Genomic DNA, 57,671 nt, shown 5'->3' with positions numbered 1-57,671 from the left:
ATGGCCATCGCCCGTACCTGCAGATCGCGACGGTCGTTGCGGGCGTGATCGGTGGTCACCTGACCTGCGGCCAGATGTCCGACCACGACCGCGACCGCATCCAGCGTGGCCGCGATCGACTCGGCGGGGCGCGCCGCGGGATGGCCGCGCCGCGTCACCCACAACACCAGAAGTGCCACCGCGCAACCGATCACGGTGTCGATACCGCGGGCGAGCAGCATGGCGGGCACGTCGGCGATGTGGTGTCCGCCCGACGCGATGGTCAAGGCCGCGGGCGTGATGAAGATGACCGCGACGGTGTAGTTACGCACCACGAACATCTCGATGACGAACTGCAACGTACCGACGATCAGGGCCAGCCACGGTCCACCCGGTGCCGCGATCAAGATGCCCCCGGCCAGCACCAGGCCGAGCCACGTGCCCAGGGTGCGTTCGAGGCCGCGTTGCACCGTGCGCCGCCAGTCGAAGCCCTGGTGCAGCATCAGCACTGCCGCCGCCATCGCCCAGTACGCGTGGTCCATGTTCAGGCCGACGGTGACGGTTCCGGCGATCGCGACGGCGACCGCGGTGCGCAGGGCCGCGGTCAGCGGGGGAGCCCCCGGCGTCATCGCCCGGCGCAGCAGCGTCGCGACGGACGGCCGCCCGAGCGGGATCAGGCCCGCGAAACTGCCGCCGATGTCGTCGGGCACCGTGCCCAGTTGCCGGGCCAGTGCGGCGCTGTCGACGGACAGCGGCCGGCCGTGATCGGCGGCAGCCATGGCCTCGGCGAACAGTACATGTAGTCGGCGGTTCGTCATCCGCAGTCGATACAGGGTGTCGTCAGGCTTGGGGTGCACCGGCTGGAACGTGACGAGCGTGATCCACGCTTCGTGCAAGAGTTGAGCGGCGCGGTGCCGCGCATCGGGCGAAGACGTTTCGATGTAGGTGGCCACCGCTTCGGCGGCACCGGCCACCGCAGCGCGCTCGGGCCCGCGGGGGCGGACCAGTACGCCGGCCATGTGCACCACCCAGGCGAACGCGCCGCCGGCCAGCACCAGCGCACCCAGCCGCCAGGGACTCAGGTGCTCGGCCGCGATCCCGACCGCCGCCGCGCACGCCAGGACGGGCATGTACGCGCCGGGCGGTCCGACCGACAGGGCCTGGCAGATCAGTACGGTGGCCATCGCGATGACGCTCACCACGAGAACCGCCGACCACGGGGTTGCTGCCGCCCAGTCGCCGAGCGCCACGACCACCGCGAACGAGACCGCGATGGCGCCGAGATACATCGCGCGGTTGAGATACGGCCGTCCGCTGCCGTACAGCGAGGTGAAACCACCGATGGTGGCGACCAGCCCGGCCGGCACGTCTCCTGCCGCCCACCCGGCGAGAATCGGCACCACCATGCAGATCGACGCCCGCAGTGCGAACGGCCAGCGACGCGGCACGCTGTTGATGACCAGCATGCGTCGCAGCGGATTGGTGGCCGGGGCGGGCGCCGAGCGGTCTGCCATGTGTACAGCATGCGGTACATCCAGTCGCTAGCCTGAACCCATGCCGGAACTTCCCGAGGTCGAGGCGCTCGCCGATCACCTGCGTCGTCATGCGGTCGGACTGCCGGTGGGCCGCGTCGACGTCTCCGCTCTGTCGGTGCTCAAGACCTTCGACCCGCCGCCGACGGCGTTGTACGGCAAGGAGGTGACGGGTGCCAACCGCTGGGGCAAGTACCTGGGCCTGCAGGTCGGCGACCTGCACCTGATCACCCACCTGTCACGGGCGGGCTGGCTGCGTTGGTCGGAGAAGCTGGCGGCCGCGCCGCTGAAACCGGGCAAGGGCCCGATCGCGCTGCGGGTGCATCTCGGAAAGCCGGGTGAGGCACCGGGTTTCGACCTCACCGAGGCGGGCACCCAGAAGCGGCTGGCGGTGTGGCTCGTGAACGACCCATTGGCCGTGCCGCAGATCGCCACGCTGGGGCCGGACGCGCTGTCGCTCGGGCCGGCGGAGTTGGCAGCGGTGCTGGCCGGCAACACTGGCCGGATCAAGAACGTCATCACCGATCAGCGCGTGATCGCCGGGATCGGCAACGCCTACAGCGACGAAATTCTGCACGTGGCCAAACTTTCGCCGTTCGCGACCGCGGGCAAACTGACGCCCGAACAACTGAGTGCGCTGCACGACGCGATGATCTCGGTGCTCACCGATGCGGTGACCCGATCGGTCGGACAGGGGGCGGCAACCCTCAAGGGGGAGAAGCGCTCTGGGCTCCGGGTCCACGCCCGCACCGGGCTGCCGTGCCCGGTCTGCGGTGACACCGTCCGGGAAGTGTCCTTCGCGGACAAGTCTTTTCAGTACTGCGCGACGTGCCAGACCGGCGGCAAGGTGCTGGCCGACCGGCGGATGTCGAAGCTGCTCAAGTGATTCAGTTGCAGTAGTTCTTGGTCGCCGTCACCAGTGCCTGCTGGTACAGCGGGTCGAGGTGCCGTTGCTCGGTGACTTGTGTTCGAGCGGCGTCCACCGCACCCGGGCATCCAGGGCCGTGCAGGACACTCTGGTGTGCCGCCAGCTCGGCGACCATGGTGCGGTTGAAACCGTCTATCGCCGTGCGGGATTCGGACAGATCCGGGGCGGTGGTGGGAGCCGCGGCCGGATCGAACTTCCACTGGCTGAACCGCAGGTACTCGATGCCCTCGGTGGCGTGAATCTGATCGGTGAACACCTGCCGCACGAACACCGGGTCGGCACCGGACGCGGTGGCCTGGGCGCCGACCGCATTCAGTACCTGTTCCACTCGCGCGGGGTCCTCGATCGAGCCGCCGCTGATCCACTTGACGGCGGCCACCGGATCGGCGGTCTGCAGCCGCTGGGCGGCGGTGTCAACCAGCCGGAACAGCTGATCGTCGTCGGCGTGGGCGAGGGGCAGCCACGTCATGCCCAGGGCGGCAACCAACAGGGCGGCGAGCTTCATCCTTCGATCCTGCACCATGCAACCTTTCTTGACAGGTGTCGAGTTGGTTACGCTGCAGGCATGACTCGGCAGAAGATCCTCATCACCGGCGCGAGCTCGGGCCTGGGCGCCGGTATGGCCCGGCAGTTCGCCGCCAAGGGCCGCGACCTCGCGCTGTGTGCCCGCCGGCTGGACAACCTCGAAGAACTGAAGGCCGAACTGACGGCGCAGTATCCCGGGGTGACGGTGGCCATCGCGGCGCTGGACGTCAACGACCACGACCAGGTGCCCAAGGTGTTCGAGGAACTGTCCGATCAGTTGGGCGGTATCGACTGCGTCATCGTCAACGCCGGCATCGGCAAGGGCTACCCGCTGGGCGGCGGCAAGCTGTGGGCCAACAAGGTGACCATCGAGACGAATCTCGTTGCGGCGCTGGTGCAGATCGAAACGGCACTGGAGATGTTCAAGGCCACGGGCCGCGGCCATCTGGTCCTGGTGTCGTCGGTGCTCGGCAACGTCGGGGTGCCCGGGTTCAAGGCCGCGTACGCCGCGAGCAAGGCCGGCGTCACGTCGCTGGGTGAGTCGCTGCGTGCCGAGTACCCGTCCGGACCCATCAAGATCACGGTCCTCGAGCCCGGCTACATCGAGTCGGAGATGACCGCGAAAGCCGGCTCCACGATGCTCATGGTCGACAACGAGACCGGTGTGAAGGCCATGGTCGACGCCATCGAGAAGGAGAAGGGCCGCGCCGTCGTCCCCGGCTGGCCGTGGTGGCCGCTGGTCGAGGTGATGAAGCTGGTGCCGCCGCGGTTCACCAAGTACTTCGCCTAGGGATTTGTGCACGATTTTCCGCGCCGGCCGCGGATTTTCGTGCACAAATCCCTAGGAAACGCGGCCGCGCTCGACGCGGTAGCGGCGCACCAGGGCGTCGGTGGAGCTGTCGGACTGCGGTGCGGGCGCGGCGTCGGACGTGATGACCGGCAGCAGGGCCTTGGCCTGCGTCTTACCGAGCTCGACACCCCACTGATCGAACGAGTCGATGCCCCAGATGACGCCTTCGGTGAACACCTGGTGCTCGTACAGCGCGATCAACTGTCCGACCACCGACGGCGTCAGCTTGGTCGCCAAAATCGAAGTGGTGGGCCGGTTTCCCGGCATCACCTTGTGCGGGACGACGGCAGCAGGGGTGCCTTCGGCGGCAATTTCCTCGGCGGTCTTGCCGAACGCGAGCACCTGGGTCTGGGCGAAGAAATTGCTCATCAGCAGGTCGTGCATGCTGCCGGTGCCGTCGGCGGTGGGCAGATCATCGGTCGGCTCGCTGAAGCCGATGAAATCGGCCGGCACCAGCCGCGTGCCCTGGTGCAGCAGTTGGTAGAAGGCGTGCTGGCCGTTGGTTCCCGGTTCACCCCAGAAGATCTCGCCGGTATCGGTGCTCACCGGAGTGCCGTCGGCGCGCACCGATTTGCCGTTGGACTCCATGGTCAGCTGCTGCAGATAGGCGGCGAACCGGGCCAGGTCGTTGGAGTAGGGGAGCACCGCACGGGCTTGTGCGCCAAAGAAATCCGAGTACCACAGGCCGATGAGCCCGAGCAGCGCCGGCGCGTTCGCCTCCAGTGGCGCGGTGCGGAAGTGCTCGTCGACCAGGTGGAAGCCGGCCAGGAATTCGCCGAAGCGCTCCTTGCCGATGACGGCCATCACCGACAGCCCGATGGCACTGTCGACGGAGTAGCGGCCGCCGACCCAATCCCAGAAGCCGAACATGTTCGCAGTGTCGATGCCGAACTCGGACACCAGCTTTGCGTTGGTCGACACCGCGACGAAGTGCTTGGCGACGGCCTCCGATCCAGCCCCGTCGCCCAGTCCTTCAATCAGCCAGCGCCGGGCGGCGGTGGCGTTCGTCAGCGTTTCCAACGTCGAGAACGTCTTGGAGGCGACGATGAAAAGCGTTGTGGCAGGGTCGAGTCCGTCGAGCTTGGCCACCAGGTCGGCCGGGTCGACGTTCGACACGAACCGCGCCGTGATGCCCGCGTCGGCGTAATGGCGCAGGGCCTGGTCGACCATCACCGGGCCCAGGTCGGAACCACCGATCCCGATGTTGACGACCGTCGTGATGCGCTGCCCGGTGGCCCCGGTCCACTCACCGCTGCGCAGCCGGTCGGTGAAGGTGCCCATCTCGTCGAGTACCGAGTGCACGTCGGCGACCACGTCCTGACCGTCGACCACCAACGAGGCGCCGCGGGGCAGCCGCAGCGCCGTGTGCAGCACGGCGCGGTCCTCGGAGGTGTTGATGTGTTGTCCCGCGAACATGGCGTCGCGCCGCTCCTCAAGGCCGGCCGCACGGGCCAGATCGAGCAGCAGGGCAAGGGTTTCCCTGGTCACGCGGTGCTTGCTGTAGTCGATGTACAGATCGCCGACGGTCAGCGTCAGCTCCCGGCCGCGGTCCGGGTCGTCGGCGAACAACTCGCGCAGCGTGGTCGCCTCGACCGCGGCGTGGTGCGCGCTGAGCGCCTTCCAGGCTGAGGTGGTCGTGATGTCGGCAGCGGGAGTCTGATCAGCCATGCCTCAAACCCTAGTGTGACGTAGGAAACGCCGCCGTACATGATGGGTGTATGGACATCGCCGCGTTGTTGTCGTCTGTCCCAACTGGCCTCTGGATCGGCGGTGAGGAGCGCGCCGGTCAATCCACGTTCGAAGTGCTCAACCCGGCTACCGAGGACGTCATCGTCCGCGTCGCCGACGCCGCGCCGCAGGACGGCATCGCCGCACTCGACGCCGCGGAGGCTGTCGAAAAGGAGTGGGCGGCAACCCCGCCCCGTGAGCGTGGCGAAATCCTGCGGTCGGTGTTCGAGACCATCACCGCCCGCGCCGAGGATCTCGCGACGTTGATGACGCTCGAGATGGGCAAGGTGCTCGCCGAGAGCCGCGGCGAGGTCAAGTACGGCGCCGAGTTCTTCCGCTGGTTCGCCGAAGAGGCCGTCCGCATCGGCGGCCGCTACACCCCGAGCCCGGCCGGCACCGGGCGCATCGTCGTCACCAAGTCGCCCGTCGGCCCGTGTTACGCGGTGACGCCGTGGAACTTCCCGCTGGCCATGGGCACCCGCAAGATCGGCCCGGCCCTGGCGGCGGGCTGCACCATGGTGGTCAAGCCCGCCGCCGAAACCCCGCTGACCATGTTGCTGCTGGCCAAACTGATGGCCGACGCCGGGCTGCCCAAGGGCGTGCTGTCCGTGCTGCCGACCACCAGTCCGGGTGAACTGACCGCCGCGCTGATCAACGACGGCCGGCTGCGCAAGCTGACCTTCACCGGGTCGACGGGCGTCGGCCGGGCGCTGGTACAGCAGGGCGGCGAGAAGCTGCTGCGCATGTCGATGGAACTCGGCGGCAACGCGCCGTTCCTGGTGTTCGACGACGCCGACATCGATGCCGCCGTCGACGGCGCGATCCTCGCCAAGATGCGCAACGGCGGCGAGGCCTGTACGGCGGCCAACCGCTTCCACGTCGCCAACGCGGTGCGGGAGGAGTTCACCACGAAGCTGGTGCAGCGGATGAGCGAGTTCACGCTCGGCAACGGCTTGGACGAGACCGCGACGCTCGGCCCGCTGATCAACGCCAAGCAGCTCGGCACCGTCACCGACCTGGTGTCCGACGCGGTGTCTCGCGGCGCGACCGTCGCCGTCGGGGGCACCGCCCCGGGCGGTCCGGGCTACTTCTATCCCGCGACGGTCCTGGCGGACGTCCCTGCCGATGCCCGCATCCTCCGGGAGGAGGTGTTCGGGCCCGTCGCTCCCGTGACGGGATTCGACACCGAGGACGAGGCGATCGCCGCGGCCAACGACACCGAGTACGGTCTGGCGGCCTACATCTACACGCAATCGCTCGACCGGGCGCTGCGGGTGTCCGAGGCGCTGGAGTCCGGCATGGTCGGCGTCAACCGGGGCGTCATCTCGGACCCGGCGGCGCCGTTCGGCGGGGTGAAGTCGTCAGGCTTCGGCCGCGAAGGCGGCACCGAAGGCATCGAGGAGTACCTCGACACCAAGTACATCGCCCTGACTCCCTAGGCACCCCTCACCCTTGGCGCCTCTCACCCTTGGCGCCTCTCACCCTTGGCGCGAGCGGCCGTGTCTGTACGCAACACGCCGTGGTTGCTTGTACAAATGGGGCCGCTCACCGGCCGCGACAGTGCGCAAACCACACATCGAAGTCGGTGTGTCGCCGTACAGACACGGCCGCTCGCGGGAAGTTTGGTCAGTGAGCGGAGGTCAGTGGCCGAGGCGGCCGCGGCCGAGACGCAGCAGCAGCATGGCGAGGTCTTTGCCCTCGGGGCCCAGCTCGCTGTAGCGCTCGATGACCTTCATCTCACGGCTGTGCACCAGCCGGGTGCCGCCGGAGGCCATGCGGGCCTTGCCGATCATCTTGGAGACCTCGGTGCGACGGGCGACGGCCGCAAGGATGGTGGCGTCCAACTCGTCGATCTCCAGGCGGAGCTCGTCGATGTTGGGGAGTTCAGTTTCGGTCGACATGGTTTCCTCGCTGTTGGTGGATTCTGGTGTCATCCGAATTCAGGCCTCACACAACAAACGAGCCCCGGATCCGGATGCGGACCACGGGGCTGAAGGGAAGCAGCTAAACCCCGGGTACCGGCGTCCGGTACCCGTAGAAAAATCGCTGCTGCGCATTGAGCACGTTCCGAGTGTGCCATCCCGGCCGGTGCCAGCGCAAAGAGGCGACTGAAGCGACCGGGGAAATGCGTGGCTTGTCGCACCCCGGCGGTAAGTTTGAGCTGATATGACGAGCACAGCCCCCGACATCGATCAGCTTCTGGACGGCCTCAACCCGCAGCAGCGTGCAGCGGTTCTGCACGAGGGTTCGCCGCTGCTGATCGTGGCCGGCGCCGGCTCGGGCAAAACCGCGGTGCTGACCCGGCGCATCGCCTACCTGCTGGCCAACCGCGATGTCGGCGTCGGCCAGATCCTGGCCATCACGTTCACCAACAAGGCCGCCGCCGAGATGCGTGAGCGCGTCGTCCAGTTGATCGGTCCCCGCGCCAAGTCCATGTGGGTGTCGACGTTCCACTCCACCTGCGTCCGCATCCTCCGGAACCAGGCCTCGCTGCTGCCGGGGCTGAACTCCAACTTCTCCATCTACGACGCCGACGACTCGCGCCGGTTGTTGATGATGGTGGGCAAGGACCTGGGCCTCGACGTCAAGCGGTACTCGCCGCGCATGCTGGCGACCGCGATCTCGAACCTGAAGAACGAACTGATAGACCCGCTGCAGGCGGCCTCGGAGGCGTCGGAGGCCGACGAGGACCTGCCGAAGATCGTCGCCGAGGTCTACGGCGAATACCAGCGCCGGCTGCGGGCGGCGAACGCCATGGACTTCGACGACCTGATCGGCGAGACCGTCGCTGTGCTGCAGAGCTTTCCGCAGATCGCGCAGTACTACCGGCGGCGCTTCCGGCACATCCTGGTCGACGAGTATCAGGACACCAACCATGCCCAGTACGTGCTGGTGCGCGAGCTCGTCGGGCACCACGCGCCCGGAGGCGCCGACGACGTCCCGCCCGCCGAACTGTGCGTCGTGGGTGACGCCGACCAGTCCATCTACGCGTTCCGCGGCGCGACGATCCGCAACATCGAGGATTTCGAGCGCGACTTCCCGAATGCGAAAACCATTCTGCTGGAACAGAATTACCGTTCCACGCAGAACATCCTGTCGGCCGCCAACGGCGTCATCAGCCGCAACGCCGGACGCCGCGACAAGAAGCTGTGGACCGACGCCGGTGAGGGCGAGCTGATCGTCGGCTACGTCGCCGACAACGAACACGACGAGGCACGGTTCATCGCCGAGGAGATCGACACGCTGACCACCAAGGGCAGCGGTATCGACACCAAGTACAGCTACGGCGACATCGCGGTGTTCTACCGCACCAACAACTCGTCGCGGTCCGTGGAGGACATCTTCATCCGGGCCGGCATCCCGTACAAAGTCGTCGGGGGCATGCGCTTCTACGAGCGCAAGGAGATTCGCGACATCGTCGCGTACCTGCGGGTGCTGGACAATCCGGGCGACGCGGTGAGCCTGCGGCGCATCCTCAACACCCCCCGCCGCGGCATCGGTGACCGCGCCGAGGCCTGCGTGGCGGTGTACGCGGAGAACACCGGCGCCAGCTTCAGTGACGCGCTGCAGGCCGCCGCCGAGGGCCGGGTGCCGATGCTGAACTCCCGCTCGGAGAAGGCGATCGCCAGTTTCGTCGAGCTCATGGACAGCCTGCGCGGCGGGCTCGACGGCGAGCTGGGTGACCTGGTGGAGACGGTGCTGGACCGCACGGGCTACCGCCGCGAACTGGAAGCGTCCAGCGACCCGCAGGACCAGGCGCGGCTCGACAACCTGAACGAATTGGTCAGCGTCGCACACGAATTCAGCACCGACCTCGCCAACGCACAGGCGTTGCAGGAAGAGGAACTGGACGAGGACGTGCCCGACACCGGAGCGCTGGCCGCCTTCCTGGAACGGGTCTCGCTGGTGGCGGACGCCGACGAAATCCCCGAGGACGGCGACGGCGTCGTCACGATGATGACGCTGCACACCGCCAAAGGCCTCGAATTCCCCGTGGTTTTCGTGACCGGCTGGGAAGACGGCATGTTCCCGCACATGCGCGCCCTCGGCGACCCGACCGAACTGTCCGAGGAACGTCGGCTGGCGTACGTCGGCATCACCCGGGCGCGCCAGCGGCTGTACCTCAGCCGCGCCAAGGTGCGCTCGTCGTGGGGGCAGCCCATGCTCAACCCGGAATCGCGCTTTCTGCAGGAGATTCCGCAGGAGCTCATCGACTGGCGCCGCGTCGAGCCGCCACCATCGCTGTCGGCGCCGCGAGGCTACGGGTCCGGCGGATCGGGCGGTGGTCTCGGTGGTGGACGTCCGTCGCCCATGCGGCCGGCGCCGAACCGCAACAAGCCGCTGGTGGTGCTCTCGCCAGGTGACCGTGTCACGCACGACAAGTACGGCCTGGGCCGCGTCGAGGAGGTCAGTGGTGTCGGCGAATCGGCCATGTCGCTCATCGATTTCGGCAGCTCCGGCCGGGTCAAACTGATGCACAACCACGCTCCGGTACAGAAGCTTTAGCGTCGGCGCGCGCGAAAGTCGGACGGTGCGATCTCGCTGATTTTTAGCCGGATTCGCTTCGGCGCGTCAGGTTTTGGTGCACCAGCGGCCGGTAACGGGCAGCATCGCGAGCACCATGCTGGCGATCGGCAGCACCGGGATGCCGTAGACGATCGGCGGCAGTTTGGCCCCGGCGACGAACAAACTGGCGAAGATCACCAGCGTCACCAAGGCGCCGACCACCACCACGACCCGGCCCGTGCGGCGCCGCAGCAGGACGGCGATCTGCCCGCCGATGGTGGCGCCGCAGCCGACGGCGGCGAGGAAGCCGATGGCGACGCAGAACAGCGGATCGGTGCGCCACCACCCGGCGATCAGTGAAGTGGCGATGACGGCCGTCGCCCAGCCACTCAAGATGCAGGCCGTGGCAGTGGCGCAGGCGGCGAACGGCCCGGGCGGTGGCTTCGGCGCCGGCGTCGAAGCCGACTCGGGAGCGGGAGCCGCTGCCGGAGCGGGGCCCGAGGCCGGGATGAACGTGGTCGCGGGGGCATCCTCGGCCCGGATCAGGCCGGTCGCGGGCTCGACGGGAATGAGACCGGTCGCGGGCTCGATGACACTCGTTTGAGGAGCGTCGACGACGGGTATCGAACCAGTGGGCGTGCGGCGGATGATGCTGGTGGGCGGTGCGTCAGCGACGGGAAAGGCTCCCGTCGGCGCGCGCCGGATCAACCCCGTTCTGGGTTCGTCGTCAGAGTGACGTCCGAAAGATTGGGTGGGGTCGGACGAATGCGTCTGGGCTGGCCCGTCGGCGTTGTTGTCCGTCACGGATCAGCCGACGTAGTTACCCGGGCTCAGGCCACGCTGTGCCAGCCACGGCACGGGGTCGATGCGCTGGCTGCCGCCCATGAGCACCTCGAAGTGGCAGTGCGGGCCGGTCGAGTTGCCGCGGTTGCCGATGGTGGCGATCTGGTCGCCGGCGAAAACCCGCTGGCCGACCGAGACGACCCAGGTGTTGACGTGGCCGTACAGCGTGACGGTCCCGTCCGAGTGACGGACCTTGACCCACGCGCCGTAACCAGCGGTCGGGCCTGCAGCGACGACGACGCCGTCGGAGACGGCGACGATCGGCGTACCGATCGGGCCGGCGATGTCGATACCGCCGTGCAACGCGCCCCAGCGGTAACCGAAGCCGGAGGTGAACACGCCCTTGGTCGGCATCACGAACAGCGGGCGGGCCAGCCGGGCTTCGCGCTCGGCGCGTTCCTGCGCGAACGCCGCGCCGTTGGCGAGCTCCTGGGCGTGCACCGCGCCGGACGCGGCGGCGGGTTCGACGTTGACGATCTGGATGCCGTCTGAGGAGCCGGTCGACCCGTCCGCGCGGACGACCTGGTCAGCGGCCAGCTTCGTGCTGGTCGGCTGGTCGGCGCTGGTCATCATCGAGTACCCGGCGGCAGCGGTGGCGCCGACGGCCATGGCGGCGGCGACCAGGCGGCCCTTCACGCCATTGACGGGCTCAGGCTTGCGATGGGTGCCACGGCTCGCGCGCAGGTCGATGACGTCCGTGTCGTCGAGACCGTTGCTGGTGTCGGTGTGGCTGTCGCGGTAGGCGCTCGCGGAGAGGCGCTGCGCGCCCTCGGGCTGCCGGAATTCGGCCGGAACAGTCAGAGTCAGGGGAGTCTCGTCGTCGGTGTCGTTCAGATCGTCGAGCTCGGGGGCGGCGTTGACGCGGGAATCGCGGTCGAACGCGCTCTCGGAGAGGTCCAGATCGTGCAGGTCACCGAACTCGTTGAACGGGATGATGTCGGTCACTTCAGCAGGGCTCACAGCGCGGGATAGCTTGATGGTGGTGCGGGCAGCGTTCTCAGTGTTGCCGGCGTTCGTCGCCTCTCCGAGGGGAGTTACCGACGAATCGTGCTCAGCCAACCGAAAATTCCTTTGCTCCGTGACCGTACCGTTACCGAGACCGCCCATGACGGTACTGAAAATCAGAACCGATTGGCAACCTATAGATGTCATTGGCCGGGAACTGTGATTTGCCTCACTGGTTGCTCTCAGGTGAGATGTACCACATGGGTAGTAGGCGGTGCTGGCTACTCATTAGTACGTGGCTAAAGTGCCGAGCGAGCCAGTGCGGCCCAATGCTGAAGTGAATTCAACCGTCAACGCAGACAGAACGGGATTTCTCAGAGCTCATGGATCTCTTCGAGTACCAGGCGAAAGAGCTGTTCGCCAAGCACAACGTCCCTACTACACCGGGCCGGGTCACCGAGTCCGCCGATGACGCCAAGGCGATCGCCGAAGAGATCGGCAAGCCCGTCATGATCAAGGCGCAGGTCAAGGTCGGTGGCCGTGGCAAGGCCGGTGGCGTGAAGTACGCCGCCACCCCGGAGGACGCCCTCACGCACGCGCAGAACATCCTCGGTCTGGACATCAAGGGCCACATCGTCAAGAAGCTGCTCGTCGCGGAGGCCAGCGACATCGCGGAGGAGTACTACATCTCCTTCCTGCTCGATCGCGCCAACCGCACCTACCTGGCCATGTGCTCTGTCGAGGGCGGCATGGAGATCGAAGAGGTCGCCGCCACCAAGCCGGAGCGTCTCGCCAAGGTTCCCGTCAACGCCGTCAAGGGCGTTGACCTGGCCTTCGCCCGCGAGATCGCCGAGAAGGGCCACCTGCCCGCCGAGGTGCTCGACGCCGCAGCCGTGACCATCCAGAAGCTGTGGGAGGTCTTCGTCGCCGAGGACGCCACCCTGGTCGAGGTCAACCCGCTGGTTCGCACCCCCGACGACCAGATTCTCGCCCTCGACGGCAAGGTCACCCTGGACGCCAACGCCGACTTCCGTCAGCCCGGCCACGCCGAGTTCGAGGACAAGGAAGCCACCGACCCGCTCGAGCTCAAGGCGAAGGAGCACGACCTCAACTACGTCAAGCTCGACGGCGAGGTCGGCATCATCGGTAACGGTGCCGGCCTGGTCATGTCGACGCTGGACGTCGTCGCGTACGCCGGTGAGAACCACGGCGGCGTGAAGCCCGCCAACTTCCTGGACATCGGTGGTGGCGCCTCGGCCGAGGTGATGGCCGCCGGTCTGGACGTCATCCTCGGCGACAGCCAGGTCAAGAGCGTCTTCGTCAACGTCTTCGGTGGCATCACCGCGTGTGACGCCGTCGCCAACGGCATCGTCAAGGCCCTGGAAATGCTCGGCGACGAGGCCAACAAGCCGCTGGTCGTCCGTCTCGACGGCAACAACGTCGAAGAGGGCCGCCGCATCCTGGCCGAGGCCAACCACCCGCTGGTGATCCAGGCCGAGACCATGGACTCCGGTGCCGACAAAGCCGCCGAGCTGGCGAACAAGTAAGGGAGCCAACAACTTATGTCTATCTTCCTGAACAAGGATTCCAAGGTCATCGTCCAGGGCATCACCGGCGGTGAGGGCACCAAGCACACCAAGCTGATGCTGAAGGCCGGCACCCAGGTCGTCGGTGGCGTCAACGCCCGCAAGGCCGGCACCAAGGTCTCGCACGTCGACAAGGACGGCAACGACATCGAGCTGCCCGTGTTCGCCACGGTGGCCGAGGCCATGAAGGAGACCGGCGCCGACGTGTCGATCGCCTTCGTGCCGCCGGCCTTCTCGAAGGACGCCATCATCGAGGCCATCGACGCCGAGATCCCGCTGCTGGTTGTCATCACCGAGGGCATCCCGGTGCAGGACAGCGCCTACGCGTGGGCCTACAACGTCGAGAAGGGTCAGAAGACCCGCATCATCGGCCCCAACTGCCCGGGCATCATCACCCCCGGTGAGGCGCTGGTCGGCATCACGCCGAACAACATCACCGGCAAGGGCCCGATCGGTCTGGTCTCCAAGTCCGGCACCCTGACCTACCAGATGATGTACGAGCTGCGTGACTTCGGCTTCTCGACCGCCATCGGCATCGGCGGCGACCCGGTCATCGGTACCACCCACATCGACGCCATCGAGGCGTTCGAGAAGGACCCCGAGACCAAGGTCATCGTGATGATCGGCGAGATCGGTGGCGACGCCGAAGAGCGTGCCGCCGACTACATCAAGGCCAATGTCACCAAGCCGGTCGTCGGCTACGTCGCGGGCTTCACCGCTCCGGAGGGCAAGACCATGGGCCACGCCGGCGCCATCGTCTCGGGTTCGTCGGGCACCGCCGCCGCCAAGCAGGAAGCCCTCGAGGCTGCCGGCGTCAAGGTCGGCAAGACCCCGTCGGCCACCGCTGCGCTGGCTCGCGAGATCCTGCAGTCGCTGTAATTTCTTTTTCTGCACAACAGGCCCCCACCTTTCTGGTGGGGGCCTGTTGTGTTTCGCGGCGAATGCGTGATCAGACGCGGCCGCCCAGGTGCCGGGCGAGGAAGCGCTCGACGGCATGGTTCATATCGATCTGGTTGTCGGGGTTGAGGAATCCGTGTCCTTCGTCGGCCTTGACCATGTACTCGACCGCGACTCCGCGGGCGCGCAATGCCTCGACGAGGTTGTCGGATTCTGCTTGCACGACGCGAGAGTCGTTGGCGCCCTGGATAACCAGCAGTGGTGTGCGGATCTGATCCACCCTGGTGATGGGGGAGCGGGCCAGCATGTCGGCTTCCTGCGCAGGGTCGCTGGGGTCGCCCACGTACGTGTGCCAGTTGGTGGCAAGAAAGGGCCGGGCCACGTTGGGCAGGGTGCGCATGAAGTTGGCGAGACTGGAGATCCCGACGTAGTCGATGGCTGCCGCGAACACGTCCGGGGTGAACGTCACGCCCACCAGCGCGGCGTAACCTCCGTACGAGCCGCCGTAGATCGCCACCTTGTCCCGATCGGCGTAGCCCTGCTTGACGGCCCAGTCCACGGCGTCGATCAGGTCGTCGTGCATCTTGCCCGCGAATTCGCCGATCGCGGCCTTGGTGAAGGCCTTGCCGTAGCCCGTCGAGCCGCGAAAGTTCACCTGCAGCACCGCATATCCGCGATTGGCCAGCAGCTGCACATCGGGTTGGAAGCCCCAGCAGTCGCGCGCCCACGGGCCGCCGTGGACCAGCAGGACCAACGGCAGGCCGAGCGGTTCGATCCCGACCGGCAGCGTCAGATACCCGTGCAGGTCCAGCCCGTCGCGCGACGTGATGGTCACGGGTGTCATCGGGGCGAGCGCATCGGGGTCCAGACGCGCGTACGGCCGGAACAGCAACCGGCTTTCGCCGGTCGAGTGGTCGTAGAGATAGGTGGCCCACGGATCACGGTCATGGGTGAAGCTGACCACCCACCGCTGACCGCTGTCGTCGGAAGAGACGTTGGCGAGGTCGCCGTCCGACAGTTTGACCAAATTCTCCAGCACCGCAGCGAAATTCGGGTCCAGCGGGTGGATGACCTGACGTTCGCCGTAGTAGCGGACGCCGATCAGATCGCCGGTCCGCTGGCTGAGGATGAACGGCGACGGGAGGACCATCTGGTTGCCCAGATCGAATGTCGGGTGGCTGTCGATCTCGGTCTCAGTGCCGTCAGCGACGTCGACCACGACCAGGCGAGACTTGTCCCTGTCCTCATACGAGGGGAGCCAGATGCCCTTGCCGTCCGGCGTGACGGTGACCGGGACGATGCCCAGCGGGTAATCGCTGCCGTCATAGACCTTGACCGGACGTAGCGTGCTCCTGGCCGGGTCCCAATGCGAGATCTCGACGTCGCCTTCCGCGGTCAGCGTGTTGGTGAACAGGTCGCCGCTCGGCCCGCTCAGCCAGGTGACGACGTTGCCGGGATTCTCCGCGCGCAGCGTGAGTTCGCCTGTGGCAATGTCGATTTCGTAGACATCGAACAGTTCGGGATTGCGGTTGTTGATCTGCACGATGGCTTTCCCCGGCAGCCTCTTGGGCAGTTCGAAACTCGCTCGCGTACCGGGAAACGGGGTCAGATCCACCGCAGGCGTATCCGGGTTCTCCAGGTCGATGCGGTACACATGCCAGTTCTCGTCACCGCCGGTGTCCTGCATATAGAGCATCCATCGTGGATTGTCGGTCCACCGGTAGATGTACACACTGCGCGTTTCGTCGGCCGTGACGCACCGCGCCGTCGCGTCGTCGTCGACGTCCCGTACCCAGACGTTCAGACGGTTCTTCCACGGTGCCAGGTACGCGATCCTGGTTCCGTCGGGTGAGATCGTCGCCGCCGTGCGTTCGGGTGCGCTGAAAAGGTCTTCGACAGAAATGAGTTCGGGTAGCGCCATGGGAATCCTTTCTAGGACAAGCTTGTTCGCCGGGCCGGCATCGCCGGCTCGTGAGGGATATGGGTTTTTCAGTGTTTGACCGGGCCGCCCAGCCTGCCGTTGGTGGCTTCGCGGATCGCCCGGTCCATGAGCGCCAGCGCCTCTTCCTGGCTGACTTTCTTGCCATCGACCACGATTGCCCTGCTCACGTCTTCATCGACGACTCGGAAGGCGCCTGTGACTGCCGCCGCGCACAGGCGGACGGTGAGATCGTCGTCGGGTAAACCCAATCGGTCGGCGATGACCGGGATGAGTCCCCGTTCCATGCGGTCATGGACCATCAGATACGCGGTGCGCAGGGCAGGGTCGGATTCCGTCATGGTTGCCAGCCGGATCGCGCTGAGCTCGTCCTCGATGTCCTGCGGTGACAGCGGGTGCGCAATGGCATCTGCCGCAAGGTGTTCCGATAACGACAGTTCGTGCGGCCAGCGCCGGGCGCTCGCTACGAACCGGTCGGCTGACTTGGCGAGCAGGGGTTCGACGCAACTCTCCTTACTGCGGAAATAGCGCCAGATGGTGCGGGTGGAGAGTCCGGCGGCCGCGGCGATGTCGTCACCGCTCGTTCCGGCGACGCCCCGCTCCCAGAACAGGGCACAGGCAATGCGCGACACCGCAAGCCGTGCCTGCTCCTGTTTGTCGCTCATTGCCCTCCCTCCTGTCACTTAGTGACAGTTCGACTGTGTCACTAAGTGACAAGTTCGTCAAGGAGTTGGGTGGTGGCCGCTGATCGCGCCTCCGGCATGTGCGCGCTCCGGGGCACGTGCGCGGCGTCAGTGCTGGCGGCGCTCGCGGTAGTGCACGTAGTGCCGGAGCAGTGGATCGCTGAGGTCGTACCAGGTGGCGCGACGGTCGCCGGAGTCCGCTTTGGCGGCGTGGACCCAGCCGCCGGCCGTGAGGCGGCCCAGCGCCGCTGACGCCGACTGGTTCGAAATGCCCACGGCAGCAGAGAGATCGGTGACAGTGCGGGCGCCGTCGGCGCGGGCCAGTTCGACGATCAGGCGTTGTTCGCCGGCCGGAAGCTGCCACAACAACTGCTGATAATGCGGCGTCAGCTGTTCCAATACCGCGTCGGCAGCGGGAGTGACGCTTTCCAGTGCGGCGCGGTCGACGGTCTCGGCGATGATCTGCCAGTTACGCGGTGACCAGCCGATGATCTGGGCCGTCGCGCCGATCTTGGTCCGCCCCTCGGAAGTCTCGACGTACGAGGCCAATCCGCGAGCGCGGGCGTGCTGCGTGAGGAACTCGGCGACGTCAGTGTCCGCGAGGTCGGGTAGTTCCTCGATGATGAACGAGCCGTACCACGGGTGGGTGCGGGACGAGACTGCCGGGAACAGCGCCGGCGCCGTCGCGAAAACCAAGACGGCGGTGGATGTTTCGACCCAGGCGCGAAAACTGCCCTGGCCCGCCTCGCCGATGGCATCGAAGATGCGGTCGGCGTTTTCGATCGCGACCAGCACCATACGGCCGGCGGCCAGGTCGAGGATTTCCCGTTCCAGCTCCAGTGCGTCGCCGCGAAGCTCCTGGGCTCGTCCGAGTGTTTCCGGGCCCTGCGTGCGCAGCAGTTCGACGAGCAGGTCCGGATAGCTGCCGATGGCCAGGGCGTCCTCGGGAAGTGTCAGCAGCAGTGTGGCTTTGGCGGCCTTGCGATGTTTCAGCGCGCGATGGATCGCGACCCGAAGCGTGTGGGTCTTACCGGCGCCGCGAGGTGCGATGAGCAAGGTGTGCGGCCGGGAGCCGTCCTGCGCGGAGCTGACGATGCGATCCGTCAACCGCTTCAGCAGGGGCCCGCGGCCGACGGTGCGGGCGTCGAGTTCGTCGGGGTCGACGGTGCTGGGTGAGAACGCAGGGTGGGTCATGGCCTACCGCCTCATGGCTCGCCATGCCGACTGCACCAGGCCGGAGGCGAAGCAGTCGTCGTCGCCGACGCGGCGCAGGTAGTGGTCCTGCTCGAGGCGCTCGATGAAGGACACCAGCTGGTCGCGATCGGTGATGGGTGAGCCCTCGGTTTTGAGGAACTGCAGTGTTGCGTTGACGCTCAACGGAGTTGGGGCGTGGGCGTAGATGTCGAGCAGTCCGGCGATGGCGGGGGCGTCGTCGCCGTAGTAGTTGCGCAGGCGGTCGCGGTAGTGCCGCAGGTCCCAGGGGTCGTGCGGATCGGTGATGGCGGCGGACAGTAGCTCCGCGATGCGGTCCGGCTTGACGGACCCTTCTCGTGCCGCGCCCGCGACCAGGTGCTGGATGTAATACGGCACGTTCTCTGCCGCCGCCGCAATGGATTCCGCGACCAGATGTCGGTCGGTGGTCGGGACGTTCACGCCGAGCAGCAGGCACTCGGCGAGGTAGGTGGCGTGGTCGTGGCGGATCGGGCCGACCGTGACCTTGCGGATGTCGTTGACCGAGCTGAGCGCGTCTTCCGAGACATGGTGGAAGCCAATGGAACCGGAGAGGACGGTGGCCAGGCGTCCGGAGTGTTCCTGGCGGAAGCGGCGCAGCAGGTGCAGAAACGCGTCTCCGCCGCCGGGCTTTTCGCGTTCGAGGTTGCGTGCGAGCACGGTGACCTCGTCGATGAACAGCACCAATGGGCCGTCCTTGGTGCGGGCGACGGCGCGCTGCAGCAGATCGTCGAGAGCGGCGTCGGCGCGCACCCGCTCGAACTTGAACGGCCCGGTGCCCACCGCGACCTTCCAGCGGTCGACCTCCTGGCGAAGGGCGTTGTCGACGCGGCCGAGCTCGGCGGCGAGAGCCGTGACGAACTCGGCGTAGGTCTGCCGCTCGGCGCTGACCGAGACGACGTTCAAGCCCTGCAGGCGCGCGGTGTGCGCGACGAGTCGGGCTAGCGACGTCTTGCCGTGCCGGCGATCGCCGACCAGGGCAGCGCCACCGTCGGGCAGGCTGGCCAGGATTTCCTGCTGTTCGCGGACGCGGCCCACCACGTTCTCGGGCGGGACGACGCCGCCGACCACGAGGGACATGGGTCTGATGGGCCAATTCATCTGGCAATTGTACGTCGAATTAGATGTACGTCTAGATAGTTGTACGTTGGAATTGTTGTACGTGTGCTCTGGCGTAAATGCCCAGCTACCCGTAATGCGCGTTCGTATCCCAATCGGTTAGCCTGTCGAATTAACAGTTGCCTGGAGGTTTGTAATGGGTGTCGATCCGCGTACGCCGGTGATCGTGGGCGTCGGTCAGTTCACCGAGCGCCTTGAGGACCCCGACTACCGGGGCATGTCCTCGGTCGACCTCGCGGCGGCAGCCGCGCAGGCGGCACTGCAGGACACCGGAGCCGACGTCACCGCAGTTGCCGCGGCTATCGACACGGTCGCGGGCACCCGGCAGTTCGAGATCTCCGGCCACGTTCCGGCGCCGCTCGGCAAATCGAACAACTACCCGCGCTCCGTGGCACAGCGCATCGGCGCTGATCCCGCCCGCGCCGTGCTCGAGGTCATCGGCGGGCAGAGCCCGCAACACCTGATCACCGAATTCGCCGGCGAGATCGTGGCCGGCCGCGCCGACGTCGTGATGATCATGGGGTCGGAAAACACGTCCAGCATCCGCTACTTCAAGGGTCGGGATGACAAACCCGATCACTCGGAGACCATCGACGGCCAGCTCGAGGACCGCGGCTACGGGTACGACGGCATCTTCGACGAGTACACCGTCCGGCACGGGCTGATCGGTGCGCCGGTGCAGTATGGCCTCTTGGAGAACGCCCGGCGGGCACGGCTTGGCCTGTCCGTGCAGGACTACCGACAGGCGATGGGGGAGCTGTTCGCCCCGATGTCGAAAGTCGCGGCCAAGAATCCGTATTCGTCGGCGCCGGTGGAGCGGCCCGTCGACGAGCTGGTGACCGTCACCGACAAGAACCGGATGATCTGCGACCCCTACCCGCGGCTGATGGTGGCCCGCGACCACGTGAACATGGGTGCGGCCGCATTGCTGATGTCCGTGGAGTCGGCGCGCAAACTCGGTGTGCCGGAATCCAAGTGGGTCTACTTGCGTGGTCATGCGGACATGAAGGAGCAGAAGCTGCTCGACCGTCCCGATGTCGGTGCCAGCCCGGCATCGGTACTGGCCGTACGGGAAGCGTTGCGGGTGGCCGGAATTGGAATCGACGACGTCTCGGCATTCGACCTGTACAGCTGCTTCCCGTTCCCGGTGTTCAACATCTGTGACGGCGTCGGCCTGGCGACCGACGATCCGCGGGGTCTGACATTGACCGGCGGCCTGCCGTACTTCGGCGGCCCGGGAAACAACTACTCGCTGCACGGGATCGCGGAGGCAGTAACCCGAATGCGGGAAACCCCAGGCGAATTCGCATTGGTCGGAGCCAACGGGGGCATCGCCAGCAAGTTCTCGGTCGGCATCTATTCGACCGAGCCGGCGGACTGGGTGGCCGACAACAGCGCCGAATTGTGCGCAGAGGTCGCGTCGTGGCCGACGGTCGCCGTCACCGAGCATGCGAAAGGCCCCGCGACCATCGAGACCTACACCGTCCGATACGACTGGACTCCCAACACGGGCATCATCATCGGGCGCCTTGACGCCGACGGGAGCCGGTTCCTGGCTACCACGACCGATGCCGAACTGATGGCCTTGCTGTGCGACGGCGAGCCACTGGGCGCGAAGGTCGTCGTCACCTCGACCGACGAGGGTAATCGGGCTGTGCTGGCCTGATCTTGGTTACCGAGATCGACGAAATGGTCGTTCTTGCAAGAGATTAGCGACCAATTCGTCAAGCTCGACGCGTCAGAACAACAAGGGTGCGGGCGCATCCGTTTAGAAGAATGTCAGCTTGCCTGTACCCGCCAGGAAGCCACCATGGTGGGCGAGGCAGGCGGCGGTACCGTTGTCGGTAATACCGCATTGCACTTTGCCATTGTCGAGTCGCAGGACGTAATGCAAAGGCAAGGTTGGTGCAGTCGGTTGTGCAGGCTCGTCGGGATAGGCCCGCGAAGTGGACTGGCCTCCAACGGCATAACCAGTATCGAAACCCATGTTCCACTCGCCGTCCCGACCAGGAATCGGGCCCGCGCAGCCGATCGATGGAGCGTACGATTTAGGGACGCGGATACGGCATCGCTGCCCGATCGGCGTGGTGAAGCGGTACTCCGGGTCAGAATCTGGCCCGTCTGAGTAGTAACTGCGCGGATCTGCAGTGGTGTAGCTGCTGAGGTCTGGAAAACCGACACTCGGAGGCGTGCCGGGTGCCGTCCCGCTTGGTCGTTTGGGTGTGCTTGGAGTGCAGCCGATAGCGGCTACAAGAATTGCTGTGGCAATCAGCATTCTTTGACAACAATGGCTGGTGACTGATCGCACTGCCACAGAACCCCCTAGAACAGGACAACATTGTCGGAGTTCACAACGAATCCGTGATCGCCGACGTGACAGGCAGGGGTTCCGAGATCAAGGATCCCGCAAGCGATGTCGCCCTGGTTGATCTGCAGTGCTTCGTGGCGGGCCAATGTCGGTGATGGTGGCTCCGGAGCCGTGAAAATTCCAGGTCCGCTCTTATTCAGTTCAATGTATATCTTTGCGCCACTGCCGCGTTCGACGCGAAGCGACCATTGGTGCTCGCGGCCTGGAATCGGCCCGACGCAACTGATGCCGTCAGGTTGTGACTCACGGCCCGCGGCGAGGCCGCAACGTAGACCTAGTGGCGTCAAGAAGCCGAATGCTGAGCCGGTGTCGCTTCTTTTTGCATATCTGCCGGAATCAACCGCAGTGAATGTGCCGAGGTCTGGAAAATTGACGTCGCGCGGTGCCGCCGAAGCAGATGCATTGTCCTTGGACTGCGGGCATGCGGTTAGCGGCAACATTAGGGCTAACAGCGCGATGAGCACTTTCCGACGCCGCATGTCAGTACGATCCCAGGTTTTTGGTGTCTGGGTTCTCGATTTGGTACAACGCGGTGCCGTAGCGATTCCATAGGGAAATGGTGGAATCGATGGAGTCACCGCCCGAGAAGGGTGATTGGAATGCACCGTACGCTCCGCCTTGTTGAACGACCTTGGTCGTCGGCGTCCAGGGTGTACTTCCGTCCGCTGCCGAAGTCGAACTGGTATAGATGCCGCCGTACTCATCATTGAATGTCAGCAGCACTTTGTTTTCGTATATGTGCACGTTCGGTTCTCCGATGCCGCTCACGCCGGGAGGGGTCTTGATAATGGGCGGGCTGGTATTTGGGTCTTGGTTAGCGCTGTAAGTGGTTCCGTTCCAATATTCATATGCCTTAGGTTGACCGACGAGTTCTGCAGGGACTCGGGCAACGTGGAGCCCGTCATTGGTGCGGCCATCCTGGGTGCCGTACATATAGACGTACTTCCCATCTTGCGATGGGGCGAAGCTCTGGACCTGAAATGGGTTGAGCTTGTCGTTGTTGGGCCAATTTGCACCCGTCTTTTCCCAAGTCTTGCCGCCGTCTGTCGACTTCCATAGGTCGGAACTCCGGGTCACCCAGCCACTCTCGTTGTTCCGACGTTGACCGGGCGGCTCAGCGTTCCAATGGTCGACATTCATGACAGATGCGTACATCGTGTCGCCGACGTTGAAGGTCGATGTTGGGATCGTCGAGATATCGTTAGCGCCGTCAGGCTTCTTGAAGGGTCCTTTGACAACCTCGTCCACGACCCATTTTCCGTGCTCATTCATCTTCCAATAGATGATGCTGTTGCGGTCACTGTCACCCTCGGAGCGCTCACCCGGTCCGCCGCCGCTTGGCGACCCACCCTCGTCCGGTTTCTTCATCCCTTTGCCGGTATCGCCTTGGATCGTGAACAGTCGCCCATCTGGTGTCATGCCCATGATCGACAGGTCGGTATTCGGAACACCTACGCCCCCGTCGCCGGTGTTCGGGTCACCGAATCCTGCCATCGTCTGCTCAAACCCGATCTGGCCGTTGTTGAAACTGTCTGGGTCGATGCCGGGCGTGAAGCCTGGAACTGGCTTCGGGTTGTTGCCCGGAGTATTGCCGTCCGCAATGGTTTTCAGGTTGTTGGCCAGGTTCTGGTCCTGATCCATGAACGCCTTGATCATGTTCTGGGTGCATTTGGTGAAGGCGGATGCAATGTTCTCCCAGCCCCCGCCCGTCCGTGGCGGACGCGTGGTGACCACGCCGTCGTCGGCGACATTGAACATCTGGGACACCGTGCCGACCCAGTTCAGCAGCACGTCACGCAACGTCGCGAGGACCTGACCACCGGCGATCATGGCCGTGGCCATCGCGTCGGTGATCTCGTGAAAGCGGTGCTGTCGCTCGATATTCCGGTAGGCCTGCCCGCGGGCGGCGTTGGCCGCCTTGCCTTTCCACTCCTGCTCAAGTTCCTGGACGGCATGCACCTGCTTGCCGATCAACTCGTCGAGACCTTCAGCCTTGCGCTTCAGGTCGCGGCCGCCATCGACCAATGTCAGCGGATTGGTGCCGCGAATCTTCAGGATCGACAACGGCCCCACCCGCGAAAGCGCCACCCCATAGCCCCCAGTCTATGGCGGTAAATGTCCGTGCCCTGACGGAAATCCGGCACAGAACTGCGGCGGCCAAGGAACCTTGACCGCCGCAGATCGGATGTGATGACGACGCCGACGCCAAAGCGCCGGCCGAACCTCAGATCCCGAAGTCGCTCAGCTTCTTGGCCAGCTTCTCGACATACGCCGACACCGTCGCGTCGTCGCTGTCCGGCAAGCCGAACAGCACCTCGGTCACACCGAGCTTCTTCCAGCGCGCCAGCTTGTCGGCATCGGGCTTGAAGTCGAGCGCGACGATCTGCGGTGCCCCGGAACGTCCGGCGGCAGCCCAGGTGTCCTGCAGCAGCTTGACCGGCTCGTCGATGTCGAAGTCTCGCGGCGTGGTGATCCAGCCGTCGGCCGACTTGGCGATCCACTTGAAGTTCTTCTCGGTGCCGGCGGCGCCGACGAGGATCGGCACGTGCGACTGCACGGGCTTCGGCCACGCCCACGATGGCCCGAACTTCACGAATTCGCCGTCGTATTCGGCTTCTTCCTGGGTCCACAGCGCGCGCATCGCTTCCAGGTACTCCCGGAGCATGGTGCGCCGCCGGGCCGGCGGGACATTGTGGTCCTGGAGTTCGTCTGTGTTCCAACCGAATCCGACGCCAACGGACACGCGGCCGCCCGAGAGGTGGTCCAGCGTCGCAATGGATTTCGCCAACGTGATGGGGTCGTGCTCCACGGGCAGCGCGACCGCGGTCGACAGCCGCACCCGCGACGTCACCGATGCGGCGGAGCCGAGCGCCACCCACGGATCCAGCGTGCGCATGTAGCGGTCGTCGGGCAGCGTCTCGTCGCCGGTGGTGGGGTGAGCGGCCTGACGCTTGATCGGGATGTGCGTGTGCTCGGGCACATAGAAGGTGGTGAAGCCGTGATCGTCGGCCAGTTTGGCGGCGGCGGCGGGCTTGATGCCGCGGTCGCTGGTGAAAAGTACGAGCCCGTAGTCCATACCGTGATTAGAACGTGTTTCAGTATCGGGGCGCAAGAGGGGGTGGCGAGAAACCTGAACAAGCCGGATTACCTGGCATTATGCCGCGAAGCTGAGCCGCGAGACGCCCGTGAACCGATCCGGAGATAACTTCATCGCGAACGTTACCCACGACGGTGAGGTGCCTTGCTTGTTGACATGGGCCCATGACGACCGAACGCATCGCCGACCACGTCAAGTTCGCCTACTGGGTGCCCAACGTCAGCGGCGGCCTGGTGACCAGTGATATCGAGCAGCGGACCGACTGGAACTACGAGTACAACAAGAAGCTCGCGCAGACCGCGGAGAACAACGGCTTCGAGTACGCCCTCAGCCAGGTCCGGTACGAGGCCAGCTACGGCGCCGAATACCAGCACGAGTCAACGAGTTTCAGCCTCGCGCTGCTGCTGGCGACCGAACGCTTGAAAGTCATTGCGGCCGTTCACCCCGGCCTCTGGCAGCCGGCCGTGCTGGCCAAACTGGGCGCCACGGCCGACCACCTCTCGGGCGGCCGCTTCGCAGTCAACGTCGTATCCGGTTGGTTCAAGGACGAATTCACGCACCTGGGGGAGCCCTGGCTGGAGCACGACGAGCGCTACCGCCGCAGCGCCGAATTCCTCCAGGTGCTGCGCAAGATCTGGACCGAGGACGACGTCGACTTCCGCGGCGACTTCTACCGCATCCATGACTTCACGCTGAAGCCCAAGCCGCTCAACACCGCCGAGCGCCCCAACCCCGAACTGTTCCAGGGCGGCAACTCGAGCGCGGCGCGTCGCAACGGCGGCTATTACGCCGACTGGTACTTCTCCAACGGCAAGGACTTCGACGGTGTGACCGAGCAAGTCGTCGACGTCCGCGACCACGCCCGTCAGGTTGCCCGGGAAGTCCGCTTCGGCCTCAATGGCTTCATCATCGCGCGCGATACGGAGAAAGAGGCGAAAGAAGTCCTCCGCGAGATCGTCGCGAAGGCGAACCGGCCGGCCGTCGAAGGGTTCCGCCAGGCCGTTCAGCAGGCCCGCAACTCCACGGGCGACAAGAAGGGCATGTGGGCGGATTCGAGCTTCGATGACCTCGTGCAGTACAACGACGGTTTTCGTACCAAGTTGATCGGAACTCCGGAACAGATCGCGGAGCGGATTGCTGCCTACCGCAAACGCGGCGTCGATCTGATCCTCGGCGGCTTCCTGCATTTCCAGGAGGAAATCGAGTACTTCGGCGCCAAGGTGCTGCCGTTGGTACGGGAAATCGAGGAGGCGGAACAGGACGCCGCAGAGGGGCCGATCCGCGTCCCGGCGTGACGGGTGGGCAAGTTTGCTCGGGGCCGTCGCGGCCGGTCAGGACGCTGCTCTGTGGGCCGAACTGATGCAGGGCACCCTCAATGAAGTGCGCTAGCGTGGTTGGTCGAGTCGACCAGTACAGGAGAGGTCATGACGTACCAGCCCGGTAACTCCGGCTACCCGCCCGCCCAGCAGCCCGGCCAGTACAGCAACCAGTACGGCGGGCCGACCCAGCAGTTCAATCGTCTGCCCGAGCAGATCCCGGCTGCGCCCGCTGCGCCGGCCGGCCCGAGCAAACTGCCTGAGTACCTGACCACCGCGGTCGCGGCGCTCGGCCTGCTCATCTTCGGCTTCAACTTCGCGCCCCAGTTGGGTGCGGGAGGCCTGGATGCAGGCACCGGCAGCATCCTGACCCAGGCGCCGATCGTCGTCGCCGTGCTGGCCGCGCTGCTCGCGGGCGTCAGCCTGCTGCCCAAGCAGAAGAGCTTCAAGTCGTGGGTCGCCATCCTCGCGGTGCTGGCCCTGCTGCTGGTGATCAACGAGATCGTGCAGGCGCCCAAGGGCATCGAGGTCGAGTGGGGCCTCTACGTCGTGCTGGCGCTGTCGGTGCTGCAGGCCGGTAGTGCCGTCGCGGCGCTGCTGCTGGACGCCGGTGTCATCCAGCCGCCGGCGCCGCGTCCTCAGTCCGATCCGTACAACTACGGCGGACCGGCGCAGGGCTACAACCCGCAGGCTCAGTACTACGGCCAGCAGCCACAGCAGCAGTACGGCCAGCAGACCGGTCAGCACTACGGTCAGCAAGGCGGCTACCAGCCGCAGTCCCAGAACGGTCCCATCGGCGGCTACACCGGTGCGCAGAGCGCGTCGCAGCACGGCGCCGACTCGGGCCCGCCGACCCCGCCGACCGGATTCCCGGCGTTCGGCCAGCCGCAGCAGTCGGCCGGCCAGTCGTCGGCCCCGCAGCAGTCGGGCGGCCAGGCGCCGTCGACCTCGGAGTCTGGCGCCGGATCGTCGTCGTACGGCACGACGCCGGGTACGACAGGGTCGAGCTCCGAGCCGACGACGACCTTCCAGCACCCCCCGGCTCCGCAGTAATCGGGCGCGGCTTCGTCATAATCGCTAGGGCACTCGCGGCAGGCGGGTGACGACCTCGCGAGGAGTGACCCAGCTAGTGGATAACCGACCAGTCGGTACGCGCCAGGCGCGTGACCTGCTTCGGGTTGCTTTCGGCCCGTCGGGCATCGCCCTGGCGATCATCGCCGCGCTGGTGCTGATCCAGCTGGTCATCGCCAACAGCGATCTGACCGGTGCCTTCGGCGCGATGGCCAGCATGTGGCTGGGCGTGCACGGCGTGCCGGTGTCGATCGGCGGTGCCGAACTCGGCGTGATGCCCCTGGCCCCGCTACTGGCGATGGTCTGGGGCACGGCACGCACCACGGCGGCAGCGACGCGGCCGGGCGCGTCCTGGTTCGTGGTCCGCTGGGTCGTCGCCTCGGCGCTCGGTGGACCGTTGCTGATCGCGGCGATCTCGATCGCGGTGATCCACGATGCGTCGTCGGTGCTCACGGAACTGCAGACCCCGAGTGCCCTCCAGGCATTCGGCTGCGTCCTGGCGGTGCATGCGGTCGGTGCGGCCATCGGTGTCGGCTCGCGCCTGCAGGGACGACTGCTGACCGACGCGCACCTGCCGTACTGGCTGCCGGAGGCGTTGCGCGGGGCGATCGCCGGTGTGTTGGCGTTGCTCGGCCTGTCGGGCTTGGTCGCGGTCGCCTCGATGGTCGTGCACTGGTCGACGATGCACGACCTGTTCGGCATCACCGATTCGGTGTTCGGCCAGCTCAGCCTGACCGTGCTGTCCGCGTTGTACATCCCGAACGTCATGGTCGGGTCTGCCGCGGTGGCTGTCGGTTCGAGTGTGCACGTGGGGCTGGCCACGTTCAGTTCCTTCACCGTGCTCGGCGGCGACGTGCCCGCCGTGCCGGTACTGGCCGCGGTGCCGTCACCTCCATTGGGTCCGGTCTGGGTGGCACTACTGATCATCGCGGCGGCCTCGGCCGTGGCGGTGGGGCAGCAGTGCTCCCGCCGCCCGGCGCCGTGGCCGATCGCCTTCGCCAAGCTGGCGGTCGCCTCGCTACTGGCTGCCGTGATGATGGTCTTGCTCGCGATCGCCGGCAGCGGACGCCTGGGCAACTTCGGTGAGCTCGGGGTCGATCAGACGACGTTCGGGCCTGCGGTTTTCCTGTGGTTCGTCTCGATCGGCGGTCTCACGGTGGCCATGGCCGGCGGCCTGACCCGCCGCCCGGCCCGGCCGGCGCCTGTCGCGCCGGCGGCGCCCGTGGACGAGGAACCGGCTGCAGATGAACCGGCAGAGTTCGTCGACGATGACGAACCCGTGACGGAGAAGCTGATCGGTGACGTGTCGGCGGCCGCGGACGACGGGGACGACGACTCGCATTTCGCCGGCGGCCCGGCGTTCGAGCAGGCCACCGAACCGGAGCCCGAACCCGAGCCGGAGCCGGCGGTCAAACCCGCCGCACCGCGCCGACCGGCGCGTCCGGAACCTGACATGACCCCGGCACCGGCGGAGGCCTATCAATCCGGCACCACCGATCGCATCGGCGAGCACGTCGCCTTCGACCCTGACGAGGACCCTGAGGCGCATTTCGTCGTCGACGACGACGGCCACTAGGCTGCTCCCGTGCAGCAACCGGTTCACGTGCCCCCGACTGCGCCGGCGCGGCTCGTCGTCCTGGCGTCCGGGACCGGCTCGCTGTTGGAATCGGTGCTGGCCGCAGCGGTCGGCGAGTACCCGGCCCGGGTAGTGGCAGTTGGTACGGATCGCGAATGCCGGGCGCTGGAGGTCGGCGCGGCAGCCGGCGCGGCGACCTTCACGACCCAGTTGCGCGACCATGCCGACCGGGCCGCCTGGGACGTCGCATTGACCGAAGCCGTCGCAGCCCACGAGCCGGATCTGGTGGTGTCGGCGGGGTTCATGAAGATCCTCGGCCCCACGTTTCTCGGACGTTTCCAGGGACGGGTACTGAACACCCACCCGGCGCTGCTGCCGTCGTTTCCTGGGGCACATGCCGTGTCCGAGGCCCTTGCCTACGGGGTGCGGGTGACCGGCAGCACGGTGCACCTGGTGGATGCCGGCACCGATACCGGGCCGATCCTGGCGCAGGAGCCGGTGGCGGTGCTCGAAGGCGACGACGAATCGTCGCTGCATGAGCGGATCAAGGTCGTCGAACGACGACTGCTGGTAGATGTGATCGCCGCGGTGGCCCTCCGCGGTGTGACGTGGAGTGGGCGAAAGGCGGCCATCGGATGCCGCGAAGGTGAGGAGCAATAGGATGACGCGACGACCGATTCGGCGCGCGCTGATCAGCGTGTACGACAAGACCGGCCTGGCCGAGCTGGCCCGTGGGCTGCACGAGGCCGGCGTGACCCTCGTGTCGACCGGTTCGACAGCGAAAACCATTGCTGCCGAGGGTATCCCGGTGACTCCCGTCGAAGAGGTCACCGGCTTCCCGGAGGTGCTGGACGGCCGGGTCAAGACGCTGCACCCGCGCGTGCACGCCGGCCTGCTGGCCGACACCCGCAAGGCCGAGCACCTCGCCGCACTCGATGAGCTCGGGGTCGAGGCGTTCGAACTCGTTGTGGTGAACCTGTACCCGTTCACGCAGACCGTGGCGTCGGGCGCATCCGAGGACGAGTGCGTCGAGCAGATCGACATCGGCGGCCCGTCGATGGTCCGCGCCGCGGCGAAGAACCACCCGAGCGTCGCCGTCGTCGTGGACCCGCTGGGGTACGACGGTGTGCTGGCGGCCGTCCGGGATGGTGGCTTCACGCTCGACGAGCGGAAGAAGTTGGCGTCGTTGGCATTCCGGCACACCGCCGAGTACGACGTCGCCGTCGCATCCTGGATGGGGTCCGTGCTGGTGCCCGGCGACGACGAGGCCTCGGCCGCCGGCATGCCGGCCTGGCTGGGTTCGACCTGGCGTCGCAGTGATGTGCTGCGCTACGGCGAGAACCCGCACCAGAAGGCCGCGCTCTACAGCGACGACGCCGGCTGGCCGGGGCTTGCTCAGGCTGAGCAGCTGCACGGAAAAGAGATGTCCTACAACAACTTCACCGACGCCGACGCGGCGTGGCGGGCGGCGTTCGACCACGAGGACATCTGCGTGGCGATCATCAAGCACGCCAACCCGTGCGGCATCGCGGTGTCGTCGATCTCGGTTGCCGACGCGCACCGCAAGGCGCACGAGTGCGACCCGCTGAGCGCGTTCGGTGGCGTCATCGCGGCCAACACGGCCGTCACCGAGGAGATGGCCACGACCGTCGCGGACATCTTCACCGAGGTGATCGTCGCCCCCGCCTTCGAACCGGGCGCCGTCGAAATCCTGAGCCGTAAGAAGAACATTCGCATTCTCGTGGCGTCGGAGCCGCAGCCCGGCGGCACCGAGTTCCGTCAGGTCAGCGGTGGTCTGCTGGTGCAGCAGCGTGACGCGCTCGACGCCGCGGGCGACGATCCGGCCAACTGGACCCTGGCGACGGGCAACCCGGCCGACCCGGAGACGTTGGCCGACTTGGTGTTCGCCTGGCGCGCGTGCCGTGCGGTGAAGTCGAACGCCATCGTGGTCGCCGCCAACGGGGCCACCGTCGGTGTCGGCATGGGCCAGGTGAACCGCGTCGACGCGGCGCGGCTCGCGGTGGAGCGGGGCGGTGACCGGGTTCGCGGCGCCGTGGCTGCCTCCGATGCCTTCTTCCCGTTCCCCGACGGTCTGGAGACCCTGACCAACGCCGGTGTGAAAGCCATTGTGCACCCGGGTGGTTCGGTCCGAGACGACGAAGTGACCGCTGCCGCCGCTGCCGCGGGCATCACGCTGTACCTGACCGGGGCGCGACACTTCGCCCACTAGGTCTTGCCGGCTGAATGGCCAGGTCTGCGCGGAGGCGATCCGTGCAGACCTGGCCATCGGCTTTCAGAGGCTGAGCAGCGCGGCGGTGTCGCGCGCCGCCAGGGCGTCGTCCATGCGTGCCTGCCAGGACGTGCCCCAGCGCGCGGGGAAACACCGCTGCAGGAGCTCGAGCATGATCGGCACGGCGGTCGAGGCTCCCGGCGATGCGCCGAGCAGCCCCGCGATGGTGCCGTCGGCCGACGTGACCAGTTCGGTCCCGGACCGCAAGGCGCCGATACGTTCGGGGTCCGGGGTGACCAGCTGGGCCCGCTGTCCCGCCGGCACCAGCTCCCAGTCGCGGGGGTCGGCGTCCGGGTAGAACCGCTGCAGCTGTTTGATCTTGCCGCCGAACGGCGTGAGCAACTCACCGATCAGGTAGTGCACCAGCGACAGGCTCTGCGCGGCCGCGGCGGCCAGCACATGCAGGTTGTGCCACCGCAGCGTGGTGAAGAAGTCGGTGAGCTTGCCGCCCTTGAGTAGCTTGGTGCTGAATGTCGCATACGGACCGAACATGAGGTACTCGTCGCCGTCGACGACGCGTTTGTCCAAGTGCGGCACCGACATCGGCGGGGCTCCTATCGCGGCCAGGCCGTACACCTTGGCGTCGTGCCGTGCCACGACGTCGGGTTTCGCGCACCGCAGGAACGCGGCGCCGACGGGCAGCACGCCGTAGCCCCGGACTTCGGGGATGTGCGCGCGCTGCAGCAGGCGGAGGGCGAATCCGCCGGCTCCGACGAACACATGGCGTGCCCGCAGCTGAAACCTGTTGTGCGAGTCCGTACACCGGCCGCTGACCAACCAGGTGTTATCCGGGTCCTGGTGCAGTCGGCGCACGTCGTGGCCGAGCCGTACCTCGCCGCCATTCGAGGTGATGATGCGGGTCAGTCCGCGGGTGAGTGCCCCGAAGTCGACGTCGGTACCGCCGGGGTGCCGGGTGGCCGCAATTGGTTGCGCCGGATCTCGGCCGGCCATCACCAGCGGGGCCCATTCGGCGACTTTGGCGGGATCGTCGCTGAACTCGAGATCGGCGAAAAGTGGATCGGCACTGAGGGTTTCGAAGCGTCGTCGTAGGTAGGCCACGTCGCGGTCGCCGAACACCACATCCATGTGCGGCGTGCCGTGGACGAAAGTCGCCGGGTCCAGCAGGCCCTGCTCGACCAGGTATGCCCACCAGCGGCGGGACACCTGGAATTGTGCGGCGATTTCGGCCGGCGCCGAGCCGTCTTCGGGGTCTGGCATGTAGTTGAGCTCGCAATAGCCGGAGTGGCCGGTGCCGGCGTTGTTCCACGGCCCACTGCTCTCCGTGGCGATGTCGGATGCCCGCTCCACCAACACGATGCGCCACTGCGGCTCCAGCGTGCTGATCATGGCGCCGAGGGTGGCGGACATGATGCCGCCACCGATGAGGACGACGTCGGCGACTTCGGGTTCAACGGTGTTCATGGTTGCTCCTTGTCTCGTTGACTCCAGCATCACTCGCGCCGATTCGATCCGTCCAATGAATGTTCTGGCGATTACCATCCGAATATGGATCAATGGATGAGCCTGCTGGCGCCACAGCTGCGGGCGCTCGAAGAGCTGGACTCGCAGGGCGGACACATGACCCGAGCTGCCGACAGCCTGGGGATTCCACAGTCGTCGATGAGTCGGCGCATCCACGCGTTGGAGAAGACACTCGGCGTCCGGCTGCTTACCCAGGAAGGGCGGACAGTACGCCTGACACCGGTGGCGGTGCAGCTGGCCGAGCAGGTGCGGCGCCCGTTGCATCAACTCGAGGCGACGGTCGAGATCATCGCCGGGGAAGCCGACCCCGAGCACGGCACCGTCCGGTTCGGCTTCCCTCTGACGATGGGGGCCGGCGCGGTGCCGAACCTGCTCACCGAATTCCACCGGCGCGCACCGGGAATCCGGCTGCAGATCAAACAGGCACACGGCAGTGAACTCACCGCGGACCTGAAAGCCGGGGCGCTTGACGTCGCGGTGGTGATCCCGCCGCCGGACGGTGTCGAGCATGTGGCGATCGGCGGACAACCGATCCGGGCCGTGTTACCGGCGGCCCATCCGCTCGCTGCCCGTCGCCGTCTGCGGCTGGACGAACTGCGCGACGAGACCTTCATCGCCAACCCGGCCAGCTATCACTTGCGTCAGGCAACTGAAAGCTGGTGCCGCGATTCGGGATTCGTGCCCCACGTGCCAGTGGAGATCACGGAGTTCTCGACCATCCGCGAGTTGGTCGGCCGTGGCATGGGTATCGCGTTGCTACCGCACGACGAGCACACCTCACGTAAGGTCCGCGAAATCCCGTTGTCGCCCAACAGCTATCAGCGCCAGATCGCGCTGGCGTGGGCGCCGACCGCAGGCACTCCCGCCGCGCGCAGGCTGCTCACTTTCCTGCGTGCAGAATGGCCGACCACCGGTTAGGACGCGACCTCGCCGGGCTGGTGCTGCGTGGTGGCGTATTCGAAGAAGTCCACGATCTCGTCGACGGCCTTACGGGCATCCGGGTTGACGTCGAAGCTCAGCTGGAACATGTGCATCGCCTTGTCCCACACCTGAACCCAGGCGAGCGCCCCGGCGGCGCGCAAGGCGTCGGCGAGTGCGAACGAGTCGTTGCGCAGCATCTCGTTGTTGCCGACCTGCAGGAGCGTCGGTCCCAGGCCGTGCAGGTCGGCCTCGGTGGGCATCTCCGGCACCGGGTGGGTGCCGTTCTTCGTCGCGAAGACGTCGTAGAGGTACTTCACCGCCATGAACGGGAACAGCACGTCGCGGTGTTCGAGCATCGCGTTGTACTTCAGGTTCATGTCGGACGACGTCAGCGGCGACAGCAGAATCTGGCCGGCGGGCACCTGCAGGCCGGCGTCCCGTACCGCGAGTGCGGTGCCGGTCGCGATCAGGCCGCCGGCGGAGTCGCCCGCGAACACGATCTTCTCCGCGTCGACGCCGGCGGCGAGCACCATGCGGTACGCGCACACGCCGTCGGCGATGGCGTCCTCGATCAGGGCCTGCGGTGCCAGTCGGTAGCCGACGTTCAGGACCCGGGCGCCGGTCGCTGCCGACAGCTTGCTCGCCCAGCGCCGGTGTGAGTTCAGCCCGAGGGTGATCAGCGCCGAACCGTGGAAGTAGATGATCACGCGATCGGAACCCTGTGCGCGCGGCGCGACGATCCATTCGGCGTCGCAGTCGTCCAGCCTGATCGGTGTCACCGTGGTGCCGGGCAGCGCGCGAAACGCGCGGAACGGCCCGTCGATGATGTCGTAGCGGCCCCGCTGCACCAGTTCCGGATGGAACCGGTTGACCACCATGCCGATGAGCGTGAGCAGGGCAATTACCGGTCGGACGAACACCGCGGTCAAACCGCCGAGCAGTCGGCTCTGCCACGCGGCGGGGCCGAACTCGAGGTCGGTGGGGCGGTGAGTCCAGTCGAGCGAGTTCACGATACCGAGGGTACTGGGTAAAGCTCCGGAGCCCAAGGGGCTGCCGCTCACCGTGCACCGTCGTAGCGTGGAGGTCGTGACATCACCTAACGACCTTCCAGCCGACCTGCCCAGGACCGTCGGCGAACTCAAGGCCTCGGGCCACCGCGAGCGGGGCATCAAGACCGAGATCCGCGAGAACCTGCTGGCAGCACTGGCTGACGGCGACGACGTCTGGCCCGGCATCTTCGGCTTCGAGGACACCGTCCTGCCGCAGCTGGAGCGCGCGCTGATCGCCGGGCACGACATCGTGCTGCTCGGCGAGCGCGGGCAGGGCAAGACCCGCCTGCTGCGCGGCCTGGTCGGTCTGCTGGACGAGTGGACGCCCGTCATCGCGGGCTCGGAGCTGGGCGAGCACCCCTACTCGCCGATCACGCCCGAGTCGATCCGCCGGGCCGCGGACTCCGGCGACGACCTGCCGATCACCTGGCAACACCGCAGCGAGCGCTACTTCGAGAAGCTGGCGACGCCCGACACCAGCGTCGCCGACCTCGTCGGCGACATCGACCCCATCAAGGTGGCCGAGGGACGCAGCCTGGGCGACCCGGAGACCATCGCCTACGGCCTCATCCCGCGCGCGCACCGCGGCATCGTCGCGATCAACGAGTTGCCCGACCTCGCCGAGCGCATCCAGGTCGCCATGCTCAACGTGATGGAGGAGCGCGACATCCAGGTGCGTGGCTACACCCTGCGACTGCCGCTGGATGTGCTCGTGGTGGCCAGCGCCAACCCCGAGGACTACACCAACCGTGGCCGCATCATCACGCCGCTGAAGGACCGCTTCGGCGCCGAGATCCGCACCCACTACCCGCTGGAGCTCGACGCCGAGGTCGGCGTCATCAAGCAGGAAGCGCACCTGGCCGCCGAGGTCCCGGAGTACCTGTTGCAGATCCTGGCCCGGTTCGCCCGGTACCTGCGCGAGTCGCAGTCGATCGATCAGCGCTCCGGCGTCTCGGCCCGGTTCGCGATCGCGGCGGCCGAAACCGTCGGCGCCGCGGCCCAGCACCGCTCCGCGATTCTGGGTGAACAGGATCCGGTCGCCCGGGTGGTCGATCTGCAGACCATCATCGGCGTGCTGCGCGGCAAGCTGGAATTCGAGTCGGGTGAGGAAGGCCGCGAGCAGGCCGTCCTGGAGCACCTGCTGCGGCGGGCCACCGCGGACACCGCGCAACGGCTGCTCGGCGGCATCGACGTCGGTTCCCTGGTCGTTGCGGTGGAAGGCGATTCGCCGGTCACGACGGGCGAGCGGGTGTCGGCCAAGGACGTCCTGGCCGCGCTGCCGGACCTGCCGGTGATCGACGCGATCGCCGACCGGTTGGGCGCGCAGTCCGACGGCGAGCGGGCGGCGGCCGTCGAGCTGGCGCTGGAAGCGCTGTACCTGGCCAAGCGCATCGACAAGACCTCCGACGACGGCGAAACGGTATATGGCTAAACACCTCTCGCGGTATTCGCGCTACACCGGCGGGCCCGACCCGCTGGCGCCTCCGGTCGACCTGCGGGAGGCACTGGAGCAGATCGGACAGGACGTCATGGAGGGCGCGTCGCCCCGACGCGCGCTGTCCGAGCTGCTGCGCCGGGGTACCCAGAACATGCGCGGCGCCGACCGGCTGGCCGCCGAGGCCAACCGGCGCCGTCGGGAGTTGCTGTCGCGCAACAACCTTGACGGCACGCTGCAGGAGATCAAGAAGCTGCTCGACGAGGCCGTGCTCGCCGAGCGCAAGGAACTGGCCCGCGCGCTCGACGACGACGCGCGGTTCGGTGAACTGCAGTTGGAGTCGCTGTCGCCGTCGCCGGCCAAGGCGGTGCAGGAACTCTCCGAATACGACTGGCGCTCGGCGGAAGCCCGGCAGAAGTACGAGCAGATCAAGGATCTGCTGGGCCGGGAGATGCTGGACCAACGGTTCGCCGGCATGAAGGATGCGCTGCAGAACGCCACCGACGAGGATCGTCAGGCCGTCAACGACATGCTCGACGATCTGAACAACCTGCTGGAGAAGCACTCCAACGGTGAAGACACCCAGCAGGATTTCCAGGATTTCATGGCCAAGCACGGCCAGTTCTTCCCGGAGAACCCGCAGAACGTCGACGAGTTGCTCGACTCGCTGGCCAAGCGTGCCGCGGCCGCACAGCGGTTCCGCAACAGCCTGTCACCCGATCAGCGCGCCGAGTTGGATGCGTTGGCGCAGCAGGCATTCGGATCACCGTCACTGATGAACGCGCTCGATCGGCTCGATGCCAACCTGCAGGCCGCCCGCCCGGGGGAGGACTGGACCGGCGAGCGGAGTTTCACCGGAAACAACCCGCTCGGGATGGGCGAGGCCGCGCAGGCGATGGAAGACATCGCGGAGTTGGAACAACTGGCGGAACAGCTCTCGCAGAGCTACGCCGGTGCCCAGATGGACGACGTCGATCTGGACATGCTGGCCCGGCAACTGGGCGACGAGGCCGCCGTCGACGCTCGTGCCCTGGCGGAACTGGAACGCACCCTGATGAATCAGGGCTTCCTGGACCGCGGTTCCGACGGGCAGTGGCGGTTGTCGCCGAAGGCGATGCGGCAGCTGGGCCAGGCGGCGCTTCGCGATGTGGCACAACAGCTTTCGGGTCGCCACGGTGAGCGGGACACCCGTCGCGCCGGTGCCGCCGGTGAACTGACCGGCGCCACCCGGCCGTGGCAGTTCGGCGACACCGAGCCCTGGAACGTCACCCGTACCTTGACCAACGCGGTACTGCGGCAGGCTGGTACGCGCGAGGACGGGCCCCTGCGGATCACCGTCGATGACGTCGAGATCTCGGAAACCGAGACCCGCACCCAGGCCGTGGTGGCGCTGTTGGTGGACACCTCGTTCTCGATGGTCATGGAGAACCGGTGGCTGCCGATGAAGCGCACCGCGCTGGCGCTCAATCACCTGGTGAGTACCAGGTTCCGGTCAGATGCGTTGCAGATCATCGCATTTGGCCGGCATGCCCGCACGGTCTCGGCGGCTGAACTCACCGGACTGGAAGGCGTGTACGAGCAGGGCACCAACCTGCACCACGCGCTGTTGCTCGCCGGCCGGCATCTGCGGCGTCATCCCAACGCGCAGCCTGTGGTGCTCGTCGTCACCGACGGCGAGCCGACGGCCCACCTCGAGCAATACCGCAACGGGACCGAGACGTTCTTCGACTACCCGCCGCACCCGCGCACCATCGCCTTCACGGTGCGCAGCTTCGACGAGGTGGCCCGGCTGGGGGCGCAGATCACGATCTTCCGGTTGGGCAGCGATCCCGGCCTGGCGCGGTTCATCGACCAGGTGGCTCGCCGCGTCGAAGGCCGCGTCGTGGTGCCCGAACTCGACGGATTGGGCGCCGCGGTGGTCGGTGACTACCTGCGCTCGCGGCGGCGTCGTCGCTGACCACCTTCCCGCGAGCGGCCGTGTCTGTACCGCGACACGCCGCCGAACCCGTGCAGGAGGCGGACGCTCGTCGGCCGCGAGCGTGACGAAATCGCACGCCTACGACGGCGTTTTGGTGGCAGACACGCACGCTCGTCGCCCGCGAGCGGGCCGAAAATGCACGCGAGATACGGCGCGTCGGGGTACAAACACGGCCGCTCGCGGGAAGGGGAGTTGGCGGCTAGTCGGCGGGCGGGGGCTTGCGCTTCTTGGACTTGATGCCGACGCGGCCCCACAGTGAGAAGCCGCGGATGGTGACGCGCGGGGCGCCGGGGGTGCCCTGCTGACCGAGGTGGTCGAAAGCGCCCATGACACCGACGCCGTGCACGTCGACGTTGACCTCGGGCGGCAGCAGGATGGTCTGCCCGCCGAAGATCGAGTAGGAGTGGATCTCGACGTCCGGTGAGGTGAAATCGGCGTAGCGCAGATCGATGACACCGCCACCGAAGAGTGAGAACGACGTCAGCCGCTGCGGCACGTTCCAGCGGCCCCGGCGCTCGAATCCGCTCATGATCGCCAGCAGCAGCGTCGAGGGCGCGGGATGGCATTCGCCGCCCGTTTCCCACGGCGCGGTGGTGATGTACGGCAGGTCGGCGCTCAGCTTCGACAGTTCGGCGTACGTCTGCGCGGAATAAGCGCGGTTCAGCCGGTCTTCGTACTCGGACATCGGCAGCCGGCCCTGCGCGGCCGCATCGCTGAGGAGGTGAGCGACCTGGATCCGGTCGGTATCGGCGGCGCGCATCTGTGCGCGCGAACCTGGGGTGCTCATCAACTCGAGCCTACGACGATCACAGCGACTTGCAAGGCTGTTGAGGCAAACTGTGGCCGCATCGATGTCCCATCCGTTACGGGATATGGATCACTTATTCCAGTTCGGCTGCCGCTTCTGGAGGAAGGCCATCATGCCTTCCCGGGCCTCGTCGGAGACGAACAGCTGCGCCGACTGATTGGCCAGCTTCTCGGCGTCGCGGTCGAAATCGGCCAGGATCGACGCCGTGGTCAGTGCCTTGGATGCGGCCAGACCCTGCGGTGAACCCTTGGTGATCTCGTCCGTCAGCTGCGCCACGGTCGCCGGTACGTCATTAGTCGCGACGGTCACCAGGCCGATGCGTTCGGCTTCCTCGGCGCCGAACTTCTCGCCTGTCACGAAGAAGCGACCGGCCGCGCGGGCCGTCATCTTCGGCAGCAGCGTCAGCGAAATGATCGAGGGCGCCACGCCGATCCTGGCCTCGGTGAGGGCGAAGGTACTGGCGGTGCCCGCGACCACGAGGTCGCAGGCCCCGATCAACCCCATGCCGCCGGCGCGGACGTGACCATCGATCGCGGCGATCACCGGAACGGGCAGCTCCAGAATCGACCGCAGCAACCCGGCGGCCTCCAGCGCCCGCGCGGTGGCCAGGTCGCCGGGGTCGCGACCCGCGGCTTCACTCAGATCGGCCCCGGCGCAGAACGTGCCGCCGGTGTGGCCGAGCACCACGACCCGCACGCCCGGATCGTCCGCAGCATCGGTGAGGCCCTGCCGCAACTGGTCCACCAGCGCGGTCGACATCGCATTGCGGTTGTGCGGTGAGTCCAGCGTCAGCCGGGCGACACCGTTTTCGACGGAGTAGTGGACCAGTGCGGTCATGAGACTTTCCTGTCAGTACGAGCGCGGCAGACCCAGCGAGGTCTGCGCCACGAAGTTAAGCACCATCTCACGGCTGACCGGAGCGATGCGCGCCAGTCGCGACGCCGTGACCGCGGCGGCGATGCCGTACTCCTTCGTCAGGCCGTTGCCGCCGAGCGACTGCACGGCCTGGTCGACCGCGCGGACCGAGGCCTCGCCTGCGGCGTACTTGGCCATGTTGGCGGCTTCGGCGGCACCGAAGTCGTCACCGGCGTCGTACAGCGTGGCGGCCTTCTGCATCATCAGCTTGGCCAGCTCGAGCTCGATGTGGATCTGAGCCAGCGGGTGCGAGATGCCCTGGTGCGAACCGATCGGCACCTTCCAGACCTGACGGGTCTTGACGTACTCGGTCGCGGTGCGGATCGCGAGTCGACCGGTGCCGACGGCCATGGCCGCACCGATGATCCGCTCCGGGTTCAGGCCCGCGAACAGCTGCGCGATCGCGGCGTCCTCGGAGCCGACGAGCGCGTCGGCGGGCAGCCGCACCTCGTCCAGGAACACCTGGAACTGGCTCTCGGGGCTGATGATCTCCATCTCGATCTTGGTCCAGCTCAGGCCCGGTGCATCGGTTGGGACCACGAACAGTGCCGGCTTGAGGTTGCCGGTCTTGTGGTCCTCGGTGCGCCCGACGACCAGCACGGCGTCGGCCTGGTCGATGCCCGAGATGAAGACCTTCTGGCCGGACAGGATCCAGTCGCCGCCGTCGCGGCGCGCCGTCGTGGTGATGCGGTGGCTGTTGGAGCCGGCGTCGGGTTCGGTGATCGCGAAGGCCATGGTGAGCGAGCCGTCCGCGAGACCCGGCACCCAGCGCTTCTTCTGATCTTCGGTGCCGTACTTGGAGATGATGGTGCCGTTGATGGCCGACGAGACCACCATCATCAGCAGCGGACAGCCGTTGGCGGCCATCTCTTCCATGACCAGGCTCAGCTCGTACATGCCGGCACCGCCACCGCCATACTCCTCGGGCATGTTGACGCCCAGGAAGCCGTGCTTGCCTGCCTCGGCCCACAATTCGTCGGTGTGCTGGCCGGCGCGGGCCTTCTCCAGGAAGTAGTCCTGGCCGAACTTCGAGGCCATCGCGACGACGGCCTCGCGGAGCGCCTTGCGCTCGTCGGATTCGATGAAAGACATGGTCATTCTCCTTCTGGGGTTTCGACCCGGGCCAGCACAGCGCCGACATCGACCTGTTGGCCGGGTTGCACGTTGAGTTCGGTGAGCACACCGGAATCCGGTGCGGCGATGGTGTGTTCCATCTTCATGGCTTCCAGCCAGATCAGGGGCTGGCCGGCGGTGACCGAGTCACCGATGGCCGCACCGACCCGGACCACGAGTCCGGGCATCGGCGCCAGCAGCGAGCCCTGCGCGACCGCCGCGTCCGGGTCCGGGAATCGCGGCTGGGCCACGAGGTGGACGGCACCGGCGGGGGAGTCGACGAAAACGTCGGCACCGTATCGGGCGACGTCGAACGAACGTTCAACTCCGTTGACCGACAACACCACTCGAGTGGGATCGGCGGTCACGACGGTGACGTCGTCGCGGTCGGGCAGCTCGACGCCGGCGCGCGCGTATCGGTACCGCACCTGGTGTTCGGCGCCGGCCGCGTCACTGTACGTACGGCTCTGGTAGCCCGACGCGAGGTTCCGCCAACCACTCGGTGCCGCGGCGAAAACCGTTGCCGTGGCGCGGTTGTGTGCCGCATCGGCCAGGGCCGCGGCGACGGCGGCCAGCGCGACGTCGGTGTCCGCCGGTGCCGCCAGTTCGGCCAGGCCGTGTGTGTCGAAGAACGCGGTGTCGGTGTCACCGGCCAGGAACGCGGGGTGCCGCAACACATTCACCAACAGGTCGCGGTTGGTGCGCAGACCGTGGATGCGCGCGCGGGACAACGCATCGGCGAGGATCGCCGCGGCCCGGTCGCGCGTCGGCGCGAACGAGATCACCTTGGCCAGCATCGGGTCGTAGAACACCGACACCACCGAACCGTCGACGATGCCGGAGTCGACGCGCGTTCCGGCCCGACCCAAAAGGCTGAACTCGGTCCGCACACCCGGTACCTCGAATCGGTGCACCGTGCCGGCCTGCGGCTGCCAGTCCTTGGCCGGATCCTCGGCGTAGAGCCGGGCCTCGATCGAATGTCCTTGCGTCGCGGGCGGTTCCGCTGCGAGCGCACCACCGTCGGCCACGTCCAATTGCAGTTCGACCAGATCCAGTCCGGTGGTCTCCTCGGTGACCGGGTGCTCGACCTGCAGGCGGGTGTTCATCTCCAGGAAGAAGAAGTCGCCACCTCCGTCGGACATGAACTCGACGGTGCCGGCACCGGTGTACCCGATCGCGGTGGCCGCCAGTCGGGCCGCCTCGAACAGCTTGGCGCGCATGCCCGGCGTCCGCTCGACGAGCGGGGACGGCGCTTCCTCGATCACCTTCTGGTGTCGCCGCTGAATGGAGCACTCACGCTCGCCGACGGCCCAGACCGTGCCGTGCGCATCGGCCATCACCTGGACCTCGATGTGGTGGCCACTGGCCAGGTAGCGCTCGCAGAACACCGTCGGATCGCCGAACGCGGACTGCGCCTCGCGCTGTGCGGCCGCGACTTCGGCCGGCAGCGCGGACAATTCGCGCACCACCCGCATGCCGCGACCGCCGCCGCCGGCAGAGGCCTTGATCAGTACCGGCAGCTGGTCGGCGGTGACGGTGTCGGGGTCCAGCTCGGTCAGCACCGGAACGCCGGCCGCAGACATCAGCTTCTTGGCCTCGATCTTGGAACCCATGGCCTGCACGGCGGCCACCGGCGGACCGATCCACGTCAGCCCGGCGTCCTGCACCGCGGCCGCGAAATCCGGGTTCTCCGAGAGGAATCCGTAGCCGGGGTGAATCGCGTCGGCGCCGGACGCCTTGGCCGCGGCGATCAGCTGGGCGGCATCGAGATAACCGGTGCGACCCTCCAGGCGCACGCGGTCGTCGGCCTCGGCGACGTGCGGGGCGGCCGCGTCGGGGTCGGTGTACACCGCGACGGTGCCGATGCCGAGCCGGCGGCAGGTGGCGAACACCCGGCGGGCGATTTCACCGCGGTTGGCGACCAAGACTTTATGAATCATCGCTGTGCTTTCTGTTCTTCGCGCGAGCGCTCATCACGGTCACATCCGGAAGACGCCGAAATTCGACGTCCCCTCGATCGGCGCATTGGCAATGGCGGACAAGCACATTCCCAGCACGGTGCGGGTATCGCGGGGGTCGATTATGCCGTCGTCGTAGAGCCGGCCGGACAGGAACGCCGGCAGTGATTCGGCGTCGATCTGCGCTTCGACGGCGGCACGCAATGCGGCATCGGCGGCTTCATCGACCTGGCCGCCGCGGGCTTCGGTGGCCGCGCGGCTGACGATGGAAAGCACGCCGGCCAGCTGCGCGCCGCCCATCACCGCGGATTTCGCGCTGGGCCAGGCGAACAGGAACCGTGGGTCGTAGGCCCGGCCGCACATGCCGTAGTGGCCGGCGCCGTAGGAGGCGCCGATGAGCAGCGAGATGTGTGGCACCTTCGAATTGGAGACGGCGTTGATCATCATCGAGCCGTGCTTGATCATCCCGCCTTCCTCGTACGCCTTGCCGACCATGTAGCCGGTCGTGTTGTGCAGGAACAGCAATGGCGTGTCGGACCGGTTGGCCAGCTGGATGAACTGGGTCGCCTTCTGTGATTCCTCGCTGAACAACACGCCGCGCGCGTTGGCCAGGATGCCGACCGGGTAGCCCCACAGGTTGGCCCAGCCGGTCACCAGCGACGAGCCGTACAGCGGCTTGAACTCGTCGAAGTCCGAGCCGTCGACGATGCGGGCGATGACGTCGCGCGGATCGAACGGGATGCGCAGATCGGCGCCGACGATGCCCAGCAGTTCGTCTTCGGGATACAGCGGCGGCACCACCGGCGCCGGCGTCGGGCCCTGCTTGCGCCAGTTCAGCCGGGCCACGATGCGCCGGCCGATGCGGATGGCGTCGAGCTCGTCCTGCGCGAAGTAGTCGCCGAGACCCGAGGTGCGGGAGTGCATTTCGGCGCCACCGAGGGATTCGTCGTCGGATTCCTCGCCGGTGGCCATCTTGACCAGCGGCGGGCCGGCCAGGAACACCTTGGAGCGTTCCTTGATCATCACCACGTGGTCGGACATGCCGGGGATGTAGGCGCCGCCGGCGGTCGAGTTGCCGAACACCAACGCGATGGTCGGGATGCCCTCCGCCGACAGCCGGGTGAGGTCGCGGAACATCGCGCCGCCGGGAATGAAGATTTCCTTCTGCGTGGGCAGATCCGCGCCGCCCGACTCGACCATCGAGATCACCGGCAGCCGGTTCTCGCGGGCAATCTGGTTGGCGCGCAGGATCTTCTTGAGCGTCCACGGATTGCTCGTGCCGCCCTTGACGGTCGGATCGTTGGCAACGATCAGGCACTCGACGCCCTCGACGACACCGATACCGGTGACGAGGCTGGCACCGACGACGAAGTCGCTGCCCCACGCAGCCAGCGGACTGAGCTCCAGGAACGGCGAGTCCGGATCCACGAGCTGCTCGATGCGCTCGCGCGCGGTCAGCTTGCCGCGGGCATGGTGGCGGTCAACGTATTTCGCGCCGCCTCCGGCCAGCGCCTTGGCGTGTTCGGCATCCAGCTCGGTGAGCTTGGCCGTCATCGCCGCGGCTGCTTCGGTGTAGCCCGCCGCCGCGGTGTCGAGCCGAGATTTGAGGGCGGTCATGACTGGAATCCCAACGTCTTGGCAGCCAGCGAGGTGAGAATCTCGGTGGTGCCGCCGCCGATGCCGATGATGCGCATGTCGCGGTACTGCCGTTCGATTTCCGACTCGGCCATGTAGCCCATGCCGCCGAACAACTGGACGCCCGCATTGGCCACCCACTCACCGGCCTCGACGGCCGTGTTCTTCGCGAAACAGACCTCGGCGATCAGGTTCGTCTCACCGGCGAGCTCCCGCTCGACCAGGTGATGCGTGTACACCCGGGCGACGTCGATGCGCCGCGCCATCTCGGCGAGGGTGTTCTGCACCGACTGCCGCGTGATGAGCGGCCGGCCGAACGTCTCGCGGTCCCGGCACCACTGCACGGTCAGGTCCAGGCAGCGCTGCGCGCTCGCATACGCCTGGGCGGCGAGGCCGACCCGCTCGGAGACGAAGGCGCCCGCGATCTGCAGGAAGCCGGAGTTCTCGGGCCCGACGAGGTTGGCGGCCGGGACGCGGACGTCGACGTAGGACAGCTCGGCGGTGTCCGACGAACGCCAGCCCATCTTCTCCAGCTTGCGGCTGACGGTGAAGCCCGGCGTGTCCTTGTCCACCACGATCAGCGAAACACCCGCTGCGCCAGGGCCTCCCGTGCGCACTGCGGTCACGACATAGTCGGCCCGCACACCGGAGGTGATGTAGGTCTTGGCGCCGTTGATGATGAAGTCGTCGCCGTCGCGGTCGGCGCGGGTGGTCAGGTGCCCGACGTCGGAGCCGCCGCCGGGTTCGGTGATGGCCAGTGAGCCGATCATCTTGCCCTGCAACGTCGGTCGCACGTAGGTGTCGATCAGCCGCTGATCGCCGGAGGCGATCATGTGCGGCGTGGAGATGCCGCACGTGAACAGCGACGCGAAGACGCCGCCGGGCACGCCGGCGTAATGCAGTTCCTCGCAGACGATCACGGCGTCGGCACCGTCGCCGCCCCCGCCACCGACGGATTCGGGTGCCTGGGCGCCCAACAGGCCGGCCGCGCCGGCTGCCTCGTGCAGCGAACGGGGCAGCTCGCCGCTGCGCTCCCACTCGTCGACGTGGGGCAGGATCTCGCGTTCGGCGAACGCGCGCACCGTCTTTCGCAGTGCGTCACGTTCGGGCGTGGTCCAGATGCTCACGAGATCAGTTCCTCCGGGATGTCGAGATGACGGGTTCGTAGCCATTCCCCGAGGCCCTTGGCCTGGGGGTCGAATCGGGCCTGGTACGCGACGCCTTCGCCGAGGATCCCCTCGATGACGAAGTTGACGGCGCGCAGGTTGGGCAGCAGGTGCCGGGTGACGGGCAGCTCGGCCGCCTCGGGGAGGAGTTCACGCAGCTTCTCGACCGTCAATGTGTGTGCCAGCCAACGCCATTGGGCATCGGTGCGGACCCAGACACCGACATTCGCGGACCCGCCCTTGTCGCCGCTGCGGGCCCCGGCGATGGTGCCCAGCGGTGCTCGACGGCTCGGCCCGGCCGGCAGCGGGTCCGGCAGGGCCGGGTCGGCGACGGGCCCCAACTCCAGCGTCTGCGCGGACGGCTCGATGTCGACCCGGGTGCCGTCGGCCAGCACCGCCACGTGCGGCACCAGGGTCGCGTCAACGTATCCGGGCTTGAACAGGCCGTACACCTGGCCGTCTCCCGGGGGTGCGGTGGTGGTGAATCCCGGGTAGCTGGCCAGCGCGAGTTCGACTGCCGCCGCGGAGAATTGGCGGCCGACCTTGGCCGGATCGGGGTCGCGCACCACGCAGTGCAGCAGCGCGCTGGCGCGCTCCTCGGTGTCGGCGTCGGGATGGTCGGTCCGGGCCAGCGTCCACTGCAACTCGGCCGGGCGCGCCGTGATGCTGGCTTCCAGCTGGCGCTGCAGCAGATCGGCCTTCGCTTCGATGTCGAGTCCGGTGAGGATGAACGACGCCGCATTGCGGAAGCCGCCGATGCTGTTGAGCGACACCTTCAACGTGGGCGGCGGCGCCTCGCCGCGGACGCCGGAGATGCGGACCCGGTCCGCGCCGTCGGACGTCAGCTCCAGCGAGTCGACCCGCAGGGTCGCGTCGGGGTTGGCGTAACGCGCGCCGGTGATCTCATACAGCAGCTGCGCGGTGACGGTGTCGACGCTGACGCGTCCGCCGGTGCCGGGGTGCTTGGTGATCACCGACGACCCGTCGGCGGAGATCTCCGCCAGCGGGAAACCGGGGCGGATGAGGTCGGGAATCTCGGTGAAGAAGCTGAAGTTGCCACCGGTGGCCTGCGTGCCGCATTCGATGACGTGGCCGGCGGCGATGGCACCGGCGAGTGCGTCGTAGTCGGTTCGGGCCCAGCCGAAGTGGGCGGCGGCCGGTCCGACGATCACCGAGGCGTCGGTGACCCGGCCGGTGACGACGACGTCGGCGCCGGACTTCAGGCAGTCCACGATGCCCCAGGCGCCGAGGTAGGCGTTGGCCGACAGCGGGGTGCCGAAGCCGAGCTCGTCAGCGCGCGCCACGAGATCGTCGCCCTCGACGTGTGCCACGTTGACCGACAGCCCGAGCTTGTCGGCCAGGGCGCGTACCGCTGCTGCCAGGCCCGCCGGATTGAGGCCGCCGGCGTTGGCCACGATCTTCACGCCCTTGTCCAGGGCGAGGCCGAGGGACTGCTCCAGTTGGCGCAGGAAGGTCTTGGCGTACCCGAGGTCGGGGTTCTTGGCCCGGTCCCGCGCGAGGATCATCATGGTCAGCTCGGCGAGGTAGTCGCCGGTCAGGTAGTCCAGCTCACCCCCGGCGAGCATCTCGTGCATCGCCGCCAGCCGGTCGCCATAGAACCCTGAGCAGTTACCGATCCGGACTGCTGGTGATGTCACACACACTCCCGTCGTTCAACCAACCGGTAGGGAGGTTAGTCGGTACTAGCGGTACCGAGTCAAGGGGGCTGGGGGTTGCGTGTTGCCCGGTTGGGGCGACGTTTTGGAGCCTACGCAGGTCGACGGCTATCCTGAGGTGCAATCGCTGCGCACGCGAGAAGCAATAGAGCGCCCCCAGGCCCTATTTGTTCGCGACGCGGCCGACCGCAAGCAATTCCGTTTAGTCAGAGAGGTGCACATCATGGCTGTGCCCAAGCGCAGGATGTCGCGCTCGAACACCCGTAGCCGTCGCGCGCAGTGGAAGGCCGAGGCCACTGGCCTGGTCAACGTGAACGTCGCAGGTCAGGCACACAAGGTGCCGCGTCGCCTGCTCAAGGCCGCGCGTCTGGGTCTGATCGACCTCGACCGCCGCGCCTGAACCGACTGACGGTTTTTCTCGCGCCCGCGTGGCGCGCCTTCTCAGTCCGCTCTCAGATGGTGGGGTGAGACTGTGCCTGTGCGAATCCTTGTAGTCGACGATGACCGCGCTGTACGCGAATCACTGCGTCGGTCACTGACTTTCAACGGGTACTCGGTCGAACTGGCGCAAGACGGTGTCGAGGCGCTGGAGCGCATCTCCAGCGACCGGCCCGACGCTGTCGTGCTCGACGACATGATGCCCCGGCTCGACGGCCGCGGTGTCTGCCGTCAGCTGCGCAGCAGCGGTGACGACCTTCCGGTGCTGATGCTGACCGCCCGTGACTCGATCGATGAGCGGGTGGCCGGCCTCGACGCCGGTGCCGACGATTACCTGCCGAAGCCTTTCGCGCTCGAGGAGCTCCTGGCCCGGATGCGGGCCCTGCTCCGCCGTACCGGCCCCGCCGACGGCGCCGAGTCGGCGGCGTTGACGTTTTCCGACCTCAGCCTCGATCCGGTGACCCGCGAGGTCACCCGGGGGTCCCGGTCGATCAGCCTGACCCGCACCGAGTTCTCGCTGCTCGAGATGCTCATCCACAACCCGCGCCGGGTACTCAGCCGCAGCCGGATCCTCGAAGAGGTGTGGGGCTTCGATTTTCCGACGTCGGGCAATGCCCTCGAGGTCTACGTCGGGTACCTGCGCCGCAAGACCGAGGCCGAGGGAGAACCACGCCTGATCCATACCGTGCGCGGCGTGGGTTACGTGCTGCGTGAGACGCCGCCCTGATGCTCGACAAGCTTCGCGCAACCGTGGATCGGAAGATGCGGGAAGTGCCGCAGATGCCGGCGACGACGCCGGACGGCACGGTGCAACACGACGCCAGCTCGGTGTCGCTGAAATGGCGCGTCATGCTGCTCGCGATGTCGATGGTGGCGATGGTCGTCGTCCTCATGTCGGTCGCGGTGTACGTGGTGGTGTCCAAGGCGCTGTACGGCGACATCGACAACCAGTTGCACAGCCGCGCGCAACTGCTCATCGAGAGCGGTTCCCTGGCCGTCGACCCCGGCAAGGCCATCGAGGGCACCGCCTACTCGGACGTCAACGCGATGTACGTCATCCCGGGCCAGTCGATCTACACCGCGAATCAGCAGGGGCAGACGCTGCCGCTCGGGACGCCGGAGAAGGACGTCATCGCCGGCAAGCTGCTGATGTCGTTGCGTACCACCAACTATCAGCGCGTGCTGGCGGTGCATCTGCAGTCGGGTAACTCGCTGCTGATCTCGAAGAATCTCTGGCCCACCAGCCAGGTGCTCAAACGGCTGGGCACCATTTTGCTCATCGTGGGTGGAATCGGCATGGCCGTCGCCGCGATCGCCGGTGGCACGGTCGCGCGGACCGGGCTGAGACCCGTGGCCCGGTTGACTGAGGCCACCGAACGCGTGGCCCGCACCGATGATCTGCGCCCCATCCCGGTGTACGGCAATGACGAATTGGCCAGGCTGACAGAGGCTTTCAACATGATGTTGCGGGCGCTCGCCGAGTCGAGAGACCGGCAGGCCCGGTTGGTGTCGGATGCCGGGCATGAGTTGCGCACACCGCTGACGTCACTGCGGACCAATGTCGAACTGCTGATGGCGGCCATGGCACCCGGTGCGCCGCCGTTCCCCGAGGAGGAGATGGCGGGTCTGCAGTCCGACGTCATCGCCCAGATCGAGGAGCTGTCCACGCTCGTCGGCGACCTGGTCGACCTGACCCGCGACGACGCCGCGGTGACGGTCCACGAGCCCGTCGAGATGGCCGAGGTCGTCGAGCGCAGTCTGGAACGAGTTCGCCGCCGCCGCAACGACATTGACTTCGACGTCGACATCGCCGGCTGGCAGGTGTACGGCGACGGGGCCGGGTTGTCCCGGGCGGTGCTGAACCTGCTCGACAACGCCGCCAAGTGGAGTCCGGCCGGCTCGGTGGTGGTGGTCCGGCTCGGGCGCATCAATCCGACGCACGCCGAGCTCGTGGTGTCCGACTGGGGGCCGGGTATCCCGCCGCAGGAGCGGGCGCTGGTGTTCGAGCGCTTCTACCGGTCGACGACGGCACGGGCGATGCCCGGTTCCGGTCTCGGGCTGGCCATCGTCAAGCAGGTTGTGCTCAAACATGGTGGCGCACTGCGGATCGAGGACACCGTGCCGGGCGGGTCGCCGCCGGGCACGTCGATCCATCTCGTGTTGCCGGGACGGCCCTCGGGCGTGACCGCAACACACCGGCCCTCTGGGCTGGACGTAACGGGCGTGACCACGGAAAATGAACCTGCCCGGACGGGGGAGGAAGTCTAGGGTGCGGCCTGTGGTGTCTCAGTGGATTCTCAGCCCGAAAGGGCACCGTCGGGTCATGTCGTTCGTTGTCCCGGCAACGGATCGGAAATACAGGAAGAGTGTCGACCAGTAATGACGAATCACCCGAGGTACTCGCAGCAGCCCGAGTCCGGTCGGCGTCCTGATTCCTATCAGTCCGCACCTGGCTACGGCGCGTCGCCGCAGCAGGGGTCGTCGTACGACTGGCGCTACGCCGGCCAGCAACAGAACACCGGGCAGTACCCCACGGGCAGCTACTCGACCGGTCAGTACCAGACGGGGCAGCACCAGACCGGTTCGTACGCCACCGGCCAGTACTCGACGGGCCAGTACGGCACGCAGCCGTACGACCCCTATCGCAACGGGTCGCCGAACGGCCGGCCTTCGATCGCGCCCCGGCCGCAAAACCGTTCCCGCACAGGGCCTCTGATCGCCGGTATGGCGGCGGTGGCACTGGTGTCCGCGGGTATCGGCGGCGGCATCGTGATGCTGGCGCAGCCCGACTACTCGAGCAGCTCGACCTCGTTGGGCGGTTCGGCGCGCGGACAGCACGCCGGGAATGCGCCGATCGGTTCGGTGGAGCAGGTCGCCGCCAAGGTGGTGCCCAGTGTCGTGAAACTCGAGACCGACATGGGCCGGGCCTCCGAGGAGGGCTCGGGCATCATCCTGTCCGCCGACGGGCTCATCCTCACCAACAACCACGTGGTGGCCGGTGCCAAAGACGCCCCGCCGCCCGGGGCTCCGCCGGTGCAGACCAAGGTCACGTTCAACACCGGTAGCACCGCGACGTTCCAGATCGTCGGGACGGATCCGAGCAGTGACATCGCAGTCGTGCGGGCCAAGGGCGTCTCGGGCCTGACGCCCATCGCGCTGGGATCGTCGTCCAACCTGGTGGTGGGTCAGCAGGTGGTGGCCGTCGGTTCGCCGCTGGGTCTGCAGGGCACGGTGACCGAGGGCATCATCAGCTCGCTGAATCGCCCCGTCGCCGCCGGCGGCGATGCCAAGAACCAGAACACCGTGCTGGACGCCATCCAGACCGACGCCGCGATCAACCCCGGCAACTCCGGTGGCGCGCTCGTCAACATGAGCGGCGAGCTGGTCGGCATCAACTCGGCGATCGCGACGCTCGGCGGGGATTCCGGCCAGTCGCAGAGCGGTTCGATCGGCCTGGGCTTCGCCATTCCGGTGGACCAGGCCAAGCGCATCGCCGACGAGCTGATCAAGAACGGCATCGCCAGCCATGCGTCGCTCGGCGTGCAGGTGGGTAATGACAAGGCCATCGACGGGGCCAAGATCGTCGACGTCACCAACGGTGGGGCGGCTCAGTCGGCCGGTCTGCCGAGTGGTGTGGTGGTGACCAAGGTGGACGACCGGGTGATCAGCAGCGCCGACGCGCTGGTAGCTGCCGTGCGCTCGAAGGCGCCCGGCGACAAGGTCACGTTGACCTACCTCGACACCGCGGGCAAACCGCAGACCGTTCAGGTGACCCTGGGAAAGGCGCAACAGTGATGAGTGCAGGGCCGAGTTCGATGTCAGAGGCGGGATATACGGTGACAGGCATGGAACAGGCAGGGGAATTGGCCGGGCGCGCTCTCGTCGTGGTCGTGGATGACCGGACCGCGCACGGCGAAGAGGATCACAGCGGCCCGTTGGTCACCGAACTGCTCGGTGAGGCCGGCTTCCTCGTCGACGGCGTCGTCGTGGTCCCCGCCGATGAGATCGAGATTCGCAACGCCCTCAACACCGCGGTGATCGGTGGTGTCGATCTCGTCATCTCCGTCGGTGGCACCGGCGTCAGCCCCCGGGATGTGACTCCCGAAGCCACCCGCACCATGCTCGATCGCGAGCTACTCGGTATCGCCGAGGCGCTGCGGTCGTCGGGGTTGGCGGCCGGTATCTCGGACGCGGGCCTGTCGCGCGGCCTTGCCGGCGTCTCGGGAAGCACGCTGGTGGTCAACATCGCCGGCTCGCGTGCGTCGGTGCGCGACGGTATGGCGACGCTGGGGCCGTTGGCGGCGTACATCATCGCGCAGCTGTCCAGCCTGGACATCTGATAGCTGAGCTCCCATGGGGCTCGATGGTCGAACGGAGTGGTCATGGGCTCGTCCCACCTGAACCCTTCAATTTGGCAAAGGTGTGATCTTGATCACACTCGTGGTGGCTTGTGATGAGCGATACACAGCCCTCGCGCGACCTAGTTAACAAGGTGTTCGGCGACGTTTTGCCGGACGTTACCCGGGACGAATGTAACGATCAGCCAGATTCGGGGGATGGTGACCGGGATCGCTGGCTACGGGAAAACGTCCCGCCGCACCACAGCTGAACAACATTTCACCTCGCGTCGACGATCGGGACCGAAGTGTCGCACGAGACGATCTCCAAGATCGTCGACGAGAGATCTCCGATGAGGTGCTGGCCTGGCAGCGCCGGCCGTTGGAGCCGCTGTATCCGGTGATCTACCTCGACGCGATGATCGTGAAGGTCAAAGACGGTGGCCACACCCGCAACAAGGCCGCGCACATCGCGGTGGGCGTGGATATGGCCGGGGTCAAGCACGTTCTGGGGATCTGGGTCCAGCCCAATGAAGGTGCCTCGTTCTGGGCGTCGGTGTGCGCGGACCTGGCCAATCGGGGTGTCAAGGACGTGCTGATCGTGTGCTGCGACGGGCTCACGGGCTTTCCGGAGGCGATCGCCGCGACCTGGTCGCAGGCCGCGGTGCAGACCTGCGTGGTGCACCTGACTCCGCAACGCGCTGCGGTTCGTGTCCTACGGCGACCGCAAGGCCGTGGCCGCGGCGCTCAAGCCGATCTACACCGCAGCCGATGCCGACGCTGCCCGCGTCGAGTTGGACGCGTTCGCCGCCTCGGAGCTGGGGAAGAAGAACCCAACGGTGACAATGGTTTTCGAACGGGCATGGGAGCAGTTCATCCCGTTTTTGGCGTTCCCGCCCGAGCTGCGCCGGGTGATCTACACGACCAACTCAATCGAGTCGTTGAATATCAGTTGCGCAAGATCATCAAGCACCGCGGCCAGTTCCCCAACGACGCCGCAGTGGTCAAATTGCTGTGGCTGGCGATCTGCAACATCGAAGACAAACGCGCCGCCGAGCGGGCCAAGGAACGCGGCCAGAAACAGGGCCGCACAGCCCCTGGACGCCTCGTGGAAGGGCAGGTGGTCACCAACTGGAAGGAAGCACTCGAACAACCCGCAGTGCTGCGGCCTGGGTGATGGTGGTCCGCACCAATATGTCGGTGTTGCCGGTGGCGCATTCTCAGCCCACGATCCGCCCGGCGTAGGCGTCGATGGCGAACGCGGTGTCCACGAACGCCCCGCCGGCCAATCGGACGTAGACATCCCACGCGAGTGAGTTGTCAAGCAGCGGCCGGATTTTCCTGCTCTCGGTGTGGCCAGGCAGCGATGTCGTCCCACATCTGGCCGTTGGCCAAGCACCACCTCGGCCCAGTCGACCCCGCAGGTCAGCGTCATGTAGTTGTCTCCGTTCCAGTTGCCGCGTGTTCTCCTTCGTTGAGCTCGAGGCTGGTGCGGCGACCTAATGGACAGCGCTCGATGGCGCGGCATCTCACTAGCCGATCACGTACCTCGTGGCGGACCGGCAGGGTCACCGTCTACATAAGAGATCTCTGACGCGTCCGTGTCATCACATGCAGTGATCACCTGCCGGCAGCTCACCGGCCAGACTGCGCCCGGATCGGTGAAATCTCAGTGACCCCTGCCGGTTCGCCTCCTGCGTGTCGGAACGAAATCCGACTCTCCCATTAGGTGATGTCGACCACCCGCAGCTGATTCGGTTGGGTGGCAAAGAAATTGCGCTTCACCAGGTCCTTCGGTTTGGTCAGATCAGGATCGACGTGGGTGGTGAACACCCGCCGCCCGCGGTGCACTCCGCGTACCCCGGCCAGGCGCATCAGCCGGCGGGTCTGTTCACGGCCGACGGCGTAGCCTTCCCGCCGCATCAGAGCATGTGTCGCCTGCCATGAGCTTGGGACCACTCTGATCTGATTTTTGCCAGGGTGATGGGACCACCTGGATTGCCGGTTATGGGACCACCGGCGCGCCGCGTCGGTGGTCCCTTCATTTGTTCGTTCGATCGCCGTGACAGCGCAAGTCACGGAGGTCGGCGGCATGGCTTTTCGGGAGGTCAGTGTGAACGAGATCAGGGAAGTACTTCGGGTGTGGCTGGGGGTGGCGGGGCTGCCCGCACCTGGATACCGCACCATCGCCGCTCATTGCGGCGTGGACCGAAAAACGGTGCGCCGCTACGTCGAGGCCGCCCAGGCGGCCGGGTTACGCCGCAGTGACGACGTGAGCGCCATCGATGACGGGTTGGTCGGGGCGGTCGCCGAAGCGGTGCGTCCGGCCCGTCTGAACGGCCATGGTGCGGCGTGGGAGCAACTCGTCGCGTTCGAGGAGCAGATCCGCGCGTGGGTGGCCGGTAAGGGTGAGCAGCGGCCGTTGACGGTCACCAAGATCCATACCCTGTTAGCCCGGCAGGGCTGTGTGGTGCCGTATCGCACATTGCACCGATTCGCCAGTGAGCGTTGCGGTTTCGGCCGCAAAGACACCACCGTGCGGGTCGCTGACGGTGACCCGGGGATCGAGTGCCAGATCGATTTCGGCTATCTCGGGATGCTCACCGACGCCACCGATGGACGGCGCCGGCGGGTGCATGCGTTGATCTTCACCGCCGTGTACTCCCGTCACATGTTCGTGTGGCTGTCCTATTCGCAGACCCTGGCCGCGGTGATCGCCGGCGCCCAGGCGGCGTGGGCGTTTTTCGGGGGTGTGTTCGCGGTGCTGATCCCCGACAACTTGAAACCGGTGATCGCCGCCGCGGACGCGCTCAATCCGCGATTCACCCAGGGGTGGCTCGACTACGCCGCCCATGCCGGGTTCCTCACCGACCCGGCGCGGGTGCGGTCCCCGAAAGACAAACCCCGGGTGGAACGCGTGGTGCAGCATGTGCGCCGAAACTTTTGGGACGGTGAGACTTTCACCAGTCTCGATGCGGCGCAGCAGGCCGCGGCGACGTGGTGCGCACGGACCGCTGGTAGCCGTATCCACGGCACCACCTGCGCGCGCCCACTGGAGGTGTTCACCGCCGAGGAAGCCCCGGTGCTGCTGCCGGCGCCGGGAGCCTACGACGTACCGGTGTTCAAACAGGTGAAGGTGCACAAGGATTTTCACGCCGAGGTCGGCAAAGCGTTGTACTCGCTGCCCGAGCAGTGGATCGGCACCACGCTGGATGTGCGTGCCGACAGTGAGCTGGTCAAGTTCTACCACCGCGGCACACTGGTGAAATCCATCCCCGCCAACGCCCAGGGGGGCGCAGCACCGACCGCGACGATCTGCCCGAGCACAAGGCCGGGTACGCACTGCGGGACTTGTCCGCGCTGATCGCCACCTGCGCCGCGGCCGGTCCGAACATCGGGATCTACGCCGAACGCATCCTGGATGACCCGCTGCCATGGACCCGGATGCGCACCGTCTACCGGCTGCAGGGCTTGGTGCGCCGCTACGGCGCCGACCGGGTCGAGGCGGCGTGCGCGCTGTCACTGGAGCTCGATGTCGTCTCGGTCAACAAGATCGCTTCCATGCTGGAGCGGGCCACCGAGAACACCGCCCCGGCACTACCACAAGCCGTCGGGCAGGGCGCCACCCGATTCGCCCGCGATCCAGCCGAATTCACCACCACCACAAACACTTTGACCATTGTCCCCAACACCCCCGCCGAGGAGAACTGACATGACCAGCACCCCCCGCAGCGCCGCAGACCCGGTCGGCACCGACCTGCTCCGGCTACTGAAGACCCTCAAACTCGGTGCCCTGGCCGACACACTGCCCGACCGCGCCGCCCTGGCCCGTCAACACAAGCTCAGCCACATCGGGTTCCTCGAAACACTGCTCGCCGACGAGGTCACCCGACGCGAATCCCGTTCCGCGGCACTACGATCCGCCAAGGCCGGACTCGACCCGAGCATGCGGTTCGACACCTAGACCACACAAGAGGACTTGCGCTATGACCGCACCCTGCTCGGGGACCTGACCTCCCTGCGATTCCTTGACGCAGGCCAATCCGCGATTATCCTCGGCCCCGTCGGCGTCGGCAAAACACACCTGGCAACAGCATTGGGGCACATGGCAATTCGACGACGCCACACCGTACTGTTCGCCCGATCGGACAAACTGTTCACCCGGCTGCGCGCCGCCCGCCTCGACAACACCGTCGACACCGAAATCCGCCGCCTGACCGCCATCGACGTCCTCATCATCGACGACTTCGCCCTGCGCCCGCTCGGCGCCACCGAGACCAGCGACTTCTACGAAATCATCGTCGAACGCCACCGCGCCAAGACCACCATCGTGACCTCGAACCGAGAACCCGCCGAATGGCTGACCATGACCGCCGACACCCTGCTGGCTCAATCAGCGATCGACCGCCTCACCGCCACCGCCCACACCCTGGTCATCGAAGGACCGTCCTACCGCCAACGCACCCGCCCGGCCAGCTTGACCCAGACCAGGCCAACGAGCATCCTCAATAACGCGCCACGGTGGTCCCATCCCCCTGGCAATCAGGTGGTCCCATCACCTTGGCAAGCGACAGCATGCATTTTCTTCACCCCATACACCGAGAAATTCTGCTTGTGTAGGGTCCTGATGGTGTCGACCAGTTGCGCGTCGCTGATCGAACGTGCCGATACTGCACGGGATTTGGCGGCACGATAGCCACGCGAGGTGATCCAGCCCACGAGTGTGGCACCCAGGGTGCGGCAGATGAGCTCAACCCCGAACTGGCCGCGATAGGTGTCGATGAACGCGATCATTTCGTCGTGGGGCGGTCGAGCTCTGCGGCAAAAAACGCCGACGCGGCTTTGAGGATCTCGTTGGCCCGGCAGGCCTCGGCGAGCTCACGCTTGAGCCGACGGATCTCCGCATGCTCGGCGCTGGTGGTGCCCGTACGCTCGCCAGCGTCGACCTGAGCCTTACGCAACCACCGGCGCACGGTTTCCTCGGCCACATGCATCTTGGCCGCGACCCGGCGGATCGCCTCGTACTCGGTCAGCACCGAGTCTTCCTCCATGACCGCCGCCACCAAGCGGACCGCTTTGTGCCGGATCTCCGGCCGATACTGCTTCGGCATGATTCCAATCCTCCAATACGGATCGGAACAAAACCTGGGGTAGTTCAGGGGCGGATCAACTGGAGAAGAACCCCAGCGAGGCCAGTTCATCCGTCGCCGCTTCCGGCACGGTGGAAACGTTACCGGCGGACGGCATGCCACGTGAGGTCATTGAGGCGCCGCCTATTGGAAACGATTTTCGACAAGCCCTTGGGTGTCGGGTATCGTCGGCAGCCATTAATGAAAACAATTTTCACTTAGTTGACGGAGGTTCCATGGAAGCTGGCATTCACCCAGGCCACCACCACCCGGTCGCCTTCCGGGACGCCACCCCCGGCCGCACGTTCCTGACCCGCTCCACCGCCACCAGCTCGCGAACCGTCCATGAATTTCGTGTTCAATGATGTGGAATTGGCAAGAGCAACATGCGAATTCGCCCATCGGACACATATGGACATCTTGCGACCGTTGCACGGATGGCGTATTAGCGCCACCGGCTAGGTTGGGGAGAGCATGAGGGTGGTTGGTCGGGTGCTGTTGGCGATGGCAGCGGCGGTGTCGTCGCCGTTCCTGGGCGCGGGGGCAGGGACGTCCCATGCGGGTCTGGACAATGAGCTGAGCCTGGTCGATGGTCAGGATCGGACGTTGACGGTGCAGCAGTG

Annotated in this window: 45 protein-coding genes and 5 pseudogenes (1 of these 50 running past the window's edge); 25 read left to right on the top strand and 25 right to left on the bottom strand. The window is 66.8% G+C overall.

Annotated elements, in window-relative coordinates; all coding sequences use genetic code 11:
• Nucleotides 1-1,493: the 5' portion of an FUSC family protein gene (locus ACJH6H_RS17965; protein ID WP_406775475.1), read on the bottom strand. The gene continues 292 nt to the left of window position 1, outside the view; the window shows 1,493 of its 1,785 coding nt (coding positions 1-1,493); it begins with the start codon at nt 1,491-1,493; the stop codon falls past the left edge of the window.
• A 40-nt stretch (nt 1,494-1,533) separates the two neighbouring features.
• Here ACJH6H_RS17965 and ACJH6H_RS17960 point away from each other — a divergent pair.
• Both ACJH6H_RS17960 and ACJH6H_RS17955 read left to right on the top strand, forming a co-directional pair.
• Nucleotides 1,534-1,776: pseudogene (locus ACJH6H_RS17960) on the top strand (DNA-formamidopyrimidine glycosylase family protein); the annotation flags it as partial.
• Between the two features lie 147 nt (nt 1,777-1,923).
• Nucleotides 1,924-2,397, top strand: coding sequence for a zinc finger domain-containing protein (locus tag ACJH6H_RS17955; protein WP_346416179.1), 474 nt, complete (start codon nt 1,924-1,926; stop codon nt 2,395-2,397).
• A 1-nt stretch (nt 2,398) separates the two neighbouring features.
• Here the strand turns inward: ACJH6H_RS17955 and ACJH6H_RS17950 are convergent, their stop codons facing one another.
• Nucleotides 2,399-2,944, bottom strand: coding sequence for a chorismate mutase (locus tag ACJH6H_RS17950; RefSeq protein WP_346416127.1), 546 nt, complete (start codon nt 2,942-2,944; stop codon nt 2,399-2,401).
• 60 nt (nt 2,945-3,004) lie between these two features.
• Here ACJH6H_RS17950 and ACJH6H_RS17945 point away from each other — a divergent pair, with 60 nt between their 5' ends.
• Nucleotides 3,005-3,754, top strand: coding sequence for an SDR family oxidoreductase (locus tag ACJH6H_RS17945; RefSeq protein WP_346416128.1), 750 nt, complete (start codon nt 3,005-3,007; stop codon nt 3,752-3,754).
• Between the two features lie 51 nt (nt 3,755-3,805).
• Here the strand turns inward: ACJH6H_RS17945 and pgi are convergent, their stop codons facing one another.
• A complete protein-coding gene (pgi, locus tag ACJH6H_RS17940) occupies nt 3,806-5,482 on the bottom strand; it encodes a glucose-6-phosphate isomerase (protein ID WP_346416129.1) in 1,677 nt (558 codons plus the stop codon).
• 50 nt (nt 5,483-5,532) lie between these two features.
• Here pgi and ACJH6H_RS17935 point away from each other — a divergent pair, with 50 nt between their 5' ends.
• Complete coding sequence (locus ACJH6H_RS17935) at nt 5,533-6,981, top strand: NAD-dependent succinate-semialdehyde dehydrogenase (protein WP_406775474.1); 1,449 nt, start codon at nt 5,533-5,535, stop codon at nt 6,979-6,981.
• Between the two features lie 201 nt (nt 6,982-7,182).
• Here ACJH6H_RS17935 and ACJH6H_RS17930 read toward each other — a convergent pair whose 3' ends face one another.
• Nucleotides 7,183-7,476, bottom strand: coding sequence for a chorismate mutase (locus ACJH6H_RS17930; RefSeq protein ID WP_020099016.1), 294 nt, complete (start codon nt 7,474-7,476; stop codon nt 7,183-7,185).
• A 232-nt stretch (nt 7,477-7,708) separates the two neighbouring features.
• Here ACJH6H_RS17930 and pcrA point away from each other — a divergent pair, with 232 nt between their 5' ends.
• Nucleotides 7,709-10,048: a DNA helicase PcrA gene (gene pcrA, locus ACJH6H_RS17925; RefSeq protein WP_406775473.1), complete on the top strand. Its 2,340-nt coding sequence runs from the start codon at nt 7,709-7,711 to the stop codon at nt 10,046-10,048.
• A gap of 66 nt (nt 10,049-10,114) precedes the next feature.
• Here pcrA and ACJH6H_RS17920 read toward each other — a convergent pair whose 3' ends face one another.
• Complete coding sequence (locus ACJH6H_RS17920) at nt 10,115-10,852, bottom strand: hypothetical protein (protein ID WP_406775472.1); 738 nt, start codon at nt 10,850-10,852, stop codon at nt 10,115-10,117.
• A 3-nt stretch (nt 10,853-10,855) separates the two neighbouring features.
• Entirely contained in the window at nt 10,856-11,950 is a 1,095-nt protein-coding gene (locus tag ACJH6H_RS17915) for a M23 family metallopeptidase (RefSeq protein WP_133426604.1), read from the bottom strand.
• Between the two features lie 269 nt (nt 11,951-12,219).
• Here ACJH6H_RS17915 and sucC point away from each other — a divergent pair, with 269 nt between their 5' ends.
• Together sucC and sucD are read left to right on the top strand one after the other, a co-directional pair.
• Entirely contained in the window at nt 12,220-13,383 is a 1,164-nt protein-coding gene (gene sucC / locus ACJH6H_RS17910) for an ADP-forming succinate--CoA ligase subunit beta (protein ID WP_133426605.1), read from the top strand.
• A 15-nt stretch (nt 13,384-13,398) separates the two neighbouring features.
• Complete coding sequence (gene sucD, locus ACJH6H_RS17905) at nt 13,399-14,301, top strand: succinate--CoA ligase subunit alpha (RefSeq protein ID WP_020099021.1); 903 nt, start codon at nt 13,399-13,401, stop codon at nt 14,299-14,301.
• A 70-nt stretch (nt 14,302-14,371) separates the two neighbouring features.
• On the opposite strand, the gene ACJH6H_RS17900 is transcribed toward sucD, so the two are convergent.
• The 4 genes from ACJH6H_RS17900 to ACJH6H_RS17885 all read right to left on the bottom strand — a co-directional run bounded on the left by ACJH6H_RS17900 (nt 14,372) and on the right by ACJH6H_RS17885 (nt 19,251).
• Entirely contained in the window at nt 14,372-16,240 is a 1,869-nt protein-coding gene (locus ACJH6H_RS17900) for an alpha/beta fold hydrolase (protein ID WP_406775471.1), read from the bottom strand.
• A 68-nt stretch (nt 16,241-16,308) separates the two neighbouring features.
• A complete protein-coding gene (locus ACJH6H_RS17895) occupies nt 16,309-16,923 on the bottom strand; it encodes a TetR/AcrR family transcriptional regulator (protein ID WP_406775470.1) in 615 nt (204 codons plus the stop codon).
• Nucleotides 16,924-17,049: 126 nt separating this feature from the next.
• Nucleotides 17,050-18,135 carry a MarR family transcriptional regulator gene (locus ACJH6H_RS17890; protein WP_406775469.1) on the bottom strand — a complete coding sequence of 362 codons (1,086 nt, stop codon included), beginning with the start codon at nt 18,133-18,135 and terminating at the stop codon, nt 17,050-17,052.
• 3 nt (nt 18,136-18,138) lie between these two features.
• On the bottom strand, nt 18,139-19,251 hold the full coding sequence (locus tag ACJH6H_RS17885) for an ATP-binding protein (RefSeq protein WP_406775495.1): 1,113 nt from the start codon (nt 19,249-19,251) through the stop codon (nt 18,139-18,141).
• Nucleotides 19,252-19,426: 175 nt separating this feature from the next.
• On the opposite strand from ACJH6H_RS17885, the gene ACJH6H_RS17880 reads away from it, so the two are divergent.
• Nucleotides 19,427-20,956, top strand: coding sequence for an acetyl-CoA acetyltransferase (locus ACJH6H_RS17880; RefSeq protein WP_406775468.1), 1,530 nt, complete (start codon nt 19,427-19,429; stop codon nt 20,954-20,956).
• A 102-nt stretch (nt 20,957-21,058) separates the two neighbouring features.
• Here ACJH6H_RS17880 and ACJH6H_RS17875 read toward each other — a convergent pair whose 3' ends face one another.
• The 4 genes from ACJH6H_RS17875 to ACJH6H_RS17860 form a co-directional block, all read right to left on the bottom strand.
• Nucleotides 21,059-21,277: a hypothetical protein gene (locus ACJH6H_RS17875; RefSeq protein ID WP_406775467.1), complete on the bottom strand. Its 219-nt coding sequence runs from the start codon at nt 21,275-21,277 to the stop codon at nt 21,059-21,061.
• A gap of 335 nt (nt 21,278-21,612) precedes the next feature.
• On the bottom strand, nt 21,613-22,122 hold the full coding sequence (locus ACJH6H_RS17870; protein ID WP_406775466.1) for a hypothetical protein: 510 nt from the start codon (nt 22,120-22,122) through the stop codon (nt 21,613-21,615).
• A gap of 16 nt (nt 22,123-22,138) precedes the next feature.
• Nucleotides 22,139-23,722 (bottom strand): DUF4185 domain-containing protein, encoded by a 1,584-nt coding sequence (locus tag ACJH6H_RS17865; RefSeq protein ID WP_406775465.1) that lies wholly within the window; start codon nt 23,720-23,722, stop codon nt 22,139-22,141.
• A 160-nt stretch (nt 23,723-23,882) separates the two neighbouring features.
• Nucleotides 23,883-24,734 carry an LLM class F420-dependent oxidoreductase gene (locus tag ACJH6H_RS17860; RefSeq protein ID WP_226520714.1) on the bottom strand — a complete coding sequence of 284 codons (852 nt, stop codon included), beginning with the start codon at nt 24,732-24,734 and terminating at the stop codon, nt 23,883-23,885.
• Between the two features lie 185 nt (nt 24,735-24,919).
• Between ACJH6H_RS17860 and sfnG the strand changes: the two genes are divergently transcribed.
• The 5 genes from sfnG to purH all read left to right on the top strand — a co-directional run bounded on the left by sfnG (nt 24,920) and on the right by purH (nt 30,948).
• A complete protein-coding gene (gene sfnG, locus ACJH6H_RS17855) occupies nt 24,920-26,050 on the top strand; it encodes a dimethylsulfone monooxygenase SfnG (protein ID WP_071286607.1) in 1,131 nt (376 codons plus the stop codon).
• A gap of 129 nt (nt 26,051-26,179) precedes the next feature.
• Nucleotides 26,180-27,124, top strand: coding sequence for a DUF5336 domain-containing protein (locus tag ACJH6H_RS17850; protein WP_406775464.1), 945 nt, complete (start codon nt 26,180-26,182; stop codon nt 27,122-27,124).
• 76 nt (nt 27,125-27,200) lie between these two features.
• Nucleotides 27,201-28,718: a DUF6350 family protein gene (locus tag ACJH6H_RS17845; protein WP_406775463.1), complete on the top strand. Its 1,518-nt coding sequence runs from the start codon at nt 27,201-27,203 to the stop codon at nt 28,716-28,718.
• 9 nt (nt 28,719-28,727) lie between these two features.
• On the top strand, nt 28,728-29,378 hold the full coding sequence (purN, locus tag ACJH6H_RS17840) for a phosphoribosylglycinamide formyltransferase (protein WP_406775462.1): 651 nt from the start codon (nt 28,728-28,730) through the stop codon (nt 29,376-29,378).
• A gap of 1 nt (nt 29,379) precedes the next feature.
• Nucleotides 29,380-30,948 (top strand): bifunctional phosphoribosylaminoimidazolecarboxamide formyltransferase/IMP cyclohydrolase, encoded by a 1,569-nt coding sequence (gene purH / locus ACJH6H_RS17835; RefSeq protein ID WP_406775461.1) that lies wholly within the window; start codon nt 29,380-29,382, stop codon nt 30,946-30,948.
• 63 nt (nt 30,949-31,011) lie between these two features.
• On the opposite strand, the gene mqo is transcribed toward purH, so the two are convergent.
• On the bottom strand, nt 31,012-32,430 hold the full coding sequence (mqo, locus tag ACJH6H_RS17830; RefSeq protein ID WP_406775460.1) for a malate dehydrogenase (quinone): 1,419 nt from the start codon (nt 32,428-32,430) through the stop codon (nt 31,012-31,014).
• 84 nt (nt 32,431-32,514) lie between these two features.
• Here mqo and ACJH6H_RS17825 point away from each other — a divergent pair, with 84 nt between their 5' ends.
• Nucleotides 32,515-33,408, top strand: a complete 894-nt coding sequence (locus ACJH6H_RS17825) for a LysR family transcriptional regulator (RefSeq protein ID WP_406775459.1) — start codon at nt 32,515-32,517, stop codon at nt 33,406-33,408.
• Here ACJH6H_RS17825 and ACJH6H_RS17820 read toward each other — a convergent pair.
• Nucleotides 33,405-34,421 (bottom strand): alpha/beta hydrolase, encoded by a 1,017-nt coding sequence (locus ACJH6H_RS17820; protein ID WP_064860956.1) that lies wholly within the window; start codon nt 34,419-34,421, stop codon nt 33,405-33,407. The genes ACJH6H_RS17825 and ACJH6H_RS17820 overlap by 4 nt on opposite strands.
• 76 nt (nt 34,422-34,497) lie before the next feature.
• Between ACJH6H_RS17820 and ACJH6H_RS17815 the strand changes: the two genes are divergently transcribed.
• Both ACJH6H_RS17815 and ACJH6H_RS17810 read left to right on the top strand, forming a co-directional pair.
• Nucleotides 34,498-35,892, top strand: coding sequence for a sigma 54-interacting transcriptional regulator (locus ACJH6H_RS17815; RefSeq protein ID WP_061005748.1), 1,395 nt, complete (start codon nt 34,498-34,500; stop codon nt 35,890-35,892).
• Nucleotides 35,885-37,852, top strand: a complete 1,968-nt coding sequence (locus ACJH6H_RS17810; RefSeq protein WP_406775458.1) for a VWA domain-containing protein — start codon at nt 35,885-35,887, stop codon at nt 37,850-37,852. The genes ACJH6H_RS17815 and ACJH6H_RS17810 overlap by 8 nt, the downstream gene beginning before the upstream one ends.
• Before the next feature lie 220 nt (nt 37,853-38,072).
• On the opposite strand, the gene ACJH6H_RS17805 is transcribed toward ACJH6H_RS17810, so the two are convergent.
• The 7 genes from ACJH6H_RS17805 to ACJH6H_RS17775 all read right to left on the bottom strand — a co-directional run bounded on the left by ACJH6H_RS17805 (nt 38,073) and on the right by ACJH6H_RS17775 (nt 47,126).
• On the bottom strand, nt 38,073-38,660 hold the full coding sequence (locus ACJH6H_RS17805; protein ID WP_061005718.1) for a DUF1707 domain-containing protein: 588 nt from the start codon (nt 38,658-38,660) through the stop codon (nt 38,073-38,075).
• Between the two features lie 90 nt (nt 38,661-38,750).
• Entirely contained in the window at nt 38,751-39,518 is a 768-nt protein-coding gene (locus ACJH6H_RS17800) for an enoyl-CoA hydratase family protein (protein WP_073694336.1), read from the bottom strand.
• A gap of 12 nt (nt 39,519-39,530) precedes the next feature.
• Nucleotides 39,531-40,688 (bottom strand): acyl-CoA dehydrogenase family protein, encoded by a 1,158-nt coding sequence (locus ACJH6H_RS17795; protein ID WP_061005746.1) that lies wholly within the window; start codon nt 40,686-40,688, stop codon nt 39,531-39,533.
• A gap of 2 nt (nt 40,689-40,690) precedes the next feature.
• Nucleotides 40,691-42,649, bottom strand: coding sequence for a biotin carboxylase N-terminal domain-containing protein (locus ACJH6H_RS17790; protein ID WP_406775457.1), 1,959 nt, complete (start codon nt 42,647-42,649; stop codon nt 40,691-40,693).
• A 39-nt stretch (nt 42,650-42,688) separates the two neighbouring features.
• Nucleotides 42,689-44,284 (bottom strand): acyl-CoA carboxylase subunit beta, encoded by a 1,596-nt coding sequence (locus ACJH6H_RS17785; RefSeq protein WP_061005711.1) that lies wholly within the window; start codon nt 44,282-44,284, stop codon nt 42,689-42,691.
• Nucleotides 44,281-45,429, bottom strand: a complete 1,149-nt coding sequence (locus tag ACJH6H_RS17780; protein WP_061005709.1) for an acyl-CoA dehydrogenase family protein — start codon at nt 45,427-45,429, stop codon at nt 44,281-44,283. Before ACJH6H_RS17780 ends, ACJH6H_RS17785 begins: the two co-directional genes overlap by 4 nt.
• The gene (locus tag ACJH6H_RS17775) at nt 45,426-47,126 is read right to left on the bottom strand and encodes an acyclic terpene utilization AtuA family protein (protein ID WP_406775456.1); all 1,701 of its coding nucleotides are present in this window, start codon (nt 47,124-47,126) and stop codon (nt 45,426-45,428) included. Before ACJH6H_RS17775 ends, ACJH6H_RS17780 begins: the two co-directional genes overlap by 4 nt.
• 241 nt (nt 47,127-47,367) lie before the next feature.
• On the opposite strand from ACJH6H_RS17775, the gene rpmF reads away from it, so the two are divergent.
• From rpmF to ACJH6H_RS17745, 6 genes and pseudogenes are all read left to right on the top strand, one after another.
• Nucleotides 47,368-47,544 carry a 50S ribosomal protein L32 gene (rpmF, locus tag ACJH6H_RS17770; RefSeq protein WP_061005745.1) on the top strand — a complete coding sequence of 59 codons (177 nt, stop codon included), beginning with the start codon at nt 47,368-47,370 and terminating at the stop codon, nt 47,542-47,544.
• A 78-nt stretch (nt 47,545-47,622) separates the two neighbouring features.
• The gene (locus ACJH6H_RS17765; protein ID WP_020099048.1) at nt 47,623-48,309 is read left to right on the top strand and encodes a response regulator transcription factor; all 687 of its coding nucleotides are present in this window, start codon (nt 47,623-47,625) and stop codon (nt 48,307-48,309) included.
• A 53-nt stretch (nt 48,310-48,362) separates the two neighbouring features.
• A complete protein-coding gene (locus ACJH6H_RS17760) occupies nt 48,363-49,850 on the top strand; it encodes a HAMP domain-containing sensor histidine kinase (RefSeq protein ID WP_061005743.1) in 1,488 nt (495 codons plus the stop codon).
• 111 nt (nt 49,851-49,961) lie between these two features.
• The gene (locus tag ACJH6H_RS17755) at nt 49,962-51,377 is read left to right on the top strand and encodes a S1C family serine protease (RefSeq protein WP_061005706.1); all 1,416 of its coding nucleotides are present in this window, start codon (nt 49,962-49,964) and stop codon (nt 51,375-51,377) included.
• 20 nt (nt 51,378-51,397) lie between these two features.
• A complete protein-coding gene (locus ACJH6H_RS17750; protein WP_133763292.1) occupies nt 51,398-51,922 on the top strand; it encodes a molybdenum cofactor biosynthesis protein B in 525 nt (174 codons plus the stop codon).
• A gap of 275 nt (nt 51,923-52,197) precedes the next feature.
• Nucleotides 52,198-53,096 (top strand): annotated as a pseudogene (locus ACJH6H_RS17745) (IS256 family transposase); the annotation flags it as partial.
• Between the two features lie 548 nt (nt 53,097-53,644).
• On the opposite strand, the gene ACJH6H_RS17740 reads toward ACJH6H_RS17745, so the two are convergent.
• Nucleotides 53,645-53,842, bottom strand: coding sequence for a hypothetical protein (locus ACJH6H_RS17740; RefSeq protein ID WP_061006803.1), 198 nt, complete (start codon nt 53,840-53,842; stop codon nt 53,645-53,647).
• Between the two features lie 169 nt (nt 53,843-54,011).
• On the opposite strand from ACJH6H_RS17740, the pseudogene istA reads away from it, so the two are divergent.
• Together istA and istB are read left to right on the top strand one after the other, a co-directional pair.
• Nucleotides 54,012-55,630: pseudogene (gene istA / locus ACJH6H_RS17735) on the top strand (IS21 family transposase).
• A gap of 1 nt (nt 55,631) precedes the next feature.
• Nucleotides 55,632-56,615: pseudogene (istB, locus tag ACJH6H_RS17730) on the top strand (IS21-like element helper ATPase IstB).
• A 94-nt stretch (nt 56,616-56,709) separates the two neighbouring features.
• Here istB and ACJH6H_RS17725 read toward each other — a convergent pair.
• Nucleotides 56,710-57,030: a hypothetical protein gene (locus tag ACJH6H_RS17725; protein ID WP_061006805.1), complete on the bottom strand. Its 321-nt coding sequence runs from the start codon at nt 57,028-57,030 to the stop codon at nt 56,710-56,712.
• 492 nt (nt 57,031-57,522) lie between these two features.
• Between ACJH6H_RS17725 and ACJH6H_RS17720 the strand changes: the two are divergent.
• Nucleotides 57,523-57,671: pseudogene (locus ACJH6H_RS17720) on the top strand (porin); the annotation flags it as partial.

Source organism: Mycobacterium sp. SMC-21, assembly GCF_045310825.1.
GTDB lineage: Bacteria > Actinomycetota > Actinomycetes > Mycobacteriales > Mycobacteriaceae > Mycobacterium.
The sequence above is the reverse complement of the archived record's forward strand: the minus strand, read 5'-3'. Positions and strand labels throughout refer to the sequence as shown.

Bases quoted from the DNA above. Each gene is read 5' to 3' on its own strand.
- ACJH6H_RS17950 (WP_346416127.1), bottom strand. From the start codon at position 2,944: ATGAAGCTCGCCGCCCTGTTGGTTGCCGCCCTGGGCATGACGTGGCTG.
- ACJH6H_RS17945 (WP_346416128.1), top strand. From the start codon at position 3,005: ATGACTCGGCAGAAGATCCTCATCACCGGCGCGAGCTCGGGCCTGGGC.
- pgi (WP_346416129.1), bottom strand. From the start codon at position 5,482: ATGGCTGATCAGACTCCCGCTGCCGACATCACGACCACCTCAGCCTGG.
- ACJH6H_RS17935 (WP_406775474.1), top strand. From the start codon at position 5,533: ATGGACATCGCCGCGTTGTTGTCGTCTGTCCCAACTGGCCTCTGGATC.
- ACJH6H_RS17930 (WP_020099016.1), bottom strand. From the start codon at position 7,476: ATGACACCAGAATCCACCAACAGCGAGGAAACCATGTCGACCGAAACT.
- pcrA (WP_406775473.1), top strand. From the start codon at position 7,709: ATGACGAGCACAGCCCCCGACATCGATCAGCTTCTGGACGGCCTCAAC.
- sucC (WP_133426605.1), top strand. From the start codon at position 12,220: ATGGATCTCTTCGAGTACCAGGCGAAAGAGCTGTTCGCCAAGCACAAC.
- sucD (WP_020099021.1), top strand. From the start codon at position 13,399: ATGTCTATCTTCCTGAACAAGGATTCCAAGGTCATCGTCCAGGGCATC.
- ACJH6H_RS17900 (WP_406775471.1), bottom strand. From the start codon at position 16,240: ATGGCGCTACCCGAACTCATTTCTGTCGAAGACCTTTTCAGCGCACCC.
- ACJH6H_RS17895 (WP_406775470.1), bottom strand. From the start codon at position 16,923: ATGAGCGACAAACAGGAGCAGGCACGGCTTGCGGTGTCGCGCATTGCC.
- ACJH6H_RS17890 (WP_406775469.1), bottom strand. From the start codon at position 18,135: ATGACCCACCCTGCGTTCTCACCCAGCACCGTCGACCCCGACGAACTC.
- ACJH6H_RS17885 (WP_406775495.1), bottom strand. From the start codon at position 19,251: ATGTCCCTCGTGGTCGGCGGCGTCGTCCCGCCCGAGAACGTGGTGGGC.
- ACJH6H_RS17880 (WP_406775468.1), top strand. From the start codon at position 19,427: ATGGGTGTCGATCCGCGTACGCCGGTGATCGTGGGCGTCGGTCAGTTC.
- ACJH6H_RS17875 (WP_406775467.1), bottom strand. From the start codon at position 21,277: ATGGGTTTCGATACTGGTTATGCCGTTGGAGGCCAGTCCACTTCGCGG.
- ACJH6H_RS17860 (WP_226520714.1), bottom strand. From the start codon at position 24,734: ATGGACTACGGGCTCGTACTTTTCACCAGCGACCGCGGCATCAAGCCC.
- sfnG (WP_071286607.1), top strand. From the start codon at position 24,920: ATGACGACCGAACGCATCGCCGACCACGTCAAGTTCGCCTACTGGGTG.
- ACJH6H_RS17850 (WP_406775464.1), top strand. From the start codon at position 26,180: ATGACGTACCAGCCCGGTAACTCCGGCTACCCGCCCGCCCAGCAGCCC.
- purH (WP_406775461.1), top strand. From the start codon at position 29,380: ATGACGCGACGACCGATTCGGCGCGCGCTGATCAGCGTGTACGACAAG.
- mqo (WP_406775460.1), bottom strand. From the start codon at position 32,430: ATGAACACCGTTGAACCCGAAGTCGCCGACGTCGTCCTCATCGGTGGC.
- ACJH6H_RS17825 (WP_406775459.1), top strand. From the start codon at position 32,515: ATGGATCAATGGATGAGCCTGCTGGCGCCACAGCTGCGGGCGCTCGAA.
- ACJH6H_RS17810 (WP_406775458.1), top strand. From the start codon at position 35,885: ATGGCTAAACACCTCTCGCGGTATTCGCGCTACACCGGCGGGCCCGAC.
- ACJH6H_RS17805 (WP_061005718.1), bottom strand. From the start codon at position 38,660: ATGAGCACCCCAGGTTCGCGCGCACAGATGCGCGCCGCCGATACCGAC.
- ACJH6H_RS17800 (WP_073694336.1), bottom strand. From the start codon at position 39,518: ATGACCGCACTGGTCCACTACTCCGTCGAAAACGGTGTCGCCCGGCTG.
- ACJH6H_RS17795 (WP_061005746.1), bottom strand. From the start codon at position 40,688: ATGTCTTTCATCGAATCCGACGAGCGCAAGGCGCTCCGCGAGGCCGTC.
- ACJH6H_RS17790 (WP_406775457.1), bottom strand. From the start codon at position 42,649: ATGATTCATAAAGTCTTGGTCGCCAACCGCGGTGAAATCGCCCGCCGG.
- ACJH6H_RS17785 (WP_061005711.1), bottom strand. From the start codon at position 44,284: ATGACCGCCCTCAAATCTCGGCTCGACACCGCGGCGGCGGGCTACACC.
- rpmF (WP_061005745.1), top strand. From the start codon at position 47,368: ATGGCTGTGCCCAAGCGCAGGATGTCGCGCTCGAACACCCGTAGCCGT.
- ACJH6H_RS17760 (WP_061005743.1), top strand. From the start codon at position 48,363: ATGCCGGCGACGACGCCGGACGGCACGGTGCAACACGACGCCAGCTCG.
- ACJH6H_RS17755 (WP_061005706.1), top strand. From the start codon at position 49,962: ATGACGAATCACCCGAGGTACTCGCAGCAGCCCGAGTCCGGTCGGCGT.
- ACJH6H_RS17750 (WP_133763292.1), top strand. From the start codon at position 51,398: ATGTCAGAGGCGGGATATACGGTGACAGGCATGGAACAGGCAGGGGAA.
- ACJH6H_RS17740 (WP_061006803.1), bottom strand. From the start codon at position 53,842: ATGCGGCGGGAAGGCTACGCCGTCGGCCGTGAACAGACCCGCCGGCTG.
- ACJH6H_RS17725 (WP_061006805.1), bottom strand. From the start codon at position 57,030: ATGCCGAAGCAGTATCGGCCGGAGATCCGGCACAAAGCGGTCCGCTTG.